Annotated in this window: 46 protein-coding genes, 1 tRNA gene and 1 pseudogene (2 of these 48 cut by a window edge); 22 read left to right on the forward strand and 26 right to left on the reverse strand. The window is 72.6% G+C overall.

Annotated features, from left to right (window positions below; all coding sequences use genetic code 11):
* Window positions 1-2,991, forward strand: partial view of a HelD family protein gene (locus ACSMX9_RS17620; RefSeq protein ID WP_445395048.1) — the 3' portion only. The gene continues 375 nt to the left of window position 1, outside the view; only the last 2,991 of its 3,366 coding nucleotides appear in the window; its start codon lies off the left edge, out of view; the stop codon is at window positions 2,989-2,991.
* 363 nt (window positions 2,992-3,354) lie between these two features.
* Here the strand turns inward: ACSMX9_RS17620 and ACSMX9_RS17625 are convergent, their stop codons facing one another.
* The gene (locus ACSMX9_RS17625; protein ID WP_445395049.1) at window positions 3,355-5,757 is read right to left on the reverse strand and encodes an N-acetylmuramoyl-L-alanine amidase; all 2,403 of its coding nucleotides are present in this window, start codon (window positions 5,755-5,757) and stop codon (window positions 3,355-3,357) included.
* A 283-nt stretch (window positions 5,758-6,040) separates the two neighbouring features.
* A complete protein-coding gene (locus tag ACSMX9_RS17630; protein WP_445395050.1) occupies window positions 6,041-7,324 on the reverse strand; it encodes a M6 family metalloprotease domain-containing protein in 1,284 nt (427 codons plus the stop codon).
* A 360-nt stretch (window positions 7,325-7,684) separates the two neighbouring features.
* Here ACSMX9_RS17630 and ACSMX9_RS17635 point away from each other — a divergent pair, with 360 nt between their 5' ends.
* Both ACSMX9_RS17635 and ACSMX9_RS17640 read left to right on the forward strand, forming a co-directional pair.
* Entirely contained in the window at window positions 7,685-8,365 is a 681-nt protein-coding gene (locus ACSMX9_RS17635; protein WP_445395051.1) for a TetR/AcrR family transcriptional regulator, read from the forward strand.
* A 276-nt stretch (window positions 8,366-8,641) separates the two neighbouring features.
* A complete protein-coding gene (locus ACSMX9_RS17640) occupies window positions 8,642-10,195 on the forward strand; it encodes an MFS transporter (RefSeq protein WP_445395052.1) in 1,554 nt (517 codons plus the stop codon).
* A gap of 118 nt (window positions 10,196-10,313) precedes the next feature.
* Here the strand turns inward: ACSMX9_RS17640 and ACSMX9_RS17645 are convergent, their stop codons facing one another.
* Window positions 10,314-10,910, reverse strand: a complete 597-nt coding sequence (locus ACSMX9_RS17645) for a MarR family winged helix-turn-helix transcriptional regulator (protein ID WP_445395053.1) — start codon at window positions 10,908-10,910, stop codon at window positions 10,314-10,316.
* 194 nt (window positions 10,911-11,104) lie between these two features.
* Here ACSMX9_RS17645 and ACSMX9_RS17650 point away from each other — a divergent pair, with 194 nt between their 5' ends.
* Together ACSMX9_RS17650 and ACSMX9_RS17655 are read left to right on the forward strand one after the other, a co-directional pair.
* Complete coding sequence (locus ACSMX9_RS17650; RefSeq protein WP_445395054.1) at window positions 11,105-11,914, forward strand: dioxygenase family protein; 810 nt, start codon at window positions 11,105-11,107, stop codon at window positions 11,912-11,914.
* A 777-nt stretch (window positions 11,915-12,691) separates the two neighbouring features.
* Entirely contained in the window at window positions 12,692-13,702 is a 1,011-nt protein-coding gene (locus tag ACSMX9_RS17655) for a sigma-70 family RNA polymerase sigma factor (RefSeq protein ID WP_445395055.1), read from the forward strand.
* Between the two features lie 132 nt (window positions 13,703-13,834).
* Here the strand turns inward: ACSMX9_RS17655 and ACSMX9_RS17660 are convergent, their stop codons facing one another.
* Complete coding sequence (locus tag ACSMX9_RS17660; RefSeq protein ID WP_445395056.1) at window positions 13,835-14,869, reverse strand: helix-turn-helix transcriptional regulator; 1,035 nt, start codon at window positions 14,867-14,869, stop codon at window positions 13,835-13,837.
* A gap of 201 nt (window positions 14,870-15,070) precedes the next feature.
* On the opposite strand from ACSMX9_RS17660, the pseudogene ACSMX9_RS17665 reads away from it, so the two are divergent.
* Window positions 15,071-15,568, forward strand: a pseudogene (locus ACSMX9_RS17665) (hypothetical protein); the annotation flags it as partial.
* Between the two features lie 1,407 nt (window positions 15,569-16,975).
* On the opposite strand, the gene ACSMX9_RS17670 reads toward ACSMX9_RS17665, so the two are convergent.
* The 3 genes from ACSMX9_RS17670 to ACSMX9_RS17680 all read right to left on the reverse strand — a co-directional run bounded on the left by ACSMX9_RS17670 (window position 16,976) and on the right by ACSMX9_RS17680 (window position 21,191).
* A complete protein-coding gene (locus ACSMX9_RS17670) occupies window positions 16,976-17,722 on the reverse strand; it encodes a DUF6227 family protein (protein ID WP_351241322.1) in 747 nt (248 codons plus the stop codon).
* Window positions 17,723-18,563: 841 nt separating this feature from the next.
* Window positions 18,564-19,667, reverse strand: a complete 1,104-nt coding sequence (locus ACSMX9_RS17675) for a P1 family peptidase (protein WP_445395057.1) — start codon at window positions 19,665-19,667, stop codon at window positions 18,564-18,566.
* Window positions 19,668-19,991: 324 nt separating this feature from the next.
* A complete protein-coding gene (locus tag ACSMX9_RS17680) occupies window positions 19,992-21,191 on the reverse strand; it encodes a low temperature requirement protein A (RefSeq protein WP_445395058.1) in 1,200 nt (399 codons plus the stop codon).
* Window positions 21,192-21,493: 302 nt separating this feature from the next.
* Between ACSMX9_RS17680 and ACSMX9_RS17685 the strand changes: the two genes are divergently transcribed.
* A complete protein-coding gene (locus ACSMX9_RS17685) occupies window positions 21,494-21,676 on the forward strand; it encodes a hypothetical protein (protein WP_351241328.1) in 183 nt (60 codons plus the stop codon).
* A 154-nt stretch (window positions 21,677-21,830) separates the two neighbouring features.
* On the opposite strand, the gene ACSMX9_RS17690 is transcribed toward ACSMX9_RS17685, so the two are convergent.
* The 6 genes from ACSMX9_RS17690 to ACSMX9_RS17715 all read right to left on the reverse strand — a co-directional run bounded on the left by ACSMX9_RS17690 (window position 21,831) and on the right by ACSMX9_RS17715 (window position 27,927).
* The gene (locus ACSMX9_RS17690) at window positions 21,831-22,334 is read right to left on the reverse strand and encodes a large conductance mechanosensitive channel protein MscL (RefSeq protein WP_445395059.1); all 504 of its coding nucleotides are present in this window, start codon (window positions 22,332-22,334) and stop codon (window positions 21,831-21,833) included.
* Between the two features lie 162 nt (window positions 22,335-22,496).
* A complete protein-coding gene (locus ACSMX9_RS17695; RefSeq protein ID WP_445395060.1) occupies window positions 22,497-23,201 on the reverse strand; it encodes a hypothetical protein in 705 nt (234 codons plus the stop codon).
* 219 nt (window positions 23,202-23,420) lie between these two features.
* A complete protein-coding gene (locus ACSMX9_RS17700) occupies window positions 23,421-24,299 on the reverse strand; it encodes an S-methyl-5'-thioadenosine phosphorylase (protein WP_445395061.1) in 879 nt (292 codons plus the stop codon).
* Window positions 24,300-24,389: 90 nt separating this feature from the next.
* Window positions 24,390-24,713, reverse strand: coding sequence for an FmdB family zinc ribbon protein (locus ACSMX9_RS17705; protein ID WP_445395062.1), 324 nt, complete (start codon window positions 24,711-24,713; stop codon window positions 24,390-24,392).
* 67 nt (window positions 24,714-24,780) lie between these two features.
* Complete coding sequence (locus ACSMX9_RS17710; protein ID WP_445395063.1) at window positions 24,781-26,076, reverse strand: MFS transporter; 1,296 nt, start codon at window positions 26,074-26,076, stop codon at window positions 24,781-24,783.
* A 327-nt stretch (window positions 26,077-26,403) separates the two neighbouring features.
* Window positions 26,404-27,927, reverse strand: coding sequence for a potassium/proton antiporter (locus ACSMX9_RS17715; RefSeq protein WP_445403016.1), 1,524 nt, complete (start codon window positions 27,925-27,927; stop codon window positions 26,404-26,406).
* 201 nt (window positions 27,928-28,128) lie between these two features.
* Here ACSMX9_RS17715 and ACSMX9_RS17720 point away from each other — a divergent pair, with 201 nt between their 5' ends.
* Entirely contained in the window at window positions 28,129-30,924 is a 2,796-nt protein-coding gene (locus tag ACSMX9_RS17720) for a penicillin acylase family protein (RefSeq protein ID WP_445395064.1), read from the forward strand.
* 152 nt (window positions 30,925-31,076) lie between these two features.
* On the opposite strand, the gene ACSMX9_RS17725 is transcribed toward ACSMX9_RS17720, so the two are convergent.
* Window positions 31,077-31,313, reverse strand: coding sequence for a hypothetical protein (locus ACSMX9_RS17725; protein ID WP_445395065.1), 237 nt, complete (start codon window positions 31,311-31,313; stop codon window positions 31,077-31,079).
* A gap of 99 nt (window positions 31,314-31,412) precedes the next feature.
* A complete protein-coding gene (locus ACSMX9_RS17730; RefSeq protein ID WP_445395066.1) occupies window positions 31,413-32,054 on the reverse strand; it encodes a 5-formyltetrahydrofolate cyclo-ligase in 642 nt (213 codons plus the stop codon).
* 92 nt (window positions 32,055-32,146) lie between these two features.
* On the opposite strand from ACSMX9_RS17730, the gene galU reads away from it, so the two are divergent.
* The 7 genes from galU to ACSMX9_RS17765 all read left to right on the forward strand — a co-directional run bounded on the left by galU (window position 32,147) and on the right by ACSMX9_RS17765 (window position 37,893).
* A complete protein-coding gene (galU, locus tag ACSMX9_RS17735) occupies window positions 32,147-33,049 on the forward strand; it encodes a UTP--glucose-1-phosphate uridylyltransferase GalU (protein WP_351241346.1) in 903 nt (300 codons plus the stop codon).
* Entirely contained in the window at window positions 32,931-34,379 is a 1,449-nt protein-coding gene (gene glp / locus ACSMX9_RS17740) for a molybdotransferase-like divisome protein Glp (RefSeq protein ID WP_445395067.1), read from the forward strand. Before galU ends, glp begins: the two co-directional genes overlap by 119 nt.
* A gap of 148 nt (window positions 34,380-34,527) precedes the next feature.
* Window positions 34,528-35,040 carry a cyclic pyranopterin monophosphate synthase MoaC gene (gene moaC, locus ACSMX9_RS17745; protein WP_445395068.1) on the forward strand — a complete coding sequence of 171 codons (513 nt, stop codon included), beginning with the start codon at window positions 34,528-34,530 and terminating at the stop codon, window positions 35,038-35,040.
* Window positions 35,037-35,627 carry a MogA/MoaB family molybdenum cofactor biosynthesis protein gene (locus ACSMX9_RS17750; RefSeq protein WP_445395069.1) on the forward strand — a complete coding sequence of 197 codons (591 nt, stop codon included), beginning with the start codon at window positions 35,037-35,039 and terminating at the stop codon, window positions 35,625-35,627. The genes moaC and ACSMX9_RS17750 overlap by 4 nt, the downstream gene beginning before the upstream one ends.
* Before the next feature lie 26 nt (window positions 35,628-35,653).
* Complete coding sequence (locus tag ACSMX9_RS17755) at window positions 35,654-36,304, forward strand: GNAT family N-acetyltransferase (protein WP_445395070.1); 651 nt, start codon at window positions 35,654-35,656, stop codon at window positions 36,302-36,304.
* A gap of 199 nt (window positions 36,305-36,503) precedes the next feature.
* Window positions 36,504-37,715, forward strand: coding sequence for a divisome protein SepX/GlpR (gene sepX / locus ACSMX9_RS17760; protein ID WP_445395071.1), 1,212 nt, complete (start codon window positions 36,504-36,506; stop codon window positions 37,713-37,715).
* 104 nt (window positions 37,716-37,819) lie between these two features.
* Window positions 37,820-37,893: transfer RNA gene (locus ACSMX9_RS17765), tRNA-Ala, on the forward strand.
* Here the strand turns inward: ACSMX9_RS17765 and ACSMX9_RS17770 are convergent.
* From ACSMX9_RS17770 to ACSMX9_RS17785, 4 genes are all read right to left on the reverse strand, one after another.
* Complete coding sequence (locus tag ACSMX9_RS17770) at window positions 37,885-38,574, reverse strand: Fic family protein (protein WP_445395072.1); 690 nt, start codon at window positions 38,572-38,574, stop codon at window positions 37,885-37,887. The genes ACSMX9_RS17765 and ACSMX9_RS17770 overlap by 9 nt on opposite strands.
* A 258-nt stretch (window positions 38,575-38,832) precedes the next feature.
* Entirely contained in the window at window positions 38,833-39,315 is a 483-nt protein-coding gene (locus ACSMX9_RS17775; RefSeq protein WP_445395073.1) for a hypothetical protein, read from the reverse strand.
* 311 nt (window positions 39,316-39,626) lie between these two features.
* Entirely contained in the window at window positions 39,627-40,703 is a 1,077-nt protein-coding gene (locus ACSMX9_RS17780) for a polyprenyl synthetase family protein (RefSeq protein ID WP_445395074.1), read from the reverse strand.
* A 114-nt stretch (window positions 40,704-40,817) separates the two neighbouring features.
* Window positions 40,818-41,270: an Lrp/AsnC family transcriptional regulator gene (locus ACSMX9_RS17785; protein ID WP_351241362.1), complete on the reverse strand. Its 453-nt coding sequence runs from the start codon at window positions 41,268-41,270 to the stop codon at window positions 40,818-40,820.
* 142 nt (window positions 41,271-41,412) lie between these two features.
* Between ACSMX9_RS17785 and ACSMX9_RS17790 the strand changes: the two genes are divergently transcribed.
* A complete protein-coding gene (locus ACSMX9_RS17790; protein WP_445395075.1) occupies window positions 41,413-42,378 on the forward strand; it encodes a DMT family transporter in 966 nt (321 codons plus the stop codon).
* A 14-nt stretch (window positions 42,379-42,392) separates the two neighbouring features.
* Here the strand turns inward: ACSMX9_RS17790 and ACSMX9_RS17795 are convergent, their stop codons facing one another.
* On the reverse strand, window positions 42,393-42,875 hold the full coding sequence (locus tag ACSMX9_RS17795) for a GNAT family N-acetyltransferase (protein WP_445395076.1): 483 nt from the start codon (window positions 42,873-42,875) through the stop codon (window positions 42,393-42,395).
* Between the two features lie 81 nt (window positions 42,876-42,956).
* Between ACSMX9_RS17795 and ACSMX9_RS17800 the strand changes: the two genes are divergently transcribed.
* Window positions 42,957-43,760, forward strand: coding sequence for an exodeoxyribonuclease III (locus ACSMX9_RS17800; RefSeq protein WP_445395077.1), 804 nt, complete (start codon window positions 42,957-42,959; stop codon window positions 43,758-43,760).
* On the opposite strand, the gene ACSMX9_RS17805 is transcribed toward ACSMX9_RS17800, so the two are convergent.
* Together ACSMX9_RS17805 and ACSMX9_RS17810 are read right to left on the reverse strand one after the other, a co-directional pair.
* Entirely contained in the window at window positions 43,748-45,301 is a 1,554-nt protein-coding gene (locus ACSMX9_RS17805; protein WP_445395078.1) for a flavin-containing monooxygenase, read from the reverse strand. The two genes, ACSMX9_RS17800 and ACSMX9_RS17805, sit on opposite strands and share 13 nt — an antisense overlap.
* A gap of 169 nt (window positions 45,302-45,470) precedes the next feature.
* The gene (locus tag ACSMX9_RS17810) at window positions 45,471-48,878 is read right to left on the reverse strand and encodes a S41 family peptidase (RefSeq protein ID WP_445403017.1); all 3,408 of its coding nucleotides are present in this window, start codon (window positions 48,876-48,878) and stop codon (window positions 45,471-45,473) included.
* 346 nt (window positions 48,879-49,224) lie between these two features.
* On the opposite strand from ACSMX9_RS17810, the gene ACSMX9_RS17815 reads away from it, so the two are divergent.
* The 3 genes from ACSMX9_RS17815 to ACSMX9_RS17825 all read left to right on the forward strand — a co-directional run bounded on the left by ACSMX9_RS17815 (window position 49,225) and on the right by ACSMX9_RS17825 (window position 53,074).
* Window positions 49,225-49,815, forward strand: a complete 591-nt coding sequence (locus ACSMX9_RS17815; RefSeq protein ID WP_445395079.1) for a TetR/AcrR family transcriptional regulator — start codon at window positions 49,225-49,227, stop codon at window positions 49,813-49,815.
* Window positions 49,816-50,002: 187 nt separating this feature from the next.
* Window positions 50,003-52,246: an MMPL family transporter gene (locus ACSMX9_RS17820; protein ID WP_445395080.1), complete on the forward strand. Its 2,244-nt coding sequence runs from the start codon at window positions 50,003-50,005 to the stop codon at window positions 52,244-52,246.
* Between the two features lie 243 nt (window positions 52,247-52,489).
* Window positions 52,490-53,074 (forward strand): hypothetical protein, encoded by a 585-nt coding sequence (locus tag ACSMX9_RS17825; RefSeq protein WP_445395081.1) that lies wholly within the window; start codon window positions 52,490-52,492, stop codon window positions 53,072-53,074.
* Window positions 53,075-53,111: 37 nt separating this feature from the next.
* Here ACSMX9_RS17825 and ACSMX9_RS17830 read toward each other — a convergent pair whose 3' ends face one another.
* A complete protein-coding gene (locus tag ACSMX9_RS17830) occupies window positions 53,112-53,489 on the reverse strand; it encodes an SsgA family sporulation/cell division regulator (RefSeq protein WP_445395082.1) in 378 nt (125 codons plus the stop codon).
* 279 nt (window positions 53,490-53,768) lie between these two features.
* Here ACSMX9_RS17830 and ACSMX9_RS17835 point away from each other — a divergent pair, with 279 nt between their 5' ends.
* Window positions 53,769-54,989, forward strand: coding sequence for a serine hydrolase domain-containing protein (locus tag ACSMX9_RS17835; protein WP_445395083.1), 1,221 nt, complete (start codon window positions 53,769-53,771; stop codon window positions 54,987-54,989).
* A 77-nt stretch (window positions 54,990-55,066) separates the two neighbouring features.
* Entirely contained in the window at window positions 55,067-55,849 is a 783-nt protein-coding gene (locus tag ACSMX9_RS17840) for an SDR family NAD(P)-dependent oxidoreductase (protein ID WP_445395084.1), read from the forward strand.
* A gap of 36 nt (window positions 55,850-55,885) precedes the next feature.
* Here the strand turns inward: ACSMX9_RS17840 and ACSMX9_RS17845 are convergent, their stop codons facing one another.
* The 3 genes in view from ACSMX9_RS17845 to ACSMX9_RS17855 are tightly spaced (at most 40 nt apart) and all read right to left on the reverse strand, a layout consistent with a single transcriptional unit that may run on beyond the window.
* Window positions 55,886-56,920 carry a tetratricopeptide repeat protein gene (locus ACSMX9_RS17845; protein ID WP_445395085.1) on the reverse strand — a complete coding sequence of 345 codons (1,035 nt, stop codon included), beginning with the start codon at window positions 56,918-56,920 and terminating at the stop codon, window positions 55,886-55,888.
* Between the two features lie 8 nt (window positions 56,921-56,928).
* Window positions 56,929-57,612, reverse strand: a complete 684-nt coding sequence (locus ACSMX9_RS17850; protein ID WP_445395086.1) for a hypothetical protein — start codon at window positions 57,610-57,612, stop codon at window positions 56,929-56,931.
* 40 nt (window positions 57,613-57,652) lie between these two features.
* Window positions 57,653-57,671: the final stretch of a peptidoglycan DD-metalloendopeptidase family protein gene (locus tag ACSMX9_RS17855; RefSeq protein WP_445395087.1), read on the reverse strand. It continues 1,082 nt past the right edge of the window; 19 of the gene's 1,101 nt are visible here — the last part of the coding sequence; its start codon lies beyond the right edge, outside the window; it ends in the stop codon at window positions 57,653-57,655.

Below are 57,671 nucleotides of genomic sequence, written 5' to 3' on the forward strand. Positions count from 1 at the left end.
CTGCGGCGGCGGCTCCGCTGTGTGCGGCAGATCGTCGAGGACTACGTCGACGAGATCGCTCCGACCGCGTCCGCCGCTCCGCCCGAGGCCGTCACCGGACCCGAACCGGTGCCCGAGCCCCGGCAGGTCGCCGACGACCGGGCCGCGGAGGCGACGACCCCGGAGCGCGCGGCGCCGGTCCCCACCCCCGGCGATGTCGAACGGCGGCGGAAGGCGCTCCAGCCGGACGACTTCCTGCTGCGGGAGCTCCAGCGGTCGCGCGGCGGCCGGATGCGGGACATCGTCGAGACCATCCGCCGCGACCAGATGGAGCTGGTCACCGGCTCGCCCTCGGACATCCTCGTCGTGCAGGGCGGCCCGGGCACCGGCAAGTCGGCGGTCGGCCTCCACCGGGTGACCTGGCTCGTCAACAACGAGCACTTCAAGGCCCAGGACATCCTCGTCATCGGCCCGCACCAACGGTTCCTCGACTACGTCGGCCAGGTCCTCCCCACCCTCGGCACCCGGGACGTCAACGCCGTCCAACTGGACCGGTTATGGGAGGGCGAGGTCCTCGGTACCGACGAGCCGCGGGCCCGTCTGGTGAAGTCGGACGAGCGCATGGCGGCCGTCCTGCGGCGTCGGGTGGAGAGCGACTACCGCCCCGAGGCCCTCGACGCGCTCACCGTCGCCCCCGCCTTCGAGGGCGACGAGCCCGCGGTCGTGGTCACCGCCGGCAGTACGACCCTGCGTCTGCCGAGGTCCGAGGTGCTCGCCCTCCTCGACCGGGCGCACACCGGGGAAGGCTCCTTCCGGGAGCGCCGCGAGCGCTTCCGCGGCCTGCTCGTCGACCGGCTCCTCCGGGAGCTCGCCGACGTCGCCCCGCGCCGGAGCCAGACCGGCACGATCCGTCGTGACCTGGAACGCAACCGAAGGGTCGAGCGCCTCGTCGAGCGGGTCTGGCCGTCACCGGGCCCCCGGGAAGCCCTGCGCACCCTCTACGACTCGGCCGATCTGCTGCGGAGCTGCACCGAGGGCGTCCTCGACGAGGACGAACGGGCAGCACTGGCGCGCGTCCGGGCGGCCAGTGCCGACGCCGACCCGTGGACCCTCGACGACCGCGTCTGCCTCGAAGAACTCCAGGTGCTCATCAGCGGCGAGACCCCGAGGCGGTACGGGCACATCGTCGTCGACGAGGCCCAGGACCTCACGCCCATGCAGGCCCGCGCCCTGCGACGGCGCTGCGCCGTGGGGGGTTCCATGACGGTCCTGGGCGACCTCGCGCAGGCGACCGGGCCCCACACCCCGACGAGTTGGGACCTGCTCGGCGCCCTCCTCTCCGACCACGGCGACTGGAGGGTCGCCCAACTCGACACCAGCTACCGGGTCCCCGCCGAGATCATGGAGTTCGTCGCCCCGCTGGCCCGTACCGTCGCTCCGTCCCTGCCCTATCCGCGGGCCGTCCGCGGGGCGGGACCGGACGCCGTGCGGACCCTGGCGACCGAGCCGTGGAAACTGCTCGACGACACCGTCTCCCAGGTGGCGCGACTGGTGCGCACCAGCGACGGGAGCACTCCCCGCTCCGTGGCCGTCGTCGTCCCCGACGATTCGGACTGGCTGGACGCCATCAGCCGACGGATCGCCGAGGGGGAGGAGGTCGTCGGGCAGGACCGGGAGGCCGTTTCCGTGCTGGCGGCGGCGCAGGCCAAGGGCATGGAGTACGACCACGTGCTGGTCGTCGAGCCCGCCACGATCGCCGACCGGGGCCCTGCCGGACTGCGGCAGTTGTACGTCGCCCTCACCCGCAGCACCCAGACCCTGACCGTGCTGCACACCGCCCCGTTGCCGGCGGTCCTCCTCGGGTCCGGGGGTGCGCCCGGGGCGCCGAAGGCGGCCGCGGCCCGGGAGGAGGACGGTGAGGGGCGGCTGCCCCGGATCGGCACGGACGTCCGGGTCGAGGTCGTGGCCCGGGTCCCCGGCGGTCGCCACAAGGTCCGGGCGCTGTCCCCGCCGATCGACCGGCCGCTCGTCCTCACCGTTCGCCATGGATCGGTCCCCCCGTTGAGGGGCGAGCAACTGGACTGCTGGGTCTTCGCCAACGAGACGAGCCAGACGGTGCTCACCGCCGACCAACGGGGCCGGTCGCCCGTCTCGGAGCGGATGGCGGGGCGCTACCTGGCGGCTCTGGACGTGCTCGGGGAACTGGTGGCGGGCGACGGCGAGGTTGCCGACGCCCGCGGTCGCCTCTCCGAACTCCAGGGCATGGCCAACCGCGTCCTGCGACGGGACCAGGCGGACTGGGTCGACGTGCTGCACCTGTTCGGCTCCCCGGACCGGGAGGCGCTGAGCGTTCTGCGCGACCTCGCCGCGACCACCAACCGGGCCCTCAAGGAAGGCGCTCTGGACCCGGTGCGGCTCGCGGCGGAGGTGGCGGACTCCGGCTGGGCCGAGCCCCTTGCTGCGGCCCGGCGCGAACTCGCGGCACGCTTCGCCCCCGGGACCGAACCGGACTCCGCTGACGCCCCGTCGCACCCCGAACCGGAGGAAGAAGTGCAGCCGACCGACGTGGACACCAGGCCGGAGCCGACGGTGGGGAAGGACCTGCTGGGGGCGCTGGAGGCGGCCGCCGCGGCGGACCGCACCTGCAAGAAGCACGAGGCGATCCGTCACGCGTTGAAGTCCTCGCTCCTCTGGGCCGATCTCCAGCCGACCGATTCGCCCGTCGTCGACGTCAGTTGCGTCACCGGGCACGGCCTGTTCCTCTACGAGGCCCTGGGCGCGGGTCGCTCGGCCTACGCGGACCTCCGCTCGGGTGCGACCCGCCTGCTGGAGATCAACCACACCCTGCCCGCGCCGGCGGACCGTCTCTACCTCGTGCTCTCCGAACCGCCGGCCGAGGAGTGGGCCGCGGACACGGTCCGTGACGTCTTCCGGGTCGACGTCATCTGGCGCACTCCCGGCGGCTGGGCCGGGGAGGGCGCGGACACCGCCTCGGGTTCCTCCGGGGCCTGACCCCAACGCCGAGCGGGCCGGGCCCGGGCGACGGAAGGGGGGTGCCCCGGCCTTCCGTCACCCGGGCCCGGCGGCCGTGCCGGTCCTCCGTGCCGCGCGGCCGAGAACGACGACCTCCACACGGTGCCGTCATGCAGAAGGGCCCGTTCCGGAGAATCGGAACGGGCCCTTCGTCGGAGCGCTGGGCAGGCCTTGCACCTGCATCTCCCCACAGGAAGTGGGGCGCCTTTCCTTGGACCACCAACGCGCGTCCAGCTACCGGGAGTTCCGGTGACCGGCTCGACGAAATGAAGCATATCCCATGATCGGAGCCCGGTTGACCGGTGGCGGGCGGTTCCGTACGGAACCGCCCGCCACCGGGGCTCACTTCAGGTACACCAGGCCGTCTGTGGTGATGGCGGGGCGGCCCCGGGTTCCCTTCACCACGATCTTGACCGTGTGCCGTGCTGCGGACGACCAGTTCTGGGTCCAGATCGCGTCGCGGTACTTGGTGGCGGAGGACTTGAGGTCGACCGTCTTGGCGAGACGGCCGTCCACGAAGACGTCGATCTGGCCGGAGGTCGCCGCGCGGGAGACCACCAGGGCGGCGGAGCGGCCGGTGAACGTCCAGGTCAGCGAGGCGTTCTTGGTCGCGGAGGAGAGCGACTTGCCGCCGAGGTAGCTACCGGAGGACCTGGTGGACCAGGTGCCGGTCCGCTTGGCGGAGGACTCCTGGAGGATCATCGGGGTCCCGGCGACGGAGGCGGCCGCGGTGTTGCCGGCCTGGTCGTGCGCGGTCATGGACCAGGTGGTCGCCGTGCCCGACTTCGCGGTGTGCGCGGCGCTGGTGGTCGTCGGGGCGTAGGTCCTGGCGCTGGGCGAGGTCAGGCGGACCTCCTTGAGGGCCGCCGCGTCGGTGGCCTTCCAGGACAGGGTCAGCGGTACGGCGGCCGTGTTCACGGTGCCGCCGCGCAGCGCCAGCTTCGGCTTGGTGGTGAAGGAGGGGGCCGTGGTGTCGACGGTCACGGTCGCCGTCGCGGAGGTGGTGGTCTGCCCGGAGATGTGGGTGGCCCGGACCTGCACCTTGTGGGAGCCGCGGGCCAGCGTCGCCTTCGCCGAGGTGGCGGTGCCCGTGGTGGTGGCGACGACCTTGCCGTTCACCAGCAGCTCGTGGCGACGGACGAACGCGGTCGGCGTGGACACCGACCAACGCACCGTCACCGCACCCTTGGTGTAGTGGGTCGAGCCGGCCTTGCCGGCGCCCGTCACCGAGGTGATGGCGAGTCCGCCGACCTTGCCGCCCGCGTAGTTGCGGATGGCGGGCAGCTGTGCGTACAGCTGCCCGCCGGGGCAGACGGTGTTGAAGCCGTCGCGGTGGCCCGAGATCCGGGGGAAGGAGTACGACCGGCCCGAGACGAACGTGGTGCCGGCGTGGCTGCGGCCGCCTGCCCCGGCCTTGAGCTGGACGGTGCCGGTCGGGTCGGCCCGGTACTGGCCGAGCTTCCACGCGGCCACGCGGGCGACGGAGGTGACGGCCGCGGCGGGGGCGGACTGCCGGTCGTAGCTGCCGATGACGGCGATGCCGGCGGCCTCCCGGTTGAATCCGTAGGTGTGCGCGCCGAGCACCGGCAGGTCGACGCCGCCCTTGCGGCCCTCGAACACGGTGCCGCACCGGTCGACCACGAAGTTGTAGCCGAGGTCCTTCCAGCCCTGGCTCTTCACGTGGTAGGCGTGCAAGCCCCGCATGATCTTGGGGGAGTCGGCGCAGGCGTAGTCGCTGGTCTGCGCGGTGTGGTGGACGAAGACGGCCTTCACGTCCGGGTTGTACTCGGGCCCCTCGGTACTGAGGGTCTCGTCAGCGCCCCAGGTGGCACGTGTCATCACCGAAGGCTTGGGCGCGCTGGACGGCGGGGCCGGCGGAGCGGAGGGTCCACTGCTCGGCGGGGGCGAGGCCGGGGCGGAGGTCGAGGACCGCGGGGCGGGGGCGGTGGTCGGCGGGGCGCTGGTCGGCGCGTCCGCGCCGGGGTCGTTCGGGGTGGGCTCGACGGTCGGCGGCGTGGCTGCCGGGGCCGAGGACTCCGAGCCGGGCGCGGGTGGCACGGCCGGGTCGCTCGGCGGGGTCTCGGGGGCCACGGAGGTGGACGTCTCGGGCGCGCCCGGCTCGGTGGCCGGGGGCGACGCGGGTTCGCCGGTCACCGCGAACGCCGCGGGTTCCAGCCCGGTCACCACGGTGCCGTCCGAGGCCGCCCGCGCGTTGGTCACCCGGGCGTCGCCCGGCCCCTCGCCCGGGTCGACCATGTCCAGTCGGAGCCCTTCGGGCAGACCGGTGCGGGTGGTGCCGCCCTGGGTCAGCCGCACCTCCACCCCGTCGGACGGGCCGACCCAGCGGGGCTCGCTGGCGCCGCGCAGCCCCGGCCGGCCGCCTCCGTCGTTGCGGGTCTCGGCCTCGGTGTCGACGCCGACCCACGGGGTCCACCGGCCGGTGGCGGTGGTGCGGGTGCGCACCTCGATGGTGCCGTCGAGTCGGACCTCGGGATCGGTCCAGGTGACGCCGAGCAGGCTGAACGGCTCGGTGGTGCGCTGGGCGAGGGCGGCGGAGCGCCCATTGGAGGAACGTTTCAGCGCGGCCCGGTGCACATCCGTCTCGACCGGGCCCTGCGCGGTCCTCCCGCGGTCGTCGCCCGGATCGGCGGGGGCCTCGCCGCCCAGGCCCTGGACGGTGAGCACTCCGGCCACCGTCGCGGTCGCCACGGCTGCGGCGATCCACAGCGTGCGTTGCGGTTTCACGTCGTTCCCCCCGGTGAGAAGGCGTCCGACCCGGGTGCGGGACGGGCGGAATCCAGCGGACGGCACACGGTGTCCGACGCGCCGTCGCCCACCGGGCGCGCCGCGGACGGCTCCCGGGAGGTGCCCGGGTGCGCGCTGACGGTGGCGACGGCAGGTCGACCGTGACGAATCGGTGAAATCGGTGGAGATCGTGCGCCTTGGTGCGAAGCGATACTCTCAGACTGTTGATCGTCTTTGCCACAGGGGTCACACAGGTGATCGAACGGGGCGGCAACACGTCAGTTCAGGGACGGGTCACCCGGACCGTGTAGTCGCCGGAGGCGTCGATGCCGCCGACCGCCACCCGTACCCCCGACTCCGGGTCCTGGAAGGTCTCCCCGGGGGCGAAGGGGGCGTCCGACAGTTCGGCGTGCACATTGGGCGACCGGGTGCAGCCACCGCTGTCGCGGGCCGCGTCGTACACGGTCACCGGCCCCCGCCCGGTGTCGACGGAGGCGTCCACCCGGTACACGAGCACGCCCGCCTTGCAGACGGCCTCGTCGTTGCCCTCGCCCGTGCGCACCTCGACTGCGATTCCGGAGGCGTCGCCCAAGGGGACGAACACCAGCTTCTCGCCGCCGGTGCGGGCCAGCGGGGACAGGACGTACTCCAGGGTGCCCCGGCCCGAGACGCAGTTGACCTGGTCGTCGTCCAGCCAGCCCAGCTTCCACTTGTGCCAGCCCAGGAAGTCGTTGTTGGCGCCCCAGTCCTCGCTCATGATGTCCCAGTGGCCGACCGCGCCGCCGCCCTCCTGGGTGTAGAGGTCGGGCAGCCCGAAGACGTGCCCGTTCTCGTGCGGCAGCACCCGGAAGCCGGTCTCCCCGTACGAGCCCGAACCGTCGTCCTGCCGGCTGTACACGAACGACGCGTTCGCGACCGGGACGCCGTCCGCGACCGGCGCCTCGTGGTTGCCCGCGAACGTCACCGACAGGACGGTCTCCAGCGCGGACGGCCCGGCGTTCGGCGTCGTCAACACGTTCACCAGGTCGTACTCCCCGAAGTCCACCTCCGGGTCCGCGGCCGTCACGATGTCGTCCACCAGTTGGCGGTAGCCGGGCTCGAACGGGGCCCCGCGCTCTATCCCGTACTCGGCGAACGGCCGCGGCATCCGCAGCCAGTCCTTCACCGGCGCCTCGGGGCGGTACTCCAGCCGTCCGTACGAACTGGTCGCGAACCACTCCCGGGTCTGCGGGAAGAACTCCGCGAGCCGCTGCGCCGCCGTCCCCTCGCCCGGCGCGTCCGGGAAGTCGACCATCAGGTTCAGCGCCCGGACCGTCCCCGTGGACCGCGCGTACCCGGACGGGGTGGGCACCCCCTCCGACAGTTGGACGTCGAGCGCGCCACTGATCATGCAGGGGCCGATCGTGGCGCCGCGCGAGGACTGGGCGCTCGGCCCGGAGGCGGTCGGCGAGCCGGGGGAGAGCCGTCCGGTGCTCGCCGAGGTGGTGACCGCGAGCGTGAGCGCCGTGACCGAGGCGAGGAACGCCGCGCGGCGCGGGCCGCGTATCCGGCGGCAGGACGGCTGCATAGGTGGGCCTTCCCCTCGCGGCAGCCGTTCGGTCCGAGGCTGCGCCCTCTGCCCACCCTGTGCCGCGGGGACCGGGCGCGCGCGCTGGGCGGGCCCGATCGTGGGTTCCGCGCCCGTGGTACTCCTCCCTCCCCTTGTTGTGGTGCAGGTCACGTTCCGTCGAGAAATAAGTGGGGAGCGGCTCCCCGTTTGAGCTAGTGTTCCGGCGAAGCGGGGAGAAAGCCCCCGTTTCACGGGGTTGCGCGGAGGACCGCGGACGCCCCGGAACGGCCCGACCGGTCGACGTGGACCGGACGGCAGCCCACCGGCGGTCCGCACCGCCCCCGCACCAGCCCGCCGAGCGCGTGAAGGAGTACGCAAGTGGCCGTCACGACCCGTGCGCCCCGCTCCACCTCCCGCCCGCGGGCCGACGCCCTGCGCAACCGCGAGCGCATCGTCATCGCCGCCCGGGAACTCTTCGTCGAGAAGGGTCCCCAGGTCCGCTTCGACGAGATCGCCCGCCGCGCCGGCGTCGGAAACGCCACGGTGTACCGGCACTTCCCCGACCAGGGGGCGCTGGTCCACGGCGTGATGTGTCACGTCTTCGACAGCATCTGCGCCCTCGCCGAAACCGCCCTCGCCGACGACCGCGACCCCTTCGAGGCGCTGCGCACCTTCGTGCACGAATCCGCGGTCGTCCGGACCGGCGCCCTGTGCCCCATGCTGGTCGACGGCTTCGACCACGAGCACCCCACCCTCGTCGGAGCGCGCGCCCGCGTCGAGGAACTCCTCGGCGCACTCCTCGACCGGGCCAAGGCCAGCGGCCAACTCCGGCCCGATATCGCGGTCAGCGACGTCCTGCTCGCCGTCTCCCAGCTCACCCGTCCGCTCCCCGGCCGCGACGCCGCCAGCAGTCACGGGTTCGCCCGCCGGCAACTCCAGGTGTTCCTCGACGGGTTGATGGCTCCTGCACGTTCCGAACTCCCCGGCACCCCGATCACCCTGGAGGACCTACGCACCCAACACTGCGCGCTCGGCACGACGCACCCGAAGGACCGGTGACCGCGGCGGCCACGGCCCCACGATCGACGGCGCACCCGCGACGACGTCCTCACCGATGACGACGCCCCGCCCGGTGCCCGCACCGCCTCCCGGAGTTCCGCGCCACCCTTCCGCCGACCGCTGACCGGTCGGCGCTCCGACCGGCCGCACGGTCGGCCCCAGGCGCGCCCGCCCCGGACCGTCCGTCCGCCTCCTGCTTCCCGCCCGTCCCGTTCACCACGCCCGTCCGGCTCTCCTGCTCCGTTCGCTCTTCGAAGTCCCTAGGTGGCTACCTCCATGTCCAGAACCGCCCCGTCGCGCCCCGCTGATCCGGGTCACCCGACCCCCGACCCGATGCGGTGGAAGGCCCTCGTCTTCATCGCCCTGGCCCAGTTGATGGTCGTCCTCGACGCGACCATCGTGAACATCGCCCTGCCCTCCGCCCAACAGGACCTCGGCATATCCGACGGCAACCGCCAGTGGGTCATCACCGCCTACGCGCTCGCCTTCGGCGGTCTGCTGCTGTTCGGCGGTCGCATCGCCGACCTGTGGGGCCGCAAGAACACCTTCCTCACCGGACTCGTCGGCTTCGCCGCCGCCTCCGCCATCGGCGGCGCCGCGCAGAACGAGGCCATGCTGCTCGCCTCCCGCGCCCTCCAGGGCGTGTTCGGCGCCCTGCTCGCGCCCGCCGCGCTGTCGCTGCTCGCGGTGATGTTCACCGACGGCAAGGAGCGCGCCAAGGCCTTCGGCATCTACGGCGCCATCGCCGGTGGCGGCGGTGCCGTGGGCCTGATCCTCGGCGGTGTCCTCACCGAGTACCTGGACTGGCGCTGGACCTTCTACGTCAACATCCCGTTCGCCGTGGCCGCCGCGGTCGGCGCGTACCTCGTCATCCGCGAGCCCGCGGGCGCCCGCAACCGGTCCCCGCTGGACGTCCCCGGCGTGGTGCTGTCGACGCTCGGACTCGTCGCGCTGGTGTACGGCTTCACCCGGGCCGAGTCCTCGGACTGGTCCGACCCGCTGACCGTGACCATGTTCGTCTCGGCCGCCGTGCTGCTCCTCGCCTTCGTCCTGGTCGAGGCGAAGGTGAAGGCGCCGCTGCTGCCGCTGCGGGTGCTGACCGACCGCAACCGCGGCGGCGTGTACCTGGCGCTCGGGCTCGCGGTCATCTCGATGTTCGGCCTCTTCCTGTTCCTGACCTACTACCTCCAGATCGTGAAGGGCTACTCGCCGGTCAGCACCGGCTTCGCCTTCATGCCCATGATCGTCGGCATGATCACCGGCTCCACCCAGATCGGTGCCCGACTGATGACCCGCGTGCCGGCCCGTCTGCTGATGGGCCCCGGCTTCCTGGTCGCCGCGGTCGGCATGCTGCTGCTCACCCGGCTGGACATCGACTCGTCCTACGCGGCGCTGCTGCTGCCGGCGATGCTGCTGCTCGGCCTGGGCATGGGCACGGCGTTCATGCCCGCCATGTCGCTGGCCACGCACGGGGTCGAGGCCCGGGACGCCGGTGTCGCCTCCGCGATGGTCAACACCTCGCAGCAGGTCGGCGGTGCCATCGGCACGGCGCTGCTGAACACCATCGCCGCCTCCGCCACCACCGCCTACCTCAAGGACCACGCCGCCTCGGCCACCACGCGGTCCGCGCAGGAACTCGTCGGCCTGAAGGCCATGGTCGAGGGGTACACCAGCGCGATCTGGTTCGCGGTGGGCATCCTCGTCGCCTCGGCGGTCATCTCGCTGACGATGATCAACGCCGGGCGGCCCGACGAGGGCGGCCCGGGCGCCCCCGCCGGAGCGGGCGAGGACGCCGAGGAAGAGCTGAAGGTGCCGGTGATCGCCCACTGAGTCCGGTCGGGAACGGCCCCGGGACGGTCGGAGCACCGGCCGTCCGGGACCCGTCCCCCAGCACGGGGAGGGCCCGGGTGCGGGAGGAATCCGCACCCGGGCCCTCGTGCGTGCGGGGTCACCGCAGCCAGGGCAGGTCCGCTCCGGCGTCCTTCGGCTGGAGTCCCTCGGCGACGATCTCCATGATCTCGCCGAGGGACTTCTGCTGGCCGGGGGTGAGTCGGTCGAACAGGGCCTGCTGGACCGCCTCGACGTGCCCCGGCGCGGTCCGCCGCAGCACCTCGTACCCCTGGTCGGTCAGGACCGCGAACTGGCCGCGCCGGTCGGACGGACAGTCCTCACGGGTCACCCAGCCGCTCTTCTCCAGTCGGGCCACCGCATGGGACAACCGGGAACGGGTGATCTTGGCGTTCCGGGCCATCTCGGTCATGCGCAGCCTCCGCCGGGGGGCTTCGGAGAGTTGGACGAGGAAGCCGTAGTAGAGGTGCGGCATCCCGGCGTCGCGCTGGAGTTGCCGGTCGAGGTGGTCGTCGAGCAGGGTCGTCGCGCTCAGGTAGGCCTGCCAGACGCGTTGCTGCTCGTCGTCCAGCCAACGGGGTCCGTGCCCGCGTTGCGTCGGGGGTTCCGTCGACGGCCGGTCGGTCGGCGGAGGAGTCGGGGCGGGGGCGTCGGGGGCGGATTGGTCCGGGAGGGCTCCGGCGGGCGCTGATCGCACGGACGAAGCGGATGCCGGTGAGGGTGCCGTGGTCATGTGTCCCACTGTACGAGCTCCTTCTTGAACGTTAAACAAAATCGTCGTACTCTCGGAAGGGAAAGCTTGAGACTTCAAGTACATTGTGCTCGTCGAGGCGCCCGAGACCGGGGGCGACGAGCGCCGTCCGTCCCGGTCCACCCCTCCGGAGTCCCGCCATGGCCACCGCCGAAACCCGCCCCGCACCCCGCTCCACGGACCGCATGCCCGCGCTCTACCTCAGCCACGGGGCGCCCCCGCTCGCCGACGACGCCGTATGGCCCGGCCAACTCGCCGCCTGGTCCGCCGACCTGCCGAAGCCCCGGGCGATCCTGATCGTCTCCGCCCACTGGGAGGAAGCCCCGCTGGCGCTCGGCGCCGTCGACCCCGTCCCGCTCGTCCACGACTTCTGGGGCTTCCCCGAGCACTACTACACCGTGCGTTACGACGCCCCCGGCGCACCGCAGCTCGCCGCATCGGTCCGCGCGCTACTGCGCGCCCCCGGCGTCCCGGTCCAGGACGTACCGGACCGGGGCCTCGACCACGGCGCGTACGTCCCCCTCGTGGAGATGTACCCGGACGCTGACGTTCCGGTACTCCAGGTCTCCATGCCGACCCTCGACCCGCGCCGGCTGATGGACCTCGGACGCAAGCTCGCCCCGCTGCGCGACGAGGGCGTGCTGATCGTCGGCAGCGGCTTCTTCACCCACAACCTGGCCGCACTCCGTCATGCGGGCGGGGTGCCGGGATGGTCCGTCGAGTTCGACGACTGGGGGCATCGCGCGCTCGACGCCGGGGACGTCGACGGACTCCTCGACTTCACCGCCAAGTCCCCCGCAGGAGCACTGGCCCACCCGCGCACGGAACACTTCGCACCCCTCTTCGTGACCATGGGTGCCGCCGACGCGGCGGGCGACCTCGACGTGCAGCACAGCGTGATCGACGGCTTCTGGATGGGACTCGCGAAGCGGTCGGTGCAGTTCGGCTGAGCCGTCCGACCCGGCCTGCGTCGGCCCCGAGACCTCCCCTCCGCGGCCGGACGGCCGACCGTCCGGCGCAGGGCGCCCGACCCTGCCGTCGCCGCCTTCCGGGCCGGGCCCGCGCGAGACCCCGGGACTTCTGTCGGCTGCCCCTTGCGGACGGGCGGACCATGTCCGGCACCGTAGGACAGGCCGTCGCGGACCGTAACGGACCGTGGACGTAGGTCCACGGGAGGAGGCGGCCGGGAGGGCCGCCGCTCCTGTCCGGAGCTGGAGGGCCGGTGTCGTCGGCATGCGGTGGTCGAGGGGCCGGTCGCCCCGGTGGGGTGCTGTGTCCGCCTCGGGACGCCGTGTTCACCGCTCCGCGGCGGCATCGCGACAGCCGAGAACGGGCAGGTGGGCGGGGAGGCAACTAATCCGGGGCCCGGTTCGTCTTGAGGTGTGGAGGGCGGGAAGCGGCGGCTGCTCCCGGAAGCGATCCGCCCGGGGGTGCTCCGCCAGGGGCGTTCCGCCCGGGGGCGTGAGAGGGGTCGCACCTCACGGCCCACGAGGCTCGACGGGCTCGGTAGCTTCCTCCGTCACCACGCCTGACCTGCGTTTCCGCCGTGGTCGGGGCCTGCTGCGCCCGTGCGGCGAAGCAGGATACTGCATGATCAGAGAATTCGACGAGCCGATGGGGAATTCTGTCCCGATTCCAGTCGTTGTTTCCTTCGGAAGCTGGGCACCCGCAAGGGTGAGCAGACGTCCGCACAAGGACCCGTACCACTCGCTAGCAAGGGAGCACGCATGGCAACCCGTGCCGTCGCCCGTCGTCAGTCCGCCACCGGCGGGACCGACGCGGGGAGCAGTGTTCGCGCCGTAGGCGGCGAGATCGCCGATCGCGACCTGGTCGGCATGTACCTGGACGAGATCGCGCGTACGCCCCTGCTGGACGCTGCCAAGGAAGTCGAGCTGTCGCAGACGATCGAAGCCGGCGTGTACGCCCGGCAGATCCTCGACGGCGAGGTGGAGAGCGACACCGCGAAGAAGCAGGACGGCCCCTCCACGGAGGAACTGGAAAACCTGGTCGCCGCCGGCGAACGGGCCAAGGACGTCTTCATCCGGTCGAACCTCAGGCTGGTCGTCGCCGTCGCCCGCCGCTACCCGCGCAGCGGTCTGCCGCTGCTCGACCTGATCCAGGAGGGCAACGCGGGCCTGGTCCGCGCGGTGGAGAAGTTCGACTACCGCAAGGGCTTCAAGTTCTCGACGTACGCCACCTGGTGGATCCGTCAGGCGATCACCCGCTCGATAGCCGACCAGTCCCGCACCATCCGGCTGCCCGTTCACCTGGTGGAGGAACTGGGGCGCATCCGCCGGGTCCAGCGGGAGTTCAACCGGGAGAAGGGGCGCGAGCCGGAGCCGCAGGAGATCGCCGAGGAACTGGGATCGACCCCCGAGCGGGTCACCGACGTCCTCGACTGGGCCCGTGACCCCGTCTCCCTGAACATGTCGGTGGACGACGAGGGCGAGACCCAGTTCGGTGACCTGCTGGAGGACACCTCCGCGGTCTCCCCCGAGCAGTCGGTGCTCACCCTGCTCCGCAGCGAAGAGCTCGACGACCTCATCGGCCGTCTGGACCAGCGCACCGCCTCCATCATCAAGATGCGGTACGGCATCGACGACGGGCGCGAACGCACCCTCACCGAAGTCGGCAAGGAGCACGGACTCACCCGGGAACGCATCCGGCAGATCGAGAAGCACGCCCTGCTGGAACTGAAGCGGCTCGCCCGGGACACCGGCTTCGACGCCGTCGCCTGACCGACCCCGCGGCGCACCCGTTCCCTGCCCCGGGTCGCCCCACGAACGAGCCTCGGCGCCCACCCCCCCCGGCGCCGGGGCTCCCCCTTTCCCTCCCCCCGCCTCCGGTCGTTCCCCAGCCCCTTCTCCGGGTCAGGGGCTCTGCCCATGGCCCCCGTCATCCCCGCCCACCCGGTCCGCCCGGCCCGTCTCCCGAAGCTCGTCCCCTCCGGCCCGTACGAGCCTTCCGCCCAACTCCCTCACCGCCGTCACCAACTCCGGCGGAGCCTCGACGTGGAAGTCGCACCCCACCCACGCCAGCCGGAACGCCAGCCACTCCGGAGGATCCCCGGTGTTCCCGTGGAGCACGCACTGCTGCGGGCCCCGCGGCTCGGGCCGCCCGAACAGCTGTGGCAGTCGGTCCGCCACCACCTCGGCAGAGGCCGCGAACCGCACGGAGAACGCGTACGTCCCACGCCCCCGCTGCATGCGGTCCCGAAGGAACTCGGCAGCATCTGCCCGGGGCAGCTCCCGCGGAGTGAAACGGGCGCCGGTGGCGAACGGCTCCCCGGACACCCGGTCCACCCGGAACGTGCGCCAGTCGTCCCGCTCCACGTCGTACGCCACCAGGTACCAACGGCGTCCCGTGGACACCAGCCGGTACGGTTCGGTCAATCGGCGGGACTCGGTACCCTCGCCGGACCGGTAGCCGAAGCGCAGTCGCTCCTGCCCCGCGATGGCCGCCGCGATCACCGTGAGGGTCTCGGTCGGGATGGAGGGGCCGTCCCCGCTCGTCAACGGCACGGTGGCCGACTGGAGCACGCTCACCCGGCGCCGCAGCCGGGCGGGAAGCACCTGCTCCAACTTGGCCAAGGCACGTACGGACGCCTCCTCGATGCCCTCCACCGCATGGCCCGCTCCGGCCCGCAGCCCCACGGCGATCGCCACGGCCTCCTCGTCGTCCACGACCAGCGGGGGGAGCGCCTTGCCGGCCACCAGCCGGTAGCCACCGTCCGAACCCCGAGCGGCCTGCACCGGATACCCGAGTTCGCGGAGTCGGTCGATGTCCCGCCGAACGGTGCGGCGGGAAACCCTGAGCCGTTCGGCCAGCTCGCCGCCCGGCCATTCCCGGGGGGTCTGGAGCAGGGACAGGAGCTGAAGCAACCGTGCCGGCGTGTCTGTGGTCATGTCTCACAGGCTGCCCCATGAAGAGGTCATGAACTGACCTAATGGGTTCCTGACTGCGTCCCTCGACCGCACCGAACCCTCCTCGCGTCACGGGTGCCCACGTCGACGTCCCGCACCGCCCCCGGGAACCGGGCCCCGGCCGACCTGCTGGGGGTGACGGGCCCGGCTCCTGCGCCGGTGGCCGTCGCGGGCCCCGCGGCGGTGGGGACCGGGGGCCGAGCCTCCGCAACGGGGGATCCCGCTGCGGGAGGGCCCGGTGCGGACCGGCGTCGCTGGATCGCTTGGGCGGTCGTCACGACCGCGGCCTTGAAGAGCCTGGTCGACGTCACCATCGTCGACGTCGCGATCCCCACGAGCCGGGAAAGCCGGGGAGCCACCTTCGGCCACATCCAGTGGATCGCGGTCGGCCACGCCCTCGCCGCAGGGCTCATCACCGGAGGACGGCTCGGCGACATCCGCGGCCGCGAGCGGGCCCTCCTCACTCCGGTCGGGCTCGCCGGACTCCTGCTCGGCCGTGCGTTCATCGTCGAACCGAAGGAGCCGTGAGCTCTCGGGCCCGACCCGGTCGGCCTCGCGCTCGTCACCGGAGGGCTGTTGTTGCCTCTGTACCCCCTGCCCCGGAGGCGGGGGCTCGGCTGGCCGCCGTGGGGCCGCGCAACGATGGTTGCTTCCGTCCTGGTCTCCGCAGTTCTGTTGGCCTCCTGCGCGGGTTCGTTGGCCGCCGGAGTGCCGGTCCAGGTCCTCGTGTCGCACTTCGGCCGCCGGGTGCTCCAGACCGAGGCTCCGACCACGGCGGCAGCCGTGCGCCCGTCCGTCCGGGCGTCCGACCGCTACGGCAGGGCCATCAGGCCCCGACCGATGGTGCCCCCGCTGGTCCTGATGGGTGTCGGCAGGGGACCGGTCGTCGCCCCGTTGACCGAGGTGATCCTGTCCGAAGTGCCGTGCAGACCCGCCGGATCGGCGTCGAGACTGATCAACACCGTGCTGTAGACGGGCAATGCGCTCGGGCTCGGGCCGGTCTCCGTCGTGCTCTTCGGAGCCGTCGACGGGCAGGCCTCGCCCGACGCCCTGCGGGGAGAGCTCGTGCAGGACTCCGCGGGCGCGCTGGGCTACGTGGCGTTCGTCCTGCTGGGCGTCTGCCTGATGTCCCTGCCGTGCCGGCCCCACACCCACCTCGAAGGAGGAGAAACGGCCGAGGGCGCTGCCGTCGACGACCAGCCCGCTCCGACACCAGCAGCGGCCCACGCGGATGCCGCTACGGTCCACCATGGCACCAACAGCCACCAGATCCCTGGCGGTTGGACCCGTCAGCCGCATTGCCGAGGCCGATCGGCAGGCTCGGCGCGTTCGGTCGCCTGGTGGCCGCCGCTCCCGCGTCCACCAGGCGACGCCACGACACGAGGGCCGCGCGGGATCGCTCGGCACGACGGCCCGGTTCCGCCCCGACAGTCGCGCACGCAGCTGCTCGGTGAACCTTCGCCACACCCATCCGAACATTCGGTTGGCAGCTGTGGATGTGATTCTGCACTTCATCGAGATTCCCCCGTGGTGGACGTGCGGAGCTGTCTGCGTGAGCGTTTTCGCGCGCTGGCTCCGATCCTCTGTGGCAACGGTAGCCCGGATCGTCCCTGCCCCGCAGAGCCTGTGGATAACTCCGAAGAGCCACCCTTTCCACCCTTCCGGTGACGGGTTCCGCACGGCGTCACCAGCCCGTCGGCATAAGGGGCTTGGGCGTGTGAGGGGCCGGCCGATCTGGGTGGCGCCGTGGGATCGCCTTGCGGGCCTTCCGGTGCGCACGCCGCTCTCCGGTCCGGCCCGTGTCGTCCCTTTCGGCTCGTTGCCCTCGGCTGGGCGGGGGACTCTCGCCCACTGCCCTTCGAGCAGTGTTCCGGGCGGACTTGTTGAGCAGGGCTGCGGCCCGTGTCGTACGTGGCCACTCGCTGGTTGCACGTCGAGGGCGGCGAACGGGCCGGACGCGGCCGGTTGCCGGATCCCGTCGTACCGATGCCGTGCCCAGGCCGCGGGGCCGCGGCTCCGCGGCGACGTGGCGATGCCCTCGCGGGCACCGCCCGCAGGCAGGCGCGGGTGGTGCCCGCGAGGGCTGAGCTAAGCGGTTGCCCGTCGCTCCACTGCGGTCCGGGCCGCCGCCTCGCTGATGTACACCTCGCACATGTGACGACCATCAGGCGTGTCCGTGTGCTCGACCTCCCAGAGACTCACTTCGAGCCCGTCGTTCAGGAGGAAGGCGTGCTCGTAGAGCGAGAACGTGAACGCCGTGGCGCCTTCGGCGCTCGGCAGCGGTCGACCGAACGCCTGAGTGATCTGGTGGGCACAGGCGTTCCGCAGAAGCAGCGCCACGTCGTTGCCCGGTCGATCCGCGTTCTCGGCGCGGCGCAGTAAGCGCCGTGCGTGATCTGCGGAGTCATCGGTCATGTACTCCTGCCGCGGCGGCGGAGCGGGGGCCAGATGAATCACCACGGGCAGCTCGAAGTCCGGTGTCTCCGAGGGGAGGGGCAGCCGGGCTGTCGCGGTTCGCGCGTCCTCCTCGTCCGTGTACAGCTCGTGCACCAGCTGGTCGTGCCTGCCGGGGCTCGTGTTGTGCACGAGTTCCCACAAAGTGAGCGCGCTCCCGTCCGTGAGCAACCACGTATGCCGGTACGTCTCGCGGTGGAGACCTCCGCTGTGGTGGGCGGAGTGCAGAGAGCCGTTGTAGGCGAGCGCGCAGTCGAGACGGCTCACCGTCTCGTCCGGCAACTCGAAGGAGTTGAGAGCGCGTCTGAGGAGCCGAAGGAGTTGCTCCTCGGGGGAATCGGACCCGGGTGGCTGGTGTGCCGGCTGGTGCGGACTGCTCAAGGCACCTCCCCGTGTTAGCTGCTAGTCACTTTGTGGGTGCATACCGTAGCCCCTCCGCGGGACGCCATGTCCAGGAACCCGTAAAACGTCCACGCCCCACGAGAAGTTCCTGCGTGATGTGCAACGTTGCTCGACTCCCGGGCGATGTCGCATCTAGGGGCCAGTCATTCCCACGTGTCACCGTCGTCCATACCTGGATGTGGCGGTCCGACGGTTTCAACGACGGTTATCGGACAAGGGCCTTCGGTGACCAACTGACTGCTCGGACGGGTGCCGTTCGCATGCCGCTTACTTGGTCAGCGGCGGAATCGGGTGACGTCGGGCTGTGGATGGCCGGAAGTCGTCCCCGGCCGGTGTGGGCACTGCTCAGCGCTTGGGGCGGCTGATGACGAAGCGGCGCCGCTCCGGCTGGCGATCAGTCATGCGGAGCTGCTCTTCCCGCGGCAACGCCACTCGGGGCTGGGAGGTCCAGGAGTTGGACCCGGCACGGGAGCCGACTGACGGAGAGCGGCCTCGGTGACGGCCCTGACGATCATGGGCTTGCCGTAGGAGCGCCCGGAGCGAAGGGATGCGATCGAACGACTCTCCGTTCCGTGCGGGCTGCCATCACATGCGCCTTCGTGTCCACCGGGGACACCGGCGAGTGGCTGAGGGCAATAGGCCCGCGGATGTCCCGAACTCCGTAGACAGTTCAACCTTTCAGGGTTCAGCCGCGGGACACGGCGATTCGCCGCCGGGTGGCTTCAGCACCTCGTAGGCAACCGTGGGCGCCGGGCCGTGCATGTCCGGGTGACGTAGTCGATGGCCTTCCCGATCGCTCGTCGTCCAGCGGATCGCCCCATCATCCTCCGTACAACTCCGAGTACGACGGACAGTCGCCCACGGCTCCACGGAAGGACTCGACGACACGAACTGCTTGGACGATCGCCCGGGTGACGACATCAGCGCTCGCGGCGAGCACGTCGTTCAGCGCCAGAGGGTCGTCCCCCGGGAGCGACCGACCGCCGGTGGCCAGTGCGAAGACGGTGTCACCGTCGTTCAACAGGTGCACAGGACGCACCGCCCGCGCGATCCCGTCGTGTGCCGTGCCAGCGAGCTTCTGCGCCTGCGCTCGCGACAGGTCCGCGTCGGTAGCCACCACGGCCAGTGTGGTGTTCAAGGGGGGTGAAGCAGGGCGCAGAGGAGCGAACCCACCTCGGCCGTCCGCCTCCTCACCGGACGTCTCGGCGAGCAACTGCTGGGCCCGCTCGTGCAATGCCCGGTCCGGATAGGCGACCCTGCCGTCGAAGTACTCCCCGTACAGCACGCCGGTCCGGGGGTCCACGGCCGACCCGGCCGCATTCACCACCACCAGAGCGGCGACGACCGGTCCCGAGGGCAACCGCAGGCTCGCCGTGCCCACGCCTCCCCTCAACCGCCCCACCACACAGCCCGTCCCGGCACCCACGTTCCCCACGGGAACGGAAGCGTGCAGCGGAGTGGCCGCCGCGGCCTCGACCGCGGTGCGCCCCGTCGAGGCCCCCGGCCGAGCCCGGAAGTCGCCACCACGGCCCAGGTCGAAGACGCAGGCGGCGGGGACGACGGGAACGACGTGCGACGGGTCGGCACCGACCCGTACTCCCCGCCCCCGTTCCTCCAGCCACGCCATCACACCGGCCGCCGAGTCCAACCCGTAGGCACTGCCCCCGGTGAGCACGACGGCGTCGATCCGCCGCAATGCGTTGCGCGGATCGAGCGCGTCCGTCTCCTTGGTGCCGGGTCCGCCGCCGCGGACGTCAACCGCAGCGGTCACACCGCCCTCGGGAGCGAGGACGACCGTCGTCCCCGTCAGGTACCCCTTCCCCTCCAGGGTCGCGTGGCCGACGCGCAGGCCCGGTACGTCGGTGAGCGCGTCGGCCAACGGCCGTGTGGCAGTCGGGTCCGTGCCCGTCCTGTGCTCGGTCATGCACCCTGCCTACCACGCGGCGTGGCCAGCACGATCGGAGAGCCGACAGGACACGCCTCCCGCCCCGGTAGGCGAGTCGGGCGAGTGTGCCGACCGAGGACGCCGCGCCGCGGACCAGGGGCAGGAGGGAGAGCGGCGGGGTGCGCGCCGCGGTCGAAAGGGCCTCTTCGGCGGGCGGGTGCGCCTCCGCCGGGCCCGCCGGTGTGCCCGGCGCGGTCGGGGGACGGTCGGAGCGGTGTTTGCGGGGAATCCCCTTCCGCGCGGCAGGCGACGCGTCGTCGAGAGCGGCAGGGGCACGTCCGGAGCGATCTGACTCCGCCGGCCTCAGCGCGCCGCACCGGGCTCCCGACGCGCTGCGCGGGCTGCCAGCGTCACCCCCGCCGCGACGGCCGTGGCCAGGGCGAGCCCCGCTGCCGGCACCGACCACCGGCCGGCGAGCGTGCACACCAGGACCACCAGGGTCGTCACCGGCAACACCAACTGCTGTGCGACCCCCGACTTGTAGTGGCGGGACACCAGGAGCCACACCGTCACCAGATACACCGCGGTGGGAACCGTCACCGAGGCGCTGGCGGCCAGCTGACTGATGTGTGCCTGGCCGGTGACGTGCTCCACGAAGATCTCGGCGCCCGCTCCGATCGCCGCTGCCGACCCGAGGATCAGATAGTGGCCGTACCCCCACAGGAACGCCTGACGATTGCCCTTCAAGCGTCCGTGGGTCGGGACTGCAAAGTAGATCCACCACGCGGCGAACACGATCAGCAGCGTACCGATCGAGGTGGGGATCAACTGGCCCAATTCGTCGTGCTCGTCGACGGCCGACTTCACGGCGACCGTGGCGGCTGCGATCGACTCGCCCAACACGATGATGGTGAACAGGCCGTACCGTTCCGAGATGTGGTGCGGGTGCCAGGTCGTCGGGTGCTTCCGTTCGGCGAGCACCGGTACGCACAGCTCCGCCAGGGCCATGACCGCGAACGCCCACGGACGCTCCCCCTCCGTCAGCAGCAGGACCGACAGCCACCCCACCTGGCACAGGGCGATGCCGATCGCGTACCGCAGCGCCATGGCGCGCTCGGCCCCGGTGCATCCACGAGCCGCCCTCAACCACTGGCTGACCATGGCGAGACGCATGATCAGGTACCCGAGCCACAGGACGAAGAAGTGGTGCTGGAACGCCTCCGACACCCCGGCCGCGAGCACGAGCACACCGGCCATCTGAATCAACGTGACGACCCTGAAGAGGGCGTCGTCGTTGTCGTAGGCCGAGGCGAACCAACTGAAGTTCACCCAGGCCCAGTAGACGGCGAAGAAGACCATCGCGTAGTAGAGGACGCCTTGCCCCACATGCCCCTCGACCACCGAGTGCACCAAGGACGCGCCGGCCTGCGCGACGGCCACCACGAAGCACAGGTCGAAGAAGAGCTCCAAGGGTGATGCCACCCGGTGTGCTTCGCCCCGCCGGCGGGCCGTCATGGGGCGCAGCGGCCCGCCGGCCGCCGATGCCGAAGGGGAGGAGGTCATGCCAGCAGCACAGCAGACCGGCCCGGCTCGCTCGTCCCGTCCGGGCCCCGTGTCGCCTCGGATACCGCCTTCCGGGTACGCCCGGGGCGTCGTCGCCCCGGGCTGTGTCCGGAGGGGGAGACGTGCGGGACGGAACGGTGGGGGCCGCTTCGGGGCGGTGCGCCTGCCCGCCGTGGCGGGCGACGCCGGGAACCGGGCGGGCACGGTGTGGGCCGGGGACGGAAGCGGGGTTGCCTGGAGCTGCGCCGGGCGTCGTGAGGTGGTGGCCACCCGGGTGGCGGTGGCATGCGTACGCTGGAGGCATGAGCACAGGCCCCGTTTCCCCGCCGCCCGAGTCCGGACACGGACTGATCTTCGAGGACCCGCTGGCGCAGCAGTCCTCGGACGACACGGACCGTGGCTGGGGAGAGCAGTCGACGGCCGTGGGGGAGGGCGCGTCGGACCTGGCGCGCTTCCTCGACGAGAAGCCACCGCACCACCTGTGATCCCCTGCTCGGGTGCTCCGTCCGCGGAGGCACCCGAGCGCGGCTCGGCCCGCCCCCACGCCCGGCAGGGCGCGGCCGGACGGGCGAGGGCCCCGCGAACACGGTCCGGGGAGGACGCCGACCGGGCCGCCGGGGGCTCGCCCCCGTCGCTCCGCTACTCCCGATCGGGACGCGGAGCGTTCCCCGGGCCCGTTCCCGGAGCCCGCTGCGCCACCAGGGCGTCGCGGATCTCCTTGAGGACCTCCAGCTCGGACACCTCGATCACTTCCTGCGTTCCCTCCTTGGCCGCCTTCCGGTCGGCCTGGCGCGCGAGGTACTTCGACATCGGCAGCACCATCAGGAAGTACACGACCGCCGCCGTGATCAGGAACGTGAGCGTGGCGCTCAGAACCGTTCCCCACATGATCGGAATGCCGCTGGTGGCCGTTCCGGTCTTGGCGTCGTAACTGCACGGGCCCTTCAGGCAGGAACTGTAGGCATCCAGGTTCTTCGTGCCGAACGCCCCGACGAGCGGGTTGATCACGCCCTTCACCACCGCGTTCACGATGTTCGTGAACGCGGCGCCGATGACCACGGCAACCGCCAGGTCGATCACGTTTCCCCGCATGAGGAACGCTTTGAAGCCTTCCAAGACGTTCGGCTTCTTCTTCTCGCTCACCAGGAGGCCCTTCTTCGCACATACAGCTTGTGGAACAAACAACTCCGCAAACTACGACAGGGCTCCGCCATGCTGTCCAATCCGTTGACGCGATGGAGTGACGTGACGGTGAAGGAGTGGCGCCGATCGGCCCGAAGGGCCATGGGGCCGGCCGGTCCGCGCTCATCGGCCCATGACCACGGTCAGGCGGGACGAGACGCTCGCCCCCGCGAGCCGTACCGCCGTGGAGCGGGGCGCGGAGAGGATCACCAGCGCCCCCGCTTCCACCGCGTCGTCCGTGGGGTCGGGGACGTGCACCACCCGGGCGCCCGCCGCCACCAACCGTTGGGCGGGGCCGGCCGCGTCGGCCGGGGCGGCGGGCGCGGCGACGACGTCCACCCGGTCCCCGGGTTCGAGGAACCGGGCCACCGCGGGATCCGCGATGCGCACCGGCGCGTGGACCAGGGGCGCCCCGGCGGGCTTCTGCCGGGGCGCGGACACGGGGTCGCGCGCAGGGGTCGAGGCACCGGTCCGTTCGCCGGCGGGGTGCTGCGTCCACGGGCTCGTGACCAGGGCGACCACTACGCCCGCCGCGCACACCAGGGCCGCCCGGCGGCCGTGACGGGCGGCGCGGTGCCACGACGGGACCCCGCCCCGCACCCGAACCGGGGCGAAGGCCGGGATCCGGTGCGTGGGCGGCACGTCGCTGCGCATCCGCACGGCATCCGCGGCCTGCGGCGACGAGGGGGCCGCGGACCGGCGCGGCGCGGCACCGGACCGGCCCGCGGCGAGGTGCGCGTCCGGGATCGTGGCGCGGGTGTCGTAGCCGTACCGGCGCGCTGCGGGAAGGCGGGGCACCGGACGGTCGGGGGAGGGGTGAGGAGGCATGGGTTTCACCACCGTGGAAGGAGACGGATCGCCTTCCACCATGAGGGACTTCGAAGTTCCCCGTTGCGGCCTGTGGACAGGGGCGGGGCTGTGGACAACTTCGTCCCTCGTACCGGTGACTTCCGGCGCCGGAGCGGTCGTTCCCCTCCGCTAGGGGAAGCGAGTGCTCGGGGAAGCGCACGGTCGGGCGCCCGGAAGAGGGCGCCCGACCGGCGATGACTACGGCAGTGCCAACCCGGTGTCGAGGCCGTCCAGGGCCGACGTGCACAGGCACTTCCGGTCGTCGGTCTCCGGGAGGCCGGCGACCGTGTCGAACAGGACGGAACGCAGCCGGTCGACGTTGGACGCGAAGACTTCGAGGACCTCCTCGTGGGAGACGCCCTCCCCGGTCTCCGCGCCCGCGTCCAGATCGGTCACCAGGGTCAGGGAGGTGTAGCAGAGGGACAACTCGCGGGCGAGCACGGCCTCGGGGTGTCCGGTCATCCCCACCACGGACCAGCCCTGCGCGGCGTGCCACCGCGATTCCGCCCGGGTGGAGAACCGCGGGCCCTCGATCACCACCAGCGTCCCGCCGTCCACGGGCTCCCAGGCGCGGCCCCGGGCGGCTGCCACCGCGATGCGCCGGCCGACGGGGCAGTACGGGTCGGCGAAGGAGAGGTGGACGACACGGGGCACGGTCCCGTCCGGTCCCGGCAGGCCGTCGAAGAAGGTCTGGGTGCGCGACTTCGTGCGGTCGACCAACTGGTCGGGGACCAGGAGGGTCCCCGGGCCGTGCTCGGGGCGGAGCCCTCCGACCGCACAGGGTCCCAGCACCTGCCGCACCCCCACGGAGCGCAGGGCCCACAGGTTGGCCCGGTAGTTGATGCGGTGCGGGGGCAGGTGGTGGCTCCGACCGTGACGGGGGAGGAAGGCCACGCGACGACCGGCGACGTCGCCGAGGAACAGGGTGTCGCTGGGCGCGCCGTAGGGGGTGTCGACGTGCACCTCGGTGACGTCGTCGAGGAAGGAGTAGAAACCGGATCCGCCGATGACGCCGATCTCCGCCCGCAGCTCCTGCGGCACGTCGCCCGGCTCGGTCACGTTCACCATGTCTGCCATGCTCCGCACAGTAGTCGCGTCGGTACGCGAGGAGGACCCCGCGTCCGGGACGGCGGGGTCCTCCTCGTGCGGCGGCCTGCCGCGGTGTGGTCAGGCGGCGGACGTGCTGGTGCTCGACGGGGTGGACGTCGACTTCGACGCGGCGGCCGGCGTGCTGCTCGACCCGGACGAGTCGGAACCCGAGGAGTCCGAAGAGGACGTCGACTTCGACGCGGCGGGCGAGCTGCTCGACGAGGAGCCCCGGCTGTCGTTGCGGTAGAAGCCGGATCCCTTGAAGACGATGCCGACGGCGGAGAACACCTTCTTGAGGCGGCCACCGCAGCTGGGGCACTCGGTCAGGGCGTCATCGGTGAACTTCTGCACCGCTTCGAGGCCCTCACCGCACTCGGTGCACTGGTACTGGTACGTCGGCACTTGCTTCCTCCTGGCACTCTCACTCGATGAGTGCTAACGACGTTCCATAGTGACGTATTCCGCGGGATCAGTCCACCGACACCGGCACGCGGTGACCGACGCCACGCGCCGGGCCCCGCTCGTCGGCGGGCGGCGCGAGCCGGTTCCTGAGGGTCACCAGGACGAGCAGGGCCAAGATGGTTCCCGCGAGGGGCACCAGGAAGCCGGCACCCTCCCAGGCCCGGTCCTCCAACTGTCCGGCGAGGGTGACCGCGGCCGCCTGCCCCAGCGCCACGGCACCGGTCAGCAGGGTGAACGCCTCGGTGCGGGCGGTGGGGGCGACGAGCTGTTCGACGAGCGTGTAGCCGGTCACCAGCCCCGGTGCGATGCTCATGCCGACCAGGAGCCCGAGCCCGGCGAGCAGCACGGGGGACTGCGCCGCCCACAGCCCGGAGGCGGTGACCGCCAGGGCGAGGTAGCCGATCACGAGACGGTGGTGAGGAGCGGACTTCCAGGCCACGGCACCGCAGACGGTGCCGGCGATCATGTTGCCCGCGGCGAAGACGCCGTAGATGACGCCGGTGAGACCCGGTTCGCCGATCGACTCGGTGTAGGCGGCGAGGGAGACCTGTAGGCCGCCGAAGACCGTTCCGATCCCCACGAAGGCGATGGCCAGCACCCGCACGCCGGGCACCCGCAGCGCGGACGGGTGCGCCGTGCCGGCCCGGGAGGCGGTGGCGCCGGGCCGGGCGGCCGCGCGCGTCGGCACGGGCTGGGTGCTCCGCCGGGCGGCGAACAGCAGGCCGCCGATCAGGGTGAGTCCCGCTTCGGTGAGCAGGCCGGCGGCGGGGTGGACCGAGGTGCACAGCGCGGTCGCGATCAGGGGGCCCAGGACGAAGGTCAGCTCGTCGGTGACCGACTCGAACGCCGCCGCCGTGGTCATGAGGGGGGACCCGTGCAGTTTCGTCCCCCAGCGGGCACGCACCATGGGGCCTATCTGGGGAACCGTCGCACCCGTGGGGACGGCGGCGACGAACAGGGCCCAGACGGGGGCGTCGAACCAGGCCAGTGCCGTCAGCGTGACCACCGAGGCCGTGTGCGCCAGCACGACGGGCACGAGGACCGCGCGCTGGCCGAACCGGTCCGCGTACGTGCCGCTCAGCGGGGCGAACAGTGCCATGGAGACGCCGGTGACCGCTGACACCGCGCCCGCGAGGCCGTAGGAGTCCGTGGTGTGCTGGACCAGCAGGACGATCGAGATGATCAGCATCGCGAACGGCAGGCGCGCAGCGAAACCGGGGAGGAGGAACGTCCAGGCACCCGGGGTGCGCAGGAGCTGTCGGTAGCCCGGGCGGGCGGGCTCCGAGGTGACCGTGGTTGCCACGGCCCGTGCCTTTCTGCCGCCTGGTAACGCCCCGCAGTCGGGTGTCGAGAGCTGTCCTCTTGCGCAGAACTGCGGTAGATACCGGGGCCCGCCCACAGCGGGGGCGTCGTGGCGGCCGGCCGCCATACGGTCGCGCCAGCCCTGCATCAGGCAGAGTTGGTTCGATCAGAAGTCTTCCAGCATGGTACAGGCAGCCGGCGGGGACAAGCGGGCGAGCGGAGGACGAGGAGCCGATCCCCCGCTCGCGGCCCGCCGTCCCCGTCCCCGTTCCCGTACCGCGGCCGGGGCGTGGCCGGCGGTGGTACGGGACGCCCCCGTGCCCGGGGGCTACGGTTTCGTCGCCCCGGTGCCGAGCCAACCGGCCAGTTTTCCGCCCTGCCCCACGGCGCGCAGGCGTGCCTCCGCGGCGTCCCGGACCGGGTCGGTCGCGACCACCAGGAGGTCGTCCCCGTGCCGGAGCACGGTGCTCGGGAGCGGCACGAAGGACTTGCCGTCCCGGACGACCAGGGTGACCGCCGAGCCGGCGGGGAGCCGTAGCTCGCTCACCTCGACCCCGTTCATGCGGGACCCCTTGACGATCTTCAGGGACAGCAGGTGGCCGCGCAGTTGCTCCAGGGGCGCGGATTCCACGCCGAGGTCGGCGGCCTCGGTGCCCTCGCCCAGCCGGAGCTTCCGTGCCAGCCAGGGCAGGGTGGGGCCCTGGATCAGGGTGTAGACGACGACGAGCACGAAGACGATGTTGAAGATCCGGCGGCTGTCCTCCACTCCGTTCACCATGGGGATGGTGGCCAGGATGATGGGCACGGCGCCGCGGAGTCCGGCCCAGGACATCAGGGCCTTCTCCTGCCACGGCATCCGGAACGGCAGCAGGCTGACGACGACCTCCAGCGGGCGGGCGACCGCGGTCAGCGCCAGTCCGATGACCAGGGCGGGCACGATGTCGTCGGCGAGGTCGTGCGGGGTGACGAGGAGGCCGAGCAGGACGAACATGCCGATCTGGGCGATCCACCCCAGTCCCTCGGCGAAGCCGCGGGTGGCCGGCCAGTGCGGCAGTCGTGCGTTGCCGAGCACCATGGCCGCCAGGTAGACGGCGAGGAAGCCGCTGCCGTGTGCGAGGGCGCCCGCCGCGTAGGCGGTGACGGCGATCGCCATGACCGCGATCGGGTAGAGCCCGGACGCGGGCAGCGCGACGTGACGCAGGGCGTAGGCGCCCATGACGCCGACGGCGAGTCCGATGGCGGCGCCGATGGCGAGTTCCAGGCCGATCTCCCCGAGGAGGACGTACCACTCCTCGACGGGGCCCGCGGTGGAGAAGGCGACGACGAGGATCACCACGGGTGCGTCGTTGAATCCGGACTCGGCTTCCAGGACGCCGTTCACCCGGGACGGCAGGGGCACCCTGCGCAGCACCGAGAAGACGGCCGCCGCGTCCGTGGAGGACACCACCGCACCGATGATGAGGGCCTGCCGCCACTCCAACCCGACCAGGTAGTGTGCCGCCGCGGCGGTGATGCCGACGCTCACCGCGACACCGACGGTCGACAGCACGGCCGCCGCGGGGAGTGCGGGTTTGATCTCCTTCCACTTCGTTCCCAGGCCGCCCTCGGCGAGGATCACGACCAGGGCCGCGTAGCCGATGACCTGGGTCAACTCTGCGTTGTTGAAGCTGACGTTGCCGATGCCGTCCTGGCCGATGGCGACACCGATGCCGAGGTAGACGAGCAGGCTCGGCAGCCCGCTGCGGGAGGAGATCCGGACTGCCGCCACTGCGATCAGCAGGACCAGTGAGCAGACGAGCAGGAGCTGGTTGAGGTGGTGGACGGTCAGGGGCCGAATCCTTTCTGCGCACAGCGAGTACTTCGTTACCTTACCTAATCGTTAACGCTCTCTTGACGCGCGCGGACCTCCGTCCCGCGCTCACCGCCCTGACTCCGTGTCCGGTCCGCAGGTGCCCTGCGCCTATGGTTGCTTCAGCGTTCTCGTGAACGCCTCCTGAGACCGCACCGCCCGGATTGACCGCCCTGACGCTCGCGAAGGACAGCAAGGACAGCGATGCCCGCCAACACCACCGCCTCCTCCGGCCAGCAGGCCGACAGGTCCGTCAGGAAGAAAAGCCGCAAAGGCCGTTTGTTCGTCATCGTGCTGGTGCTGGCCGTCGTCGCCGGCGTGGGCTTCGGCGCGTACTGGAGCGTGAGCACGGTCCGCGCCTCCTTCCCGCAGACCAAGGGCTCCATCAAGCTCGCCGGTCTCGCCGGCCCGGTCGACGTGAAGCGCGACGGCAACGGCATTCCGCAGATCTACGCCTCGTCCGACGAGGACCTGTTCATGGCCCAGGGCTACGTGCAGGCACAGGACCGCTTCTGGGAGATGGACGTCCGTCGCCACACGACGTCGGGGCGGCTCTCCGAGATGTTCGGCAAGAGCCAGGTCGAGACGGACGAGTTCCTGCGCACCCTCGGCTGGCACCGGGTCGCGCAGGAGGAGTACGACAAGAAGCTCGCGCCCAGCACCAAGAAGTACCTCCAGGCGTACGCGAAGGGGGTCAACGCCTACCTCGCCGGCAAGGAGGGCGAGGAGCTCTCCCTGGAGTACGCCGCCCTCGACTTCCGCAACGACTACAAGCCGAAGCCCTGGACCCCCGTGGACTCGGTGGCCTGGCTGAAGGCGATGGCCTGGGACCTGCGCGGCAACATGCAGGACGAGATCGACCGCTCCCTGATGACCAGCCGCCTCGGCCCCTCGCAGATCAAGGACCTCTACCCCGGTTATCCGTACGGGCGGAACAAGCCGATCGTCCAGGAGGGCGGCCACGACGCGACCACCGGGACCTTCGGTCCGCAGGGCGCGGACCAGGGCCAGCAGCAGGCGGGTCAGCCGGGTCAGCAGTCCGGTCAGGGGGGACAGACCGGGTCGGGCACGGGCCTCGCCGGCGACACCCGGGCCCCCGACGGCCTCCAGAGCCAACTCGGCGGCCTCTCCGACGTGCTCGACGGGATCCCGGCCGTGTTCGGGCCCAGCGGCAACGGCATCGGCTCCAACTCGTGGGTGGTTTCCGGTCAGCACACCATCACCGGCAAGCCACTGCTCGCCAACGACCCGCACCTGTCGCCCCAGCTGCCCTCCGTCTGGTACCAGATGGGCCTGCACTGCCGTGACGTCTCCGAGAGCTGCAACTTCGACGTCTCCGGGTTCACCTTCGCGGGCATGCCCGGCGTGGTCATCGGACACAACCAGGACATCTCCTGGGGCATGACCAACCTGGGCGCCGACGTCACCGACCTCTACCTGGAGAAGTTCACCGGCGACGGGTACCAGTACGACGGCAAGGTGGTGCCCTTCAAGACGCGCAAGGAGACCATCCGCGTCGCCGGGGGCGAGTCGAAGTCGATCACCGTCCGGGAGACCGCGAACGGCCCCTTGCTGTCCGACCGCAGCGACGAACTGGTGTCGGTCGGCAAGAAGGCCAGCGTCGCCAGCGTCGCCCCCGACCGCGGGGACGGCTACGGCGTCTCGCTGCGCTGGACGGCGCTGACCCCGGGCACGTCCATGGACGCGCTCTTCGCCCTGAACACGGCCGCGAACTGGGAGGACTTCCGCAAGGCCGCCGCCGACTTCGACGTGCCCTCGCAGAACCTCGTCTACGCGGACACCGAGAACAACATCGGTTACCAGGCGCCCGGGCGGATCCCCACCCGCGCCGAGGGCCACGACGGTTCGCTGCCCGCGCCCGGCTGGGACCCCGACTTCCGCTGGACGGGCTACGTCGACCAGGCCGCGCTGCCCTACGAGTACAACCCGAAGCGCGGGTACATCGTGACGGCCAACCAGGCGGTCGTCGGCCCGGACGCCTCCCCGCACCAGCTCACCACCGACTGGGGCTACGGAGCGCGCAGCCAGCGCATCTACGACCTGATCGAGTCGAAGACCAAGGGCGGAGGGAAGATCTCCACCGAGGACATGCGGCAGATGCAGACCGACAACAGCAGCGAGATCGCGGAACTGCTGACGCCGATGCTGCTCAAGATCAACGTCTCCGACAAGCACGTCCGCGAGGCGCAGCAGCTGTTGGAGGGCTGGAACTACACCCAGAGCCCCGACTCCGCCGCCGCCGCCTACTTCAACGCGGTGTGGCGCAACGTCCTCAAGCTCGGCTTCGGCGACAAGCTTCCGAAGGAACTGCGCGTGAAGGGCGACTGCCTGAGCGTCGAGCCCGCCGAGAACACCGGCCCCGCCGACGAGGACGTCAAGGTGCTGGAGTGCGGTGAGCGGGACGCGGACTCGGCGCAGCCGGACGGCGGCGACCGCTGGTTCGAGGTGGTCCGCGGGATCGTCGAGGACGGGGACGACGACTGGTGGAAGACGCCGAAGACGGACCCCGAGAGCAAGGCCAACGCCCGTGACCAGTTGTTCGCGCGGGCCCTGGAGGACGCGCGCTGGGAGCTGACCGAGGAACTCGGCAAGGACATCGACAGCTGGAGCTGGGGGCGGTTGCACCAGCTGGAGCTGAAGAACCAGACCCTGGGCACCGAGGGGCCCGGCTTCCTCAAGTTCGCGCTCAACCGGGGACCCTGGAACCTGGGCGGCGGCGAGGCGGCGGTCAACGCCACCGGATGGAACGCGGCGGGCGGCTTCGACGTCATCTGGGTGCCGTCGATGCGCATGGTGGTCAACCTCGACGACCTGGACAAATCCAAGTGGATCAACCTGACGGGCGCCTCGGGCCACGCCTACAGCGGTCACTACAGCGACCAGACGGACAAGTGGGCCAGGGGGGAACTGCTCGACTGGGCGTTCTCCGAGAAGGCAGTGGAGGCGGCCACCCAGGACACCTTGTCGCTGCGGCCGTGAGGCGGCCGGCCCGCTGAGGCCGCGGCGGACCGGGCCACGACCGGGCCCCGCGCCGCGGCCGGGGGCGGACCGGAGACAGGTATGTGGCCCTGCACCCTCGGGTGCAGGGCCACCGTGCGTCCGCCGGGGAAGGGGGGCCGGCGGAACGGGCATCAGCGGGCGAGGGAGCCGTCGGTGCAGTTCCGGACCAGGGCACCGGGTTCGGCGACGGTGGGCAGCCCGCAGGTCCTGAGCACTTCCAGACCGGTCTGTGCGGCGCTCGCCACGCGGTCGGAGGTGACGGGGCCGGCACCGACCGCACCCTCCGCCACCGCGGCGGGTGCACCCGTCAGCACGGCGCCGACGGCGAGCACCGCGGCGGTCGAGAAGGCCCTGAGCGTGTTCGTCATACCGGGCCAACCGTCGAGTGCCGCCCGGGGGCACGCGATCTCATCCGTCCGGGCGGCGCGGGTCAACCGGATGACCGCCGGCGGTGGCCGGACGAGGTGTCAGACGACGGGCGGCGGGGTGGGCGGAGTGCGGAACCGGCGCACTCCGGAGGGGGTCACCACGGCGTGCACCGGTCGGTCGTGCGCCTCCTCCGGTACCCGCGGCACGATCTCGTCGTCGTACAACAGGACGACCAGGAACGGACGGACGTCCGCGCGCGCCAGACGCGCGAGGACGCGGTCGTACGAGCCCCCGCCGCGCCCCAGGCGCATGCCGCGGTCGTCGACCGCGAGGCCGGGCAGGAGGACGGCGCCGGCGTCCAGCACGGCGTCGGGACCCAGCCGCGGGCCGTGCGGTTCGCGCAGGGTCATCCGTCCGGGACGGCGCACCTCGGCGAGGGACCCCGGTCCCCGGTAGGCACCCCAGTCGAGGTCGTTGTCGTCCAACAGGACGGGCAGGAGGACGCGCACCCCGCGCGCGTGGAGGGCGTCGAGGAGGGGGAGGGTGCCCGGTTCGTCACCGACGGAGACGTAGGCGGCCACGGTGCGTGCACCGGAGAGCTCGCCGAGCTCCTGTGCGCGGGCGGCGAGAACCGCGGCCGCCCGTTGCACGTCATCCTCCGGCAACCCGTTCCTTCCGGCGAGGACGCGGCGTCGCAATCCGCGCTTGTCAGGCTCGGCACCGCTCCCGGCCACGCTCATGCGGACACCCCCTTTCCCTGTCCTGTCATATGCGGATCATTTATATGCAGAGCTACAGAATCCCTGCAATGCCACCGGTTAGGGTGACGCCCATGACTCAGTCGAACTCCAGAATCACCAAGGCCGTCATCCCCGCCGCCGGCCTCGGCACCCGTTTCCTGCCCGCCACCAAGGCCACTCCCAAGGAGATGCTGCCGGTGGTGGACAAGCCGGCCATCCAGTACGTGGTCGAGGAAGCCGTGGCCGCCGGACTGGACGACGTCCTGATGGTCACCGGGCGGAACAAGCGCCCGCTGGAGGACCACTTCGACCGCAACTACGAGTTGGAGGAAGCCCTCACCAAGAAGGGCGACCGGGCACGACTGGCGAAGGTCCAGGAGTCCAGTGACCTGGCCACCATGCACTACGTCCGCCAGGGCGACCCCAAGGGCCTCGGCCACGCCGTCCTCTGCGCGGCCCCGCACGTCGGCGACGAGCCCTTCGCGGTGCTGCTCGGCGACGACCTCATCGACCCCCGCGACCCGCTGCTGGCCCGCATGGTCGACATCCAGGAACAGCACGGCGGCAGCGTCATCGCCCTGATGGAGGTCGCGCCCGAACAGGTCCACCTCTACGGGTGCGCCGCCGTCGAGGCCACCGCGGACGCCGACGTCGTCCGGGTGACCGGTCTGGTGGAGAAGCCCGATCCCGCGGACGCGCCCAGCAACTTCGCCGTCATCGGGCGCTACGTCCTGAACCCGCACATCTTCGAGATACTCCGCACCACCGAGCCCGGCCGCGGCGGCGAGATCCAGCTCACCGACGCCCTCCAGCAGCTCGCCTCGGACGAGAAGGTCGGCGGCCCGGTGCACGGCGTCGTCTTCACGGGCCGCCGCTATGACACCGGCGACCGCGGCGACTACCTCCGTGCCATCGTCCGGCTCGCGTGCGAACGTGAGGACCTGGGCCCGGAGTTCCGGACCTGGCTGCGCGGGTACGTCACCGAGGAGATGTAGCGACGTGAGCGGGACGAACACCGACACCACCGGCCGCGACCACGTCTGGACGGTGGCCGAGCACCTGGAGGACGTCCTGGGGACCGTCCGTCCCCTGGACCCCATCGAACTCCAGCTCCTCGACGCCCAGGGCTGCGTCCTGGTCGACGACGTGGTGGTGCCCGTCTCGCTCCCGCCGTTCGACAACAGCTCCATGGACGGGTACGCGGTCCGCGCGGCCGACGTCGCCGGCGCCGACGACGCGTTCCCGGCAGTGCTCACCGTGATCGGCGACATCGCCGCCGGTCGCGGCGGCCCGCCCGCGGTCGGGCCCGGACAGGCCGCCCGGATCATGACCGGCGCCCCGCTCCCGGCGGGGGCCGAAGCCGTCGTCCCGGTGGAGTGGACGGACGGGGGCCTCGGGGCCGGACGGGTCACCGGGATGCGCGCCCGCAGCACGGCTCCCGAAGGGGCGCACGGTCAGGTGCGCGTCTTCCGAGGGGCGGCGCCCGGAGCGCACGTCCGTGCACAGGGCAGCGACGTGCGCGCCGGCGAGCTGGCGCTCGCGGCCGGCACCGTGCTCCGCGCACCGCAGATCGCCCTGCTCGCGGCGATCGGCCGGGGCACCGTGCGGGTGCGCCCCCGACCGCGGGTGGTGGTCCTCTCCACCGGCAGCGAACTCGTGCAGCCCGGGGAGGCCCTGGGCGAGGGGCAGATCTTCGACTCCAACAGCTACGTCCTGACGGCCGCAGCCCGGGAAGCGGGGGCGCTCGCCTACCGGGTGGGCGCCGTCACCGACGACGCGGAGACGCTGCGGACCGCCATCGAGGACCAGCTCATCCGCGCGGACCTGGTCGTCACCTCGGGCGGGGTCAGCGTCGGCGCCTACGACGTGGTCAAGGAGGCCCTCGCCACCCTCGGCGAGGACGGCGGCACGGGCGGTGTCGACTTCCGGGTGCTCGCCATGCAGCCGGGCAAACCCCAGGGCTTCGGTGCGGTCGGCCCCGACCACACCCCCCTGCTGGCCCTGCCGGGCAACCCCGTCTCCTCGTACGTGTCCTTCGAACTGTTCGTCCGCCCCGCCATCCGGACGCTCGCCGGATTCGACGACGTGCACCGGCCCACCACCCGGGCGGTGCTGCGCGCGGACGGTCCGGTCCCCTCGCCCGCGGGACGGACCCAGTACCTCCGCGGTCGCCACGACCCGACCACCGGTGAGGTGGCCCCCGTGGGCGGCGCCGGCTCGCACCTCGTGGCCGCCCTCGCGCACGCCGACGCACTGATCGTGATCCCCCGTGAGGTCACCGCGGTGGAACCCGGCACCGAACTGGACGTCGTCCTGCTCTCCTGAGCCCCCCACCTGCCCCGGACCGGCCCGGTGCCCCCTGCGGTCCGGCCGGGTCCTGGGGCGTGACGCGCTCCCCGCGCGCGGTACGGTAGCGCGCACACAGGCTCCGCACGCCGCGTCGCGCGGGCCCGGACCGGGAGCGTCACAGCACATGACCGCGAATCCCCGGGGGGACACCCCCGGCACCTCCGCAGAGGGTCACCTCACCCACCTCGACGCCACCGGCGCGGCCCGGATGGTCGACGTCTCGGCGAAGGAGGTCACCGCCCGCACCGCCCGAGCCAGCGGACGGGTCCTGGTGAACCCGCAGGTCGTCGCCCTGTTGCGCGGTACGGGCCTGCCCAAGGGCGATGCGCTCGCCACGGCGCGCATCGCCGGCATCATGGGCGCCAAGCGCACCCCTGAACTGATTCCGCTCTGCCACCCGCTCGCCCTGTCCGGGGTGGAGGTCGACCTTTCCGTCGCCGACGACGCGGTGGAGATCGCCGCCACGGTGCGCACCACCGACCGGACGGGCGTCGAGATGGAGGCGCTCACCGCGGTCACCGCGGCCGCGCTCACCGTCGTCGACATGGTGAAGGCGGTCGACAAGGGCGCCGTGATCACCCGGGTCCGGGTGGAGGAGAAGACCGGCGGCGCCTCGGGCGACTGGAGCCGGACGTGAGCGTCGGGGAGCACGCGCCCTCGGGCGCTGCTCCCGCAGGGCCGGACGGCACGGCATCCGGTCCGGCGCCCGGGAGGCACCGGGCCCTGGTCGTGACCGCCTCCGGGCGGGCCGCCGCGGGCGTCTACGAGGACCGCGGCGGACCCCTGCTCGCCGCGGGCCTGAGCGCCCTCGGCTTCGCCGTCGCCGGGCCCCGGGTGGTACCGGACGGCGACCCGGTGGAAGCGGCGCTGAGGGAGGGCGTGGCAGCCGGTTTCGACGTGATCGTCACCACCGGCGGTACGGGCGTCTCGCCGACCGACCGCACCCCCGAGGCGACCGCGCGGGTCGTCGACCGGGTGGTGCCGGGCATCGCCGAGGCCCTGCGCGCCGACGGCCGCCGCACGGTGCCGACCGCGGCGCTGTCCCGGGGGATCGCGGGGGTGGCCGGCCGCACGCTGATCGTGAACCTGCCGGGGTCCACCGGCGGGGTCCGGGACGGACTGGCCGTACTGGAACCGCTCCTGACGCACGCCGTCGACCAACTGCGCGGTGGGGACCACCCCTCGGCGGCGACGGACGCCGGATCGACCGGGGGCCCACGCTGAACGGCTCCTCCTGGCCCGTCGAACTGGTGGACGGCGAGCTCACCCTCCGTCCCATCAAGCTGCGTGACCAGCGCGCCTGGCGCGAGGTCAACCGGCGCAACCGCGACTGGCTGCGCCCGTGGGAGGCGACCATCCCGCCGCCCACCCCCAGCGGTCCGATCGCCCATCGCCCCACCTACCGGCAGATGGTCCGTCATCTGCGGGCCGAGGCCAACGCGGGACGGATGCTGCCGTTCGTCATCGAGTACCAGGGGCGGTTGGCCGGGCAGTTGACGGTGGCCGGCATCACCTGGGGGTCGATGTGCTCGGGACACGTGGGCTACTGGGTCGACGAGGCCGTCGCAGGGAGGGGCGTGATGCCGACCTCGCTGGCCCTCGCCGTCGACCACTGCTTCCGCACGGTGGGGCTGCACCGCGTCGAGGTCTGCATCCGCCCGGAGAACGTGCCCAGTCGCCGGGTCGTCGAGAAGCTCGGATTCCGGTCGGAGGGGCTGCGCCCGAGGTTCCTCCACATCGACGGCGGCTGGCGGGACCACCTGGTCTTCGCCCTCACCGCCGAAGAGGTGCCGGAAGGGCTGCTGCCCCGGTGGCACCGGGCGCGGGCCCTCCGGGCGGAGCACGCCCCGCAGGGCAGCGCCGCACCGTCGACGGCCGAGCCACCCCAGGGTGACGAATGAGTGTTCGATTTTGAGTCCTGTGGAGTGAGTGGATCACCTTCCCTTGATCGGCAAATGGTGCATATGTGGATAATTGCCCCTACTTGCCGAGTCGCTGATCGCATCAGTCGCAAAAAAAGTTCGGAATATGAGCCAGATCGTGCGACACACCGCCCCAATTGGCGGATGCCCCCGCGCAAACACCTCTACGGTGTGAGACGTGAGCAGCAGCGGCCTCATCTACGCAGTCATCGTCGGGGCCTGGGCCGCCTACTTGGTGCCGATGTGGCTCCGTAGGCAGGACGAGCTGAACGAGGCCCGGCCGACCGAGCGCTTCAGCACGGCCATCCGACTCCTGTCCGGCCGGGCGGGCATGGAACGCCGGTACGCCAAGGACCTCCTGCGGGCGCGTTCGGGCGAGGGCGAGACCTCGTCCCCCGGGGCCGCCCCGGACGGCGCCACCGACTCGGTGGACGTCCGGGCGTTCGCCGTCCCCCCGGGGCCCTCCCGGCAGGAGGTGGCGGCAGCCCGTGAGGAGGCCGCCGCCCGTCAGGAGGCGGCCCGCCTGGAGGCGGAGCGCGAAGAGGCCGCCCGGGCGGAGGAACTCGCCCGTGCGGAAGCGGAGCGCCAGGAGGCCGCACGCTCCGCGCGCACGGCCGCGCCGCCCACCCGCCGCGCCACCGCCGAGGCCACCGCGCGCGCCCGGCGCTCGAAGGTGCTGGCCCGGCGCCGACGCACCACCGTCGTGCTCTTCCTGACGTTCACCGCGGGCGCCCTCGTCGCCGCGGTCGGCGGTCTCGGTTTCCTCTGGGTGCCCGCCGCCCCCGGTGTGCTGTTGAGCGCGTACATCGTGTACCTGCGGCGCCAGGAGCGGCGTCGGTTCGCCTACGTCATGGACCGTCAGCGCGCGGAGCTCGCCGCCCAGCGGCTCCGCGAACGGCAGCCCCGCCGCCCCCGCCCCGACGCGGCCGAAGCCCCGGACCGCCCGGTCGCACCGTCGACGGGAGCACCGCTCGCCGCCGAGCTGTCGGCCCTGGCGGCGGACCGCCGGGCGCTCGTGGAACAGACCGACCACGCCGAGTGGGTCGACCAGCAGCGGGAGCGCCAACGGGGGCCGGTGCGCGGCGACAGCTGGGACCCGGTTCCGGTGCCGCTGCCCACCTACGTGACCGCACCGGTCGCGCCCCGTGCCACCGGCGGCGTGGACCTCGGTGCCCCGGACACCTGGAGCTCCGCCCGGTCCTCGGCCGCGGAGCCGACCGCGCAGCGGGCGAGCGCCGACGTCCCCGCGGACGGCACGGGAGAGGACGAGGGCGAGGAGCGGACCGACGCACGGCGCGCCGCCTCCGCCCGACGCTCGCGGGAACGGGGTCGCACCCCGCTCTTCGACCAGTACGAGGACCAGGAGCGTCCCCGCGCCGCCAACGAGTAGGGCGCGGGCGAGGTCGCCCTCGGCGGCACAGGTCCGCTGGTCATGGTCGGCCGAGCGGATTTCCGGGCACCGCCGCGGGAGTGCTAGAGTTCCACTCGTTGCAAGGGCCTGTGGCGCAGTCCGGTAGCGCACCTCGTTCGCATCGAGGGGGTCAGGGGTTCGAATCCCCTCAGGTCCACAGAAGCAGAAGGAAAGACCGTTCTTGAGCCAGCTCAGGAAGGGTGAGGAGATCCCGTCCGATCGGAAAGATCGGGTGGGGTCTTCGTCGTTTCCGGGGTCCGCTCGATGCCTGCTCCGGGTGGTGGCGCGACGACCGCGGGACCGTCAGGGTGCGGATGTCCCCGGGGCAGGACCAGCACGTGGACGTGGCTCGGCGGGGCTGATCTCCTCGGCCGGTCCGACTCAGGTCTTCCACGCCCTCGTTCGTCGACGGGAGACCCTTCTCCTCCTCTGCGGGCGCGCCCGTCCGGCACTGCTTTCCGAGGGGCGGACGCCGCTTCGCAGCGGTGAGCAGGATTCCGAGCAGCACCGCCAGATCGGCCGCGCCCTCGGCGTCGTCGGCCCATCTGGTGGTCTGCAACGGACGAACCCGGTCGAGCAGGGCGCCTTCCCTCGCCAGGACGAAGGCCAATGCCAGCATGGCCGCACGTGCGTTGCCGTCCGCGAACGGATGGAAGAAGAGGACGTCCAGGTAGGTCCGGGCAGCGCGTGACGGGAGGGGCGGATCCGGTCGCGCTCTCGGCCAGACAGCGCTCGAACCGGGCCCGTGTGCCGGGGGCGAGGCCGTAGCGCTCCCGTCCTCCCTTCGCGAAGGCCGGCATCCGACGGAAGCCGACGGGGCCGCGGCCCAGCACGGCACGCTGCCACTTCGCCATGAGCGCGAAGGTCAGCGGCCTGCCCCGCTCGGCGTCGGCGAAGGCCATGTCGGGGGCGGTCAGGACCCGTGCGGTCCCCTCGCGGTCCCGGCCGCCTCGCGTCGCCCTGAAGAAGTTCCGGAAGCCGTCGCGGGCCGGTGCTCCGGAGACGAGACCCGAGCCGTGCCAGGACGGCCACGGGACTTCCGGCCGGATGAGCAGCCAGTCGGCAAGGCCGTCCTCCGGTGGGCCGGGCGCGGAAGTCATCCGATGCCGCCCACGCCTCCGGCGAACCGTGAGCTCACCGCGTCGACCACCGGAGCTTCAGGCGCGATCCAACTGCCCAACCGGCCGCCGACCGCGTTCTCGACGATCTCCCGGGCCTGGCCCTCGTCGATGCCGTTGCCGGCGAGGAACCATCGGAGGACCTGCATGCAGTGCCCGTACCAGCCGCTCTCGGCCCGGGTGCGATCGGCCAGCGTGGTGACCAGACGGGTGCATGCCCGCTCCCAGCGCCCATGGTCAGTCGACATCACCGGAGTGCCTTCCGGCGGAGCCAGGTCTGCGAACCGTTCCGCCAGGTCCTCCAGCCAGCCGCGCCGTTCCCGAAGGGCCCCGACGACCAGCGGGGCGGTTTCCTCCGGGGTCGTCACGGAGTCAAAGGCGCAGCACCAGTCCTCGACGGGGCCTCCGTCGACGTCGCCCTCACCGAGGTCCAGCGTGAACGGATGACGAGCCGGATCCACTTCTGCCCACGTCAGGGTGTGTGGCCATGGTTCACTCACCGCCCCACCCTGCCCCGTGCGGCCGTCCTGACTCCACTCCATTTCGCGTGGCCGCCCCTCGGGGGAAACGGCATTCGGTGATCGGGGAAGCGATCTCCCGCTGCTTCCGTCGCCGCCTGGTCGGAGGCGTGTGTGAACACCCCACGGAGCGCATGTCCCTTGGGCTCGCCCAAGGGCTTCTGGTGCCGGTCGTAAGCCGCTCGTCGCTCCGGGACGCCCGCCGCGGGTGCCCGGCCACGGACGTCGTCCGCCCCACCCGAGGCGGACCCGCGTCACAGGGTGCGCTCCGCGCCCCACAGCGGCAACTGCTCGAAGAAGTCCACGGCCTCGCCCCGCCACCGCGGACGCCAGGTCGCCGCGAGTGCGGACGCCTCCCGGGCGGACCGGCGGATGTCCTCGCGCAGCCGTTCGTCGACGCCGTGGCGGCGGGCGGTCTCCTGGACCCGTTCGACGGTCTCCGGGGGGCAAACGGGGTCGGACAGCGCGGCCTCCACCACCTCCCGGTCCCGGCCGCCCGTCGCTGCCAGCAGGGCGCACACGGCGTAGCTCAGACGGCCCGCGCGCAGATCGGTGCCGGCCGGCTTGCCCGTCGTGCCGGGGTCGGCGAAGAGGTCGAGGTAGTCGTCGCGCAGTTGACCGCTCACCCCGACCAGCCGGGCGTACCGGGCCAGTTCGTCGTGGTGGCAGGCCGGGTCCTCGCCGGCGGCGAGCAGGCCCAGCCGCAAGGGGGCCAGCACCGAGTACCGGGCGCTCTTGTGGTCGGACACCAGGTCCAGCCGTTCCCGGTCGGGCACGGGCCCGAAGTCGCGTTCCAGGTCGAGGAACTGACCGACGACCGTGTCCGCGCCCGTCGTCGCCTGCACTGCGGCCATGGCCTGGCGCAGGTCCCGGGGGAGGGGCGCGTCCAACAGCACCTGTAGGGACAGGAAGGCGGCCAGGTCCCCGGCCAGGACGGCGAGGCCCAGCGCCGTCTGCGGACGGTCGGGGAACCGCTCCCGGTAGGCGTAGTACACGGACGGTGCGCCGCGGCGCACCGGTGAGTCGTCGACGATGTCGTCGTGGATGAGTCCGTGCGTCTGGAGCAGCTCGATGCTGAGCGCGGCCTCGTCCAGCCCGGGCACGGGATCGGGAGCGACCAGTCGTGCCGCCTCGTGCACCAGTGCCACCCGCAGCCGTTTTCCGCCGCGCAGCGACATGTCCCGCACCAGGTCCAGCGCTTCGACCGCGAACGAACCGTGGGCGAGGGGCCGTCGGGCGAGCGCGTCGAAGTACTCCGCGAACAGCGCGTCGAAGCGGTTGCGGTACTCGGCGAGCCGCTCGTGGACACGGACCGCGTTCTCGACGGACATGAAGGGCACTCCCTGGCGGACACCGGTCGACGCGGACGGGGTCGGGTGCGGCCGACCGGTGCCGACGGACCCCCCTCAGTATCACCGGGTCGGGCGGTCGACACGGGGGTCGGGTCACAGCGGGGTGATGACCTTCTGGCGCAGGTGTCCGTAGACCACCGAGGTGCGGACGTCTGCGAGTTCGGGTCGTTTTGTCAACTTGTCGAGGACCAGGGCGTGCAGATGGTCCGTGTCGCGCACGGCGACGTGCACGAGGAAGTCGTCGTTCCCCGTGAGGACGAAGATCGAGACGACCTCGGGCATGTCCTCCAGGAACGCCTGGAACGCCTCGATCACGGAGCGGGTGGGCGGCCGGACCCGCACGGCGATCACCGCTTGGAGTCCGCGGCCCAGTGAGGCGAGGTCCACGTCCGCGTGATAGCCGGTGAGCACCCCGCGCTGACGCAGGGACCGCACTCGTTCGAGGCAGGTGGACGGTGCGATGCCGAGGGCCTCGGCCATCTCCCGGTTGGTCCGCCGGCCGTCCTCCTGGAGCATCCGCACCAGCGCCGAATCTAGTTCGTCCATGCTCGATTCACCTTTGCAGAATCCGAATGTTATTCGGATTCTATCGGGTTTCATTGGTTTCTTTGCTGGGTGAACGTGAAGATGCTTATTCTTTATTCGGTTTCCCAGGGTTTCGATGGTGTGTGAGGGGTGTGGACTTCGAATGCGGGAGCGTTGGCCTGACCCGCGTGCGGTGCTCGCGGTGGCGGTGGCTGCACTGCTGTGGAGCAGTTCGTACGCCGTCACCAAACGGGTGTTGGACGACGTCGGCCCCCTCACGATCGGTGCCGTCAGGTTCACCCTCGCGGCGCTGCTGCTGGGCGTGGTGATGTGGCTGCGCCGCAACCGCCCGGCCCGACCGGACGTCCGGCAGCGGCGACGGCTCTACCTGAGCGGACTGTTGGGCATCACCGTCTACTTCGTGCTGGAGAACGTCGGCGTCGACCTCTCCACCGCGTCCGACGCCTCGCTGATCGTGGCCACCTACCCGTTGATGACGATGCTGTGGGAACGGGTCGCCCTCGGTACGCGCATGTCACCCCTTCGGGTGGCCGGCGTGCTGCTGGCCACCTTCGGCGCCTTCCTCGTGGTGCGCAACGGGGCCGAGGTCGGCGGTGGTTCGCGCTGGGCGGGTGACCTCCTGCTGCTGCTCGGCGGGGTGGCCTGGGCCGGTTACAACGTGCTCGGCAAACGGGCGAACGAGGGCCAGGACGCCCTCGGCGTCACCTATCACCAGACGGTGGCGGGCGCCGCCGGATTCCTGCTGGCCTCCCTGTGGGAGGTCGGCGAGTGGCGGATGCCCGGGGCGGTCTCCGGGACGCTGTTGGCCTACCTGGCCGTGGCCTGTTCGGTCGGCGCCTTCCTGCTCTACAACCACGGTCTGCGCCGCCTGCCGTCGAGCGTCGCGGTGAACGTGCTGAACCTGGTGCCGGTCTTCGGCGTTCTGGGGGCCGTGCTGATCAACGGGGAGTCGATCCGGCTCGCCCAGGCGGTCGGCGGTGCGGTCATCATCGCCGGGGTGGTGGTCGGCATGGTGGAACGGCCGGTCGCGGGCGGGCGCGAGGCGACCGCCGAAAGCGCGTCCGGTGCGGTGACCGCCCCGACCGGGCGGGGCGGGGCGGCGGCCTGAGCCGCCGCCCGGGCTCAGGCCGTCAGGGCCTTGGAATAGCAGAGGGTCAGCGGGCTCTCGCGGTAGTGGCCGAACTTCGCGCACGGCAGGTAGCCGCTGGACTCGTAGAGGGCGACGGCCTCGGGCTGGGCGGTGCCCGTCTCCAGGACCATGCGGATGCGGCCGGCGGTGCGGGCGTCGGACTCCAGTCGGGCGAGCAGGAGCCGGGCCAGGCCGCGGCCCCGGGCCTCCGGCGTGACGTACATGCGCTTGATCTCGGCGTCGCCGTCCGTGTACCCCTCGGGGCCGGTGCTCTGGCTGCGCCAGCCGGCGGTGGCGATCGGGGTGCCGTCCGCCTCGTACACGATCAGGTACAGCCCGCGGGGCGGCTCGAACATCGTGGGGTCCAGCGGGGTCGCGTCGCCGTCGCCGCCGTACCGCTCGGCGTACTCCAGCTGGACGCGGTCGTTCAGCCGCACGGCGTCCGGGTGGGCGAAGGAGGCGATGCGTATATTCATGCTGTCTATCGTACTTCTATGCAGTGGTCGGGGTGGAGCGCCCGCACGGGCCACCTGCCAGTGTGCCGGTAGGCTGCCCCGATGCTCACTGTGACCTCCGTCAACGTCAACGGATTGCGGGCCGCCGCCAAGAAGGGCTTCGTGGAGTGGCTCGCGCGGACGTCCGCCGATGTGGTGTGCCTCCAGGAGGTCCGCGCCGAGCCGGCGCAGCTGCCCGAAGCCGTCCGGGCGCCCGAGGGGTGGCACGGCTTCCACGCGCCGGCCGCCGCGAAGGGCCGGGCGGGCGTGTCGCTGCTCACCCGCCGGGAGCCGGACGCGGTGCGGACCGGGTTCGGGGTGGCGGAGTTCGACGACAGCGGACGCTATCTGGAGGCCGACCTGCCGGGTGTCACCGTGGCCAGCCTCTACCTGCCCTCCGGGGAGGTCGGCACCGAGCGCCAGGAGGAGAAGTTCCGGTTCATGGACGCCTTCCTGCCCCACCTGGTGGACCTGCGGGCCCGGGCCGCGGCGGACGGGCGCGAGGTCGTGGTGTGCGGCGACTGGAACATCGCCCACCGCGAGGCCGACCTGAAGAACTGGCGGAGCAACCGCAAGAACGCCGGCTTCCTCCCCGAGGAACGGGCCTGGCTGGACCGGGTGCTCGACCCGACGGACGGCGGCTACGTGGACGTGGTGCGTGCCCTGCACCCCGACGTGGACGGGCCCTACTCCTGGTGGTCCTACCGCGGCCGCGCCTTCGACAACGACAGCGGATGGCGGATCGACTACCAGATCGCCACCCCCGGCCTCGCCGAGCGGGCGCTGAAGGGCACCGTCGAGCGCGCCGACAGCCACGAGCTGCGCTGGTCGGACCACGCACCGGTGACCGTCGTCTACGGCAGTTGACCGGCGGCGGGCGGAGCCGGACGCAGCACCTCGTACTCGCGCAGGTCGACGCGGCGCGTCGCGGTCCGGAACTCGGTGGTGGTGCCCGGCCAGACGGTGGTGTTGCGGCCCCCCGCGTCGACGTACCAACTGCGGCAGCCGCCGGTGTGCCAGACGGTGCGCGCCAGTCGGCGCTGGACCATCGCGTTCCAGGCGTGCACGGCGCTCGCGCGGGGCACGAGCGCGACCGGAGCGCCGGCGCCGCCGAGGGCGTCGAGTCGGCGCAGGTAGTCGGCGAGGTAGGCGAGTTGCGCCTCGATGACGAGGGTCATCGAGGAACTGCCGAGGCCGGTGTTGGGGCCGATGATGGTGAGCCAGTTGGGGAAGCCGTGGATGGTGGTGCCCCGCAGTGCGTGCATGCCGTGCTGCCAGTGCTCGGCGAGGGTGCGTCCGTCGATGCCGGTGACCCGTTCGGCGACCGGTGGTTCGGTGACGCGGAAGCCGGTGCCGAAGACGATGACGTCGGCCCGGGCCTCGGTGCCGTCCGCGGCGACCAGGGTGTCGCCGCGGACCTCGGCGAGGCCGGCGCCGATCACCTCGACGTTGGGGCGGGCGAGCGCCGGGTAGTAGGTGTTGGAGAGCAGGATGCGCTTGCAGCCCAGACGGTAGTCGGGGGTGAGCGCGGCCCGCAGGACCGGATCGGCGACCGCGTCGGCCAGGTGCCGGCGGGCGGCCCGCTCGACCACTTGGAGCAGCCGGGTCTGCCGGGTGAACGCATAGGTCTGGAGTTCGCGCACGCCCCAGAGCGCGCTCCGGCGCATCCGGATGGTGAGCGGAAGCAGTCGGTGCAGTCGGCGTTCGAGACCGCTGGTGGCACGGTCACGGCGCGGCAGGACCCAGGGCGGGGTGCGCTGGAAGAGGGTGAGCCGGGCCGCGTCCGGTTGGATCTCCGGGACGAACTGGACTGCGGAGGCGCCGGTGCCGACGACCGCGATCCGGGCGCCCCGCAGGTCGTGGTCGTGGTTCCAGCGGGCGGAGTGGAACACCTCGCCGGGGAACGAGTCGAGGCCGGGCACCTCGGGGACCTTCGGGTCGGACAGCGGTCCGGTGGCGCTGACGACGAGGTCGGCGGTGAGGGAACCGCCGGTGGTCGTCAGCTCCCACCGCAGGCGGGCGGGGTCCCAGCGGGCCCGGGTCAGCTCGTGGTGCAGCCGTAGGCGGGGGCGGATCCGGTGGGCGTCGGTGAGGTGCTCCAGATAGCCGCGGATGTGCTCCTGGCCGGAGAAGGTGCGCGGCCAGTGGGGGTGCGGGGCGAAGGAGAAGGAGTACAGGTGGGAGGGGATGTCGCAGGCGCAGCCCGGGTAGTCGTTGTCGCGCCAGGCGCCGCCGACCGAGCCCGCCCGCTCCAGCACGACGAAGTCCTCGACGCCCTCGCGGCGCAGGCGGATCGCGGCGCCGAGTCCGCCGAAGCCGCTGCCGATCACCGCGACCCGTACGTGGGGGTGCGTTCGCGGGGCGGGGGCGGAGTCGTTCCGCTCGGGGCCGCGGTGCTGCTCGGGCATGGCGTGGTGCCTCCGTGAACCTGGTCCGCGATCGGCGCCCGGGGCGCGGCGACACTGCCGACGATCACGGGCGCCGTCTGCTCACGGGAGCGTAGGCGGCCGTTCCCTTGATCGTCCACGGTGGTCGGCCCCGGCCCGGGGAGCAGCGGACGGGCGACGGGCGGTCGGTTCAGTCGGGGCGGGGCGGCAACGGGGGGCGGGTGCGGTCCGGCACGGAGGAGTAGTCGGGGGGCGAGGCCGCCGGGTGCCGGGCGAGCAGTTCCAGGGCCAGGGTCACCGCGTCGTCGAGGACGGCGTACCGGCCCTCGGCCCAGTCCAGGGGGGTGCGCAGGGCGGGCAGATCGGGCTCGACGCCGTGGTTCTCCACGGACCATCCGTAGGCGTCGAACCAGGCGGCGTTCATCGGGACCGTGATCACCGTGCCGTCGCCGAGCTGGTGGCGGCCCGTCATGCCGACGACGCCGCCCCAGGTGCGCTGGCCGACCACCGGGCCTATCTCCAGCAGCTTGAACGCGGCCGTGATCATGTCGCCGTCCGAGGAGGTGGCCTCGTCGGCCAGGGCGACGATGGGGCCGCGCGGGGCGTGGGAGGCGTACGAGACGGGTTGGGCGTCCCGGGTGAGGTCCCAGCCGAGGATGGTGCGGGTCAGCTTCTCGACGACGAGTTCGCTGATGTGACCGCCGGCGTTGCCGCGCACGTCCACGATGAGTGCCGGTCGGGCCACCTCGCCGCGCAGGTCCCGGTTGAACTGGGCCCACCCGGAGCCGCCGAGGTCGGGGATGTGCAGGTAGCCGCACTTGCCGCCGCTGAGCCGGCGGACCACCTCGCGCCGTTTGGCCACCCAGTGCTGGTAGCGCAGCGGGCGGTCGTCGACGAGCGGGACCACGGCCACCCGGCGGGGCGGCCCGGTACCCCCGGCCGGGGCGAAGGTCAGTTCGACGGTGGTGCCGCCGGCCGCGGCGAGCAGCGGGAACGGCCCCGCGACCGGGTCGACGGGGCGGCCGTCGACATGGGTGAGCGCGGCTCCCTCGCGGATGCCGGTGCCGGCGAGCGGCGAGCGGGCCTTGGAGTCGGAGGAGTCGCCGGGCAGGATCCGTTCGACGAGCCAGCCCTCGGGGCGTCGGACGAGGTCGGCGCCGAGCATCCCCTGGGGGCGCTCGTAGTGCGGCGGACCCTCGTTGCGCCGGGCGGGCGTCACGTACGCGTGGGAGGTGCCGAGTTCGCCGAGCACTTCGCGCAGCAGGTCGGCGAACTCGTCGGGGGAGGCGACCGCGTCGACCAGCGGCCGGTACTGGTCCAGGACGGCGTCCCAGTCGATGCCGCCCATGCCGGGTTCCCAGTAATGGGCGCGGATGATCCGCCCGGCCTCCTCGTACGCTCCCCGCCACTCGGCGGGCGGATCGACGTCGTGGAGGATGCGGCGCAGGTCGATCCAGACGGTGGAGTCGCCGTCGCCGGGGTCGGCGGCCGGCTGGGCGCGCAGCTCGTCCTCGTCCATCACGACCAGGCGGGTGCCGTCCCCGCTCACGGCGAACCAGTCGAGGTGGTCGACCAGTTCGGTGCGCTTGGCCTTGGTGATGTCGAAGTGTTCGAGGGTGGGGCGGCCCGAGGTGTCGGCGGGGTTGGCGAAGGTCTCGCCGAGCGCCCCGGAGATGGGCCAGCGCAGCCAGACCAGCCCGCCGCCGGCGACCGGGCTCAGGGCGGAGTACTTGGAGGCGGGCACCGGGAAGGGGGTGACCCGTGGTTCCAGCCCCTCCACCTCGATGGTCACGGCGCCGGCGTCGGAGCCCGGCGGCTCGCCCTCCTCCGCCGGGTCCAGGCCGCCCGCGGCGGGGCGTCCGTCCGGGAGCAGCGCGAACGGGGACGGGGTCGCGGAGGAGAGTGGGACGAGGTAGGGGCGGCAGCCCAGCGGGAACGACAGGTCACCGGTGTGCACGTCGTAGACCGGGTCGAAGCCGCGCCAGGAGAGGAAGGCGAGGTAGCGGCCGTCGCTGGTGAAGACCGGGTTCTCGTCCTCGAAGCGGCCCTGGGTGACGTCGATGACGGTGCCCGCGCCGGGGCCGGTGATCCGGGCCAGTTTGATGGAGCGCAGGCTCCGCCCGATTCCGGGGTGCGACCAGGTGAGCCAGGCGCCGTCGGGGGAGAACGCGAGGTCGGTGACCGGGCCGTTGAGCGAGCGGATCAGCTCCGTCGGGCCGCCGGCGCGGGCGCCGGGGCGCGGCGGGTCGGGGTCCGCAGGTCCGTCCTCGGCGGTCCCGGTGTCCGGAAGGGCCGCGTCCGGCGCCGCTCCGGCGTCCGTGGTGACCCCGGCGCCCGTGACGACCGGGTCCGTGGGGTCCTCGGCGGTGTCGAGGAGGAGCAGCCGTCCGTCGTTCGCGGCGATGGCGAGCCGGTCGCCGTCCGGATCGGGGACGAGTTCGAGGACGTGGCCCAGTTCGCCCGGGGCACCGGCGGCGAGCCGGCGCGGCGGGCGGTCGCCGGAGGCGCGCGGCAGGTAGGCGATCTCGACGGCGTCGGCGCCGTCGGCGTCCGTGACGTAGGCGACCCGCCCGCCGCCCGAGCCGAGCAGCACGGGGAGCCGCACCCGTACTCCGGGGGTGTCGGCGAGGGTGCGGGCGGGGCCGTCGCGGTGGGTGAGCCAGTAGAGGCTGCCGCGCACCACGATCGCGCTGGCCCGCCCGGTCTCGTCCACCGAGAGCCCGTCCACGTGGCGGGCGGCGGCCACCTGGTAGGGGCGGCGCCCGGCGCGGGGGCCGCCGAGGCGCACGTCCAGCCGTCGGGGGCGGGCGTGCGGGGAGAGGTCGTCGACGAGCCACAGCCCGCCCGCGCACTGGTAGACGATCCGCTCGCCGTCGCTGGCGGCGTTGCGGGCGTAGAAGGCGTCGTGGTCGGTGTGGCGGCGCAGGTCGGTGCCGTCCGGGCGGCAGGAGTACAGGTTGCCGACGCCCTCGTGGTCGGAGAGGAACGCGATCCGTCCGGCGACGATCATCGGGGACTCCAGGTGTCCGCCGAGCCCTTCGAGCAGCCGTTCGCCGTGCAGCCACAGTCGGCCGGTGGCCCCGCCGCGGTACCGCTTCCAGGAGGCGGGTTCGTGCGGTGGCTTCCCGGTGAGGAGGAGGGTGCGGGGTTCCCCGTCGAGCGGGGCGACGGCGAGGTCGCTGACCGGGCCCCAGGGGAGACGGCCCCCGGGGGAACCGTCGAGGGGCAGCCGGTGGGCCCAGGCGAAGTAGGTGAAGGGCTGGCCGTGCGAGGCGACGGCCAGGACGTCGCAGTGGCCGTCCTCGTCGGGCGGTGCCCAACCGCAGACCCGGGTGTCGGGGGCGCCCCAGTAGGTGAGCCGCCGGGCGGGGCCGCCGGCGACGGGCACGAGGTGCACCTCCGGGTCGAGGCTGCGCCAGCTCGTGTACGCGATCAGGGTGCCGTCGGGGGAGAAGCGGGGGTGACCGACGCGGGTGCGGTCCACGGTGAGTCGCCAGGCGCGCGGCGGGTTCGCGCCGGCGGGGTGCAGCGGGGCGACCCACAGGTCATCCTCGGCGACGAAGGCGAGCAGGTCACCGTGGAGGTGGGGGAAGCGCAGGTACCCGGGGTCGGTGGGCGGGGCGTCGGTGACGTGGTCGACGCCGGCGGCAGCGGCGGGGGGTCGGGTGTCCGCGGGGGGTGGCTGGCCTGTGGGGTCGGTCACCCTTCCATGGTTTTCCCGGGGCGCGGGGGCGGCAACTCAGGCGGCAGCGTCGACACCGTGCGGCTGTGGCGCAGAACACGTACGAAACGGTTTCGTTTCGCTTGGTGGGTCGGGTAACGTGGCATCCGTACGAAACGGTTTCGTACCGATCAGGTTGGCTGCCGTGCGTGTGGTGCCCGTCGGGGGTGTGACACGGTCAGTAGCCGTTAGACTGCCGCGCGATACGAAGGGGGATGAGGGCATGGCCGAGGTGACGATGGCGCGCCGCAGTCGCATCACCCCCGAACGCGAGGCGGAGCTGTACGCCGCCGTACTCGACCTCTTGCGCGAGGTCGGTTACGACGGGTTGACGATGGACGCCGTCGCGGCGCGCACCCGGTCCAGCAAGGCCACCCTCTACCGTCAGTGGGGCAGCAAGCCCCGTCTGATCGTCGAGGCGCTGCGCGGACACAAGCACGCCAGTGTCGACGACGTCGACACGGGCACGCTGCACGGTGATTTCCACGCCCTGGTGATGCGGGCCGACGACTGCCAGTTGGAGCAGGAATCGGCGTTGATCCGCGGTCTCGCGATGGCCATCCAAGCCGAGCCGGACCTCCTCCGGGTCTTCCGGGAAGAGGTCATCGAGCCGGAGCTGGCCGAGCTGGAGGTCCTGTTGCAACGGGGCGTCGAGCGCGGCGAGGTCAGTGCGGACCATCCCGCCCTGGGATACGTCCTGCACATGCTGTTGGGCGCTTTCGTCACCCGGACCCTGATCGATGACCGGCCGCCCACGCAGGAGTTCCTGCACGACTACGTCGATGCCGTGATCGTCCCCGCCCTCGGCCTCTGACCCCGGTCCGCGTTCCGGGCACCCCACCCGGTCGCGCTCCGTCCGTCACCTTCCCGTTCCTCCGCACCACCGGGCCGTCCCCCACCCATGGGCCGCGCCCCGCTCCACCTGACGCGACCGCTCACGTCGTCGGGCTGGTGATCCCTGCCCTCTGTACGCACACGACCTGACCGGGAGTACCTCTGTCGTGGCCACGTTCCTCTACAAAGTCGGTCGGCTGGCCTTCCGCCGCCGCCACTTCGTCGCCCTCATCTGGGTGGCGCTGCTGACCCTCGCGGGGGTCGGCGCCGCCAGCGCGCCGGCACCGGGGGCCGGCTCCTTCTCCATTCCCGGCACGGAGGCCCAGCGCGCCTTCGACCTCCTGGAAGAGCGCTTCCCGGGCTCCGCCGCCGACGGTGCCACGGCCCGCGTCGTCTTCAAGGCCCCCGAGGGCCAGACGATGAACGACGCCGCGCACAAGGCGGTCGTGCAGGACGCCGTCGAGAAGCTCGGCAAGGACGAGCAGGTGGCCAACGTCACCGACCCCTACGCCACCCAGTCCGTCAGCAAGAGCGGTGAGATCGCGTACGCGCAGGTCACGTACGAGGTCAACAGCATGGAGCTGAAGGACGACTCCCGGGACGCCCTGGAGAAGACGGTCGAGGACGCCCGCACCGGCGGGCTGGCCGTCGAGGTCGGCGGTGACGCCCTCCAGGTCATGCCGCACACCGGCACCGCGGAGATCATCGGCATCGCCATCGCCGCGGTCGTCCTGGTCATCACCCTCGGTTCGCTGGTCGCGGCCGGGCTCCCGCTGCTCACCGCCCTGATCGGGGTGGGCATCGGCATCTCGACGATCACCGCCCTGGCCAAGGTCCTGGACCTCGGCACCACCACCGGCACCCTCGCCATGATGATCGGCCTCGCGGTCGGCATCGACTACGCCCTGTTCATCGTCTCCCGCTACCGCGCGGAACTGGACGAGGGCCGGGAGCGCGAGGAGGCCGCCGGGCGCGCGGTCGGCACCGCCGGCTCCGCCGTGGTGTTCGCCGGTCTGACCGTGGTGATCGCCCTGGTCGGCCTCGCCGTCGTCAACATCCCGATGCTCACCAAGATGGGCGTGGCCGCGGCCGGCACCGTCGCCATCGCCGTGCTGATCGCCCTCACCATGATCCCGGCGCTGCTCGGCTACGCCGGGCGCAAGATCCGCCCGGCGAGCGCCAAGGGCAAGCTGCGCGGCGGCAAGAAGGGCGCCGCTCCGGCCACCGACGCCGCCGCCGAGCCCGTCGAGGCCAAGGTCAACATGGGCACCAAGTGGGCCCGGTTCGTCATCCGTCGCCCCGTGGTGGTGCTGCTGGTCGGCGTGCTCGGCCTGGGTGCCGCCGCGCTGCCCGCCGGTTCGCTGGCCCTCGGCCTGCCCGACGACGGCGTCCAGCCCACCGACACCACCCAGCGCAAGGCGTACGACCTGCTCTCGGAGGGCTTCGGACCCGGCTTCAACGGTCCGCTGGTCGTTCCCACCGACCTCCGCGGCACCGACGACCCGAAGGCCGTCGCCCAGGACGTGGTCGAGACCATCAGCAAGGTCGACGGGGTCGTCTTCGCCTCCCCGGCCACCTTCAACGAGGCCGGTGACACGGCGCTGATCAGTGTCATCGCCGAGTTCAAGCCGAGCAGCACCGAGACCGAGGACGTCGTCCACGACATCCGGGCCGCGGGCGCCGAGCTGAAGAAGGAGCACGGCGCGGACATCACCGTCACCGGTGCCACCGCGATGAACATCGACGTCTCGGAGAAGCTCAACGACGCGCTGTTGCCCTACCTGGCACTGGTCGTCGGCCTCGCCTTCCTGCTGCTGATCATCGTCTTCCGCTCGGTGCTGGTGCCGCTGAAGGCCGCCCTCGGCTTCCTGCTGTCGGTGCTCGCCGCGCTCGGCGCCGTCGTCGCGGTCTTCCAGTGGGGCTGGCTCGGCGGGCTGTTCGGGGTCGAGGAGACCGGTCCCATCATGTCGATGATGCCGATCTTCATGGTGGGCGTGGTGTTCGGCCTGGCCATGGACTACGAGGTGTTCCTGGTCACCCGGATGCGCGAGGCGTACGTGCACGGGGAGCGGCCCGGTCAGGCGATCGTCACCGGGTTCCGGCACGGGGCGCGGGTGGTGACCGCCGCGGCCGTCATCATGATCGCGGTGTTCGCCGGGTTCATCGGATCCAGCGACCAGATGATCAAGATGATCGGGTTCGGGCTCGCGGTCGCCGTCCTCTTCGACGCCTTCCTGGTGCGCATGGTGATCGTGCCCGCGGTGCTGGCCCTGCTCGGTGACAAGGCGTGGTGGCTGCCGAAGTGGCTGGACCGGGCGCTGCCCAACGTGGACGTGGAGGGCGAGGGGCTCAAGGACCTCGGCACCTCCGCCGGTCCCCGGGACGAGGACCGGGAGCTGGCGCGGGTCTGACCCGTCCGACCACCGCACCGGGGCCCCGGGGAGCAGCCGCTCCCCGGGGCCCCGGCCGTTGTCCGAGGTGCCGGGACCTTTGACCTAGTGCCGGGCGACCGGGCCGTCTCCGTCCAGGGCCGGTGGGGCGTGCGCCGGTGGATCGGTAGCGTTCGAGTGCCACCGGCTGCCCGGTCGGTGCCCGCCCCACGGGGAGCCGGTGGCGTACGCGTTCCGCACGGGGAAGGGCACGAGAGGTCGTCCATGAACGTCGCCGAACCGGTCTCCGCCCTCTTCCCCGGTGCATCGGGGCGGATCGTCAGCGCCCTGGCCCGGCACCGCCGGGCCGGTGGGGACCGGCTGACCCTCGCCGAACTGACCCGTGCCTCCTCGGTGGTGGCCTCCCAGACGGAGGCGGTGCTGTTCCGCCTGGGACTGTTGGGACTGCTGGCACCTCGTGCCCGCGGGGAGGACGTGCACCTGGTCCCCGGTCACCTGGTGTGGGACGCCCTGGACGGCCTCCTCGACCTCGGCCCCGCGCTCCGCGCCCGGGTGCGCGCCCGCGCACTCGCCGAGCTCGATCCGCCGCCCCCGCACCTCGGGATCAGCGGTGCGGTCGCCGACGGAACCGCCACCGGGCCCTCGGACACCCTGCACCTGACGGTCACCGCCCCCGCCCCGCTGCCGGAAGGCTGGGTGCGCGGGGTGGAACGCCTGGCGGAACGGCTCGCGGCGGACCTCGGCAACATCGTCACCCACGCCCTGGTGGACGGCCCGGCACCGGGAGCGGTGCCCGTGCTCCGCGAGGAGCCGGGCACCCCGCCGGACCGGTCCTGGTCCCCTGCCTGAGTCGTCCACGGCCCTGGGGCGGGCCCCGGGGTCCGCCTCAACGCAGTCGGCCGGCGCGGGCTGCGGCCACCGCCGCATAGGTCCGCCCCAGGAAGCGGATCAGCGCCCGGGAGTCGAACTGGACCAGGGACACGCCCGTCGCCGAGTGCAGTTCCACCACGGCCTGGGCCCGCCCGCAGGGCCAGATGCTGACCGGGCCGTTCGCCACCGGTGCGGTCAGGCCCCGCTCCAGCAGGTCCCGGGTGAAGACCCAGTCACCGGACTCCTCGGCCCCGGTCACGCTGGCCGGAAGGGTCAGATGGACGGCGCCCGGGTCGAGGTCGGGGTCGTACGACAGGGAGACGGGGACGGCGGGGCGCTCGCCCGCGGTGTCCGTCACGACATGGGCCCGAGCGCGCTCCTGGACGGCGGTCATCGGACGACTCCTCACGCTCGCTCTGCATGCGGTGTATGCACCAATGTTCCATATCTTCTGATATGCGGGCCAGGGGATGTCGGCCTCCGGTGGTGGATCACCTGCCCGCGCCCGCGCACACCATGCGCGCTCGTCCGCCGTCACGGGTGTCCCGCACGCGGGAGCGCGGACCCGGTGTGCACCCCCGGAAGCACCCCGGGCGGCGCCGGGGAATCCCCCCGAGCCGTTGGGTGTTACACGTTCCGTCGAAGACCGCACACCGTACGGGGGGACGGACAGATGACCACCGAAGCGAGCACGGGCGCACGCCCCGCGCACCCGACCCTGGTCCAGGTGCACGGCACCGTCGCCCCGGGCTTCGAGGGCGTGCGGTCCGCCTTCACCCGGAACTTCACCGAGCGCGGCGAGCACGGTGCGGCGCTCGTGGTCCACCGGGACGGACACCCGGTCGTCGACCTGTGGGCCGGTGCCCGCGACCTCGACGCCCCCGACGGCGCGCCCTGGCAGCAGGACACCGCGCAGATCGTGCGCTCCGTCACCAAGGGCGTGGCCGCCGCCGCCCTGCTCCTGCTCCACCAGCGCGGCGAACTCGACCTGGACGCCCCCGTCGCCGACCTCTGGCCGCAGTACAAGGCCGAGGGCAAGGACGCCACCCTGGTCCGGCACGTGCTCGGGCACCGGGCCGGGGTCCCCGCCCTCGACCGTCCGCTGACCCCCGCCGAGGCCGCCGACCCGGAGCTGACCGCCGCCGCGCTCGCCGCGCAACGTCCGTTCTGGACCCCCGGCACCGACCACGGCTACCACGCCCACACCTACGGCTGGCTGGCCGCCGAACTCGTCCGCCGGGTCACCGGCACCCCCTTCGGACAGTGGGTCGACACCCACCTCGCCCGCCCCCTCGGACTCGACCTGTGGGTCGGGCTCCCCGCGGAACGGGCCCACCGGGTCGGTCGGGTCGGCTCCAGCCGGGCACCCGCCGGGCCGGCGGCCGGGCCCGTGCTGCGCCCCCGGCGCAACGTCGCCGCGGCCTACCAGGACCCCGACTCGCTCACCCGCCGCACCTTCGGCGCGATCACCCCGTCGCCCGACGAGAACGACCCCGCGTACCGGGCCGCCGTGCTGCCCGCCTCCAACGGGATCATGACCGCACGGGCCCTGTCCCGCTTCTACGCCGCGCTGATCGGCCCGGTGTCCGGCGCGCCCGCGCTGTTCACCCCCGGGACCCTGGCCGCGGCCCGGGCCGAGGAGTCCGCCGGGCCCGACCGGGTCCTCGTCGTCAACACCCGGTTCGGCGCCGGGTACATGCTGCACGGTCCCGCCTCCCCGCTGCTCGGCCCCGGTTCCTTCGGCCACCCCGGCCGGGGCGGTCCGCTCGGCTTCGCCGATCCGGAGAGCGGCATCGCCTTCGGCTACCTCACCAACGGCCTGCGCACCTCGGTCACCTCGGACCCCCGCGCCCAGGCGCTGGTCCGGGCGGTCCGGGAGGCGGTCGCCGCCTGAACCCCTGTGGGGCGGGAGGGGTTTCTGTGGCGTCAGAGGTCTCGATTCCGAGTGATTTCGGCAGGTAGGTTCTGGCCATGACACAGAGGTTCGAGGGGTACGGAGTCATGGTCACCGGCGCCGGCCGGGGCATCGGAGCGGCGACGGCCCGCCGGTTCGCGGCGGAGGGGGCCCGGGTCCTCGTCACGGACGTCGACCCGGAGGCCGCCGAGCGGCTCGCCGCCGCCCTGCGGGAGGCCGGCGGCACCGCCGAGCCAGCGCGGTGCGACGTGCGGCGCCCGGAGGACGCCCGGGCCGCGGTCGACCGGGCGGTGGCCGCCTTCGGGTCGCTGGACGTCCTCGTCAACAACGCCTACGCGGCCCGCGACGAACCCGAACGACCGGAGGACCTGCCCGACGAGGACTGGGCGTTCGCCCTGGACGTCACCCTGGTCGGCGCCTTCCGCTGCGCCCGGGCCGCGCTGGAGGCGCTGGCCGCCTCCGGCCGCGGGGCGATCGTCAACATCGGCTCGGTGAACGGCATCCAGAACTTCGGCGGGCACGCGTACAGCGCTGCCAAGGCCGGGCTCGGCTCGCTGACCCGTACGCTCGCGGGCCAGGCGGCCGAGCGCGGGGTGCGGGTCAACCTGGTCGCCCCCGGCACGGTGCGCACCCCCGCCTGGTCCGAACGGGGTCAGGACGTGGACCGGCTCCGCCACCTGTACCCGCTGGGCCGGGTGGGCGAGCCGGAGGACGTCGCGGCGGCGGTGGCCTTCCTGGCCTCCTCGGACGCGGCGTGGATCACCGGGGTCACCCTGCCCGTGGACGGCGGCATCCTCGCCGTCAACAGTGCCTTCCGGACCGCCTTCGCCCCCGAGTGAAAGGGGGTGGTGCGCCGGCGCACCACCCCACCGGGATCAGGGCCCCGGCACCGGCCGCGGGTCCGTCCCCGCCCCGACCTGCTCGGCCAGTCGGCCCATCCGGGCCCGGGCCGCGTCGAGTTGGGCGCGCTCGGCCGCGGCCGGCCCGCCCGCCGCGGCCAGGTCCTCCCACAGGGTGACCAGTTCGTGCCCCAGGGCCAGCCCTTCGGCCGGGCTGCGCAGCGCACGCCAGGCCGCCGCCGCGCTCTGCACGCAGGCGAAGGCCCGCACCGCGTCGTTCCCGCGGCGCCGCACCCGCGCCAACTCCATGGACAGGGCGAACGAGCGGGGTGCATCCCCCGCCAAGTAGGCGATGTAGGCGGCGAGTTCGCGCAGTTGCAGCACCTCGGCGTGTTCGCCGCCCAGGGTGCGTACCGCCGAGGCGATGCTCTGCTCGGCCATGGCCGCCGCCGACTCGATCCGTCCCATCCCCACGGCCTCGTTGATCCGCCGGACGGGTTCGGCGAGCAGCGAGGGGCCGGTGTTCCCCGAGCCCGCCGGCGCGCCCGCCGGGGCGGAGGCCGGTGCCGGGGGAGGGGGCGCGGCCGGCGCGGGCGCGGACCACCCCGGCGGCAGCGGGGGCGCGGCCGGAGTGACCGGCGGGACGGCCGCGGCGACGGCGGTCACGGGGGCGGGCGTTGCCGGGACGGGTGCCAGTGCCGGGGCGGCGACGGGCGTCGCCGGAGGAACCGGCGCGGGCGGCGCCGCGGCGCCCGGGGCGGCACCCTGGGGCGCGGGGAGCGGGACGGGGGCGCCGGCGAAGGCGCTGGCCCCGTCCGCGGTGACCAGGATGGGGGTGCGGTAGCCGATCCGTGCGTCGTGGACGGTGGCCGCGACCGGGTGTCCGGTGGCGAGCACCAGCCGGTGCAGGTGGTCGAGCACCGCCTCCTGGAGATTCTGGTCCCCGGTGCCGACGACCGGCAGTCCGCCCACCGTTGCGGCGCCGTCCGCCGTGACGTGCACCTCGATGGGGTGCGCTCCGGGTGCGGGCGACGGCTGCGGCTTGCGTCCGCCGAGACTGAATCTGGACATCGATCCCCTCACTGGGCGGAAGCGTCGGATCCGTCGGGGCCCCCGGCACGCGGACGGGCGGAGCCGCCGGGAGGCGTCACGGCCTCGACGACCGCCACGTCGTCCACCCGCCAGGGCGTGCCGGCTGACGAACGTACCAGCTTGACGTAGGCGTGGAGGCGGGGGCCGGGACCCTTCCACGCGTCCCGGCCGTGGGCCGTGCCGTTCACCACGAGCCAGCGGTGGGCGGTCGTCCCGCTGTCGGCGGGTGCGTGGTCGACGAGTTCGTCGGTCACCTCGACCGTGGTCCAGGCGCGGTGCCGGGCCCACTCGTCCCACCGGGTGCCGGGGCCGCTGGCGGGCCGGTGCTCCCGTTCGGCGGCGGCCCTGCGCCCGGTGAGCCAGCGGGCGGCGCGCACCTGGGCGTCCTGGGGGCTGGTGTCGTACGCCGTGTCGTGGCCGTACGCCGTCCGCGCCCATGCCGTGGCGACCTCCCCCGGGTCCCGTTCGTCGACCCCGGTGAGGCGGGGCACCCGGGCGCCGGGTCCCAGCGGGCGGCCCGGCGGCACGGGGGCCTTGGGGGCGACGGAGGCGGGGGCCGGGGTCGACCCCTCGCCGTCCTCCCGCCGGTCGGGCAGCCCGCACCCGGCCAGTAGGACCAGTGCGGTCAGTGCGGTCAACAGGGGGCGCAGCGGCCCGCGGTGCGCCGTCACGCGTCCGCCTCCCTCGGGTGCACGGGTCTCGTCGGTGCGGTCACGACATCCCCAGCCAG

It is taken from the genome of Streptomyces sp. LE64, assembly GCF_052606915.1.

Excerpts from the sequence above, each read along its gene's own strand:
- moaC (WP_445395068.1), top strand. The coding sequence starts at position 34,528 with ATGACCGCGAATCCCCGGGGGGACACCCCCGGCACCTCCGCAGAGGGT.
- ACSMX9_RS17830 (WP_445395082.1), bottom strand. The coding sequence starts at position 53,489 with ATGACCGCCGTCCAGGAGCGCGCTCGGGCCCATGTCGTGACGGACACC.
- ACSMX9_RS17650 (WP_445395054.1), top strand. The coding sequence starts at position 11,105 with ATGGCCACCGCCGAAACCCGCCCCGCACCCCGCTCCACGGACCGCATG.
- ACSMX9_RS17785 (WP_351241362.1), bottom strand. The coding sequence starts at position 41,270 with ATGGACGAACTAGATTCGGCGCTGGTGCGGATGCTCCAGGAGGACGGC.
- ACSMX9_RS17685 (WP_351241328.1), top strand. The coding sequence starts at position 21,494 with ATGAGCACAGGCCCCGTTTCCCCGCCGCCCGAGTCCGGACACGGACTG.
- ACSMX9_RS17780 (WP_445395074.1), bottom strand. The coding sequence starts at position 40,703 with ATGTCCGTCGAGAACGCGGTCCGTGTCCACGAGCGGCTCGCCGAGTAC.
- ACSMX9_RS17640 (WP_445395052.1), top strand. The coding sequence starts at position 8,642 with ATGTCCAGAACCGCCCCGTCGCGCCCCGCTGATCCGGGTCACCCGACC.
- glp (WP_445395067.1), top strand. The coding sequence starts at position 32,931 with ATGACACCGGCGACCGCGGCGACTACCTCCGTGCCATCGTCCGGCTCG.
- ACSMX9_RS17835 (WP_445395083.1), top strand. The coding sequence starts at position 53,769 with ATGACCACCGAAGCGAGCACGGGCGCACGCCCCGCGCACCCGACCCTG.
- ACSMX9_RS17660 (WP_445395056.1), bottom strand. The coding sequence starts at position 14,869 with ATGACCACAGACACGCCGGCACGGTTGCTTCAGCTCCTGTCCCTGCTC.
- ACSMX9_RS17805 (WP_445395078.1), bottom strand. The coding sequence starts at position 45,301 with ATGCCCGAGCAGCACCGCGGCCCCGAGCGGAACGACTCCGCCCCCGCC.
- ACSMX9_RS17845 (WP_445395085.1), bottom strand. The coding sequence starts at position 56,920 with ATGTCCAGATTCAGTCTCGGCGGACGCAAGCCGCAGCCGTCGCCCGCA.
- galU (WP_351241346.1), top strand. The coding sequence starts at position 32,147 with ATGACTCAGTCGAACTCCAGAATCACCAAGGCCGTCATCCCCGCCGCC.
- ACSMX9_RS17840 (WP_445395084.1), top strand. The coding sequence starts at position 55,067 with ATGACACAGAGGTTCGAGGGGTACGGAGTCATGGTCACCGGCGCCGGC.
- ACSMX9_RS17695 (WP_445395060.1), bottom strand. The coding sequence starts at position 23,201 with ATGCCTCCTCACCCCTCCCCCGACCGTCCGGTGCCCCGCCTTCCCGCA.
- ACSMX9_RS17700 (WP_445395061.1), bottom strand. The coding sequence starts at position 24,299 with ATGGCAGACATGGTGAACGTGACCGAGCCGGGCGACGTGCCGCAGGAG.
- ACSMX9_RS17675 (WP_445395057.1), bottom strand. The coding sequence starts at position 19,667 with ATGACCGAGCACAGGACGGGCACGGACCCGACTGCCACACGGCCGTTG.
- ACSMX9_RS17800 (WP_445395077.1), top strand. The coding sequence starts at position 42,957 with ATGCTCACTGTGACCTCCGTCAACGTCAACGGATTGCGGGCCGCCGCC.
- ACSMX9_RS17730 (WP_445395066.1), bottom strand. The coding sequence starts at position 32,054 with ATGAGCGTGGCCGGGAGCGGTGCCGAGCCTGACAAGCGCGGATTGCGA.
- ACSMX9_RS17630 (WP_445395050.1), bottom strand. The coding sequence starts at position 7,324 with ATGCAGCCGTCCTGCCGCCGGATACGCGGCCCGCGCCGCGCGGCGTTC.
- ACSMX9_RS17815 (WP_445395079.1), top strand. The coding sequence starts at position 49,225 with ATGGCCGAGGTGACGATGGCGCGCCGCAGTCGCATCACCCCCGAACGC.
- ACSMX9_RS17725 (WP_445395065.1), bottom strand. The coding sequence starts at position 31,313 with ATGACGAACACGCTCAGGGCCTTCTCGACCGCCGCGGTGCTCGCCGTC.
- ACSMX9_RS17795 (WP_445395076.1), bottom strand. The coding sequence starts at position 42,875 with ATGAATATACGCATCGCCTCCTTCGCCCACCCGGACGCCGTGCGGCTG.
- ACSMX9_RS17680 (WP_445395058.1), bottom strand. The coding sequence starts at position 21,191 with ATGACCTCCTCCCCTTCGGCATCGGCGGCCGGCGGGCCGCTGCGCCCC.
- ACSMX9_RS17825 (WP_445395081.1), top strand. The coding sequence starts at position 52,490 with ATGAACGTCGCCGAACCGGTCTCCGCCCTCTTCCCCGGTGCATCGGGG.
- ACSMX9_RS17790 (WP_445395075.1), top strand. The coding sequence starts at position 41,413 with ATGCGGGAGCGTTGGCCTGACCCGCGTGCGGTGCTCGCGGTGGCGGTG.
- ACSMX9_RS17720 (WP_445395064.1), top strand. The coding sequence starts at position 28,129 with ATGCCCGCCAACACCACCGCCTCCTCCGGCCAGCAGGCCGACAGGTCC.
- ACSMX9_RS17655 (WP_445395055.1), top strand. The coding sequence starts at position 12,692 with ATGGCAACCCGTGCCGTCGCCCGTCGTCAGTCCGCCACCGGCGGGACC.